This is a genomic window from Candidatus Pelagibacter sp., from assembly GCF_052049995.1.
GTDB lineage: Bacteria > Pseudomonadota > Alphaproteobacteria > Pelagibacterales > Pelagibacteraceae > Pelagibacter.
On the sequence record NZ_JBNGYX010000002.1, the window covers coordinates 57,672 to 115,342 of the forward strand.

The 57,671-nt window shown below is 30.4% G+C and carries 58 protein-coding genes (2 of these 58 cut by a window edge); 20 read left to right on the top strand and 38 right to left on the bottom strand.

The window, feature by feature from the left end; translation table 11 throughout:
• The 3 genes in view from ACTT9Y_RS02590 to speB are tightly spaced (at most 2 nt apart) and all read left to right on the top strand, a layout consistent with a single transcriptional unit that may run on beyond the window.
• Nucleotides 1–1,176 carry the 3' portion of a type III PLP-dependent enzyme gene (locus ACTT9Y_RS02590; protein WP_440932875.1) on the top strand. It extends 9 nt beyond the left edge of the window, so only the last 1,176 of its 1,185 coding nucleotides appear in the window; its start codon lies beyond the left edge, outside the window; its stop codon occupies nt 1,174–1,176.
• Nucleotides 1,176–2,219, top strand: coding sequence for a 1,9-bis(guanidino)-5-aza-nonane synthase (locus tag ACTT9Y_RS02595; protein WP_440932876.1), 1,044 nt, complete (start codon nt 1,176–1,178; stop codon nt 2,217–2,219). Before ACTT9Y_RS02590 ends, ACTT9Y_RS02595 begins: the two co-directional genes overlap by 1 nt.
• Nucleotides 2,220–2,221: 2 nt before the next feature.
• Complete coding sequence (gene speB / locus ACTT9Y_RS02600) at nt 2,222–3,097, top strand: agmatinase (protein WP_440932877.1); 876 nt, start codon at nt 2,222–2,224, stop codon at nt 3,095–3,097.
• Here speB and ACTT9Y_RS02605 read toward each other — a convergent pair.
• From ACTT9Y_RS02605 to ACTT9Y_RS02620, 4 genes are read right to left on the bottom strand one after another with little or no spacing between them, the layout of a single operon-like run.
• Nucleotides 3,094–3,648: a queuosine precursor transporter gene (locus ACTT9Y_RS02605; protein ID WP_440932878.1), complete on the bottom strand. Its 555-nt coding sequence runs from the start codon at nt 3,646–3,648 to the stop codon at nt 3,094–3,096. The two genes, speB and ACTT9Y_RS02605, sit on opposite strands and share 4 nt — an antisense overlap.
• Nucleotides 3,648–3,959 carry a 50S ribosomal protein L28 gene (gene rpmB / locus ACTT9Y_RS02610; RefSeq protein ID WP_023854682.1) on the bottom strand — a complete coding sequence of 104 codons (312 nt, stop codon included), beginning with the start codon at nt 3,957–3,959 and terminating at the stop codon, nt 3,648–3,650. Before rpmB ends, ACTT9Y_RS02605 begins: the two co-directional genes overlap by 1 nt.
• Nucleotides 3,960–4,011: 52 nt before the next feature.
• Nucleotides 4,012–5,064 carry a quinone-dependent dihydroorotate dehydrogenase gene (locus ACTT9Y_RS02615; RefSeq protein WP_440932879.1) on the bottom strand — a complete coding sequence of 351 codons (1,053 nt, stop codon included), beginning with the start codon at nt 5,062–5,064 and terminating at the stop codon, nt 4,012–4,014.
• Nucleotides 5,064–6,626 (bottom strand): lysine--tRNA ligase, encoded by a 1,563-nt coding sequence (locus tag ACTT9Y_RS02620; protein ID WP_440932880.1) that lies wholly within the window; start codon nt 6,624–6,626, stop codon nt 5,064–5,066. Before ACTT9Y_RS02620 ends, ACTT9Y_RS02615 begins: the two co-directional genes overlap by 1 nt.
• Before the next feature lie 91 nt (nt 6,627–6,717).
• Between ACTT9Y_RS02620 and ACTT9Y_RS02625 the strand changes: the two genes are divergently transcribed.
• Genes ACTT9Y_RS02625 through ACTT9Y_RS02635 form a run of 3 tightly spaced genes read left to right on the top strand, consistent with a single transcriptional unit; the run spans nt 6,718 to nt 10,272 of the window.
• Nucleotides 6,718–8,157: a TrkH family potassium uptake protein gene (locus ACTT9Y_RS02625; RefSeq protein WP_440932881.1), complete on the top strand. Its 1,440-nt coding sequence runs from the start codon at nt 6,718–6,720 to the stop codon at nt 8,155–8,157.
• A gap of 2 nt (nt 8,158–8,159) precedes the next feature.
• The gene (locus tag ACTT9Y_RS02630) at nt 8,160–9,536 is read left to right on the top strand and encodes an AmpG family muropeptide MFS transporter (protein WP_440932882.1); all 1,377 of its coding nucleotides are present in this window, start codon (nt 8,160–8,162) and stop codon (nt 9,534–9,536) included.
• Nucleotides 9,526–10,272: a C40 family peptidase gene (locus tag ACTT9Y_RS02635; protein ID WP_440932883.1), complete on the top strand. Its 747-nt coding sequence runs from the start codon at nt 9,526–9,528 to the stop codon at nt 10,270–10,272. Before ACTT9Y_RS02630 ends, ACTT9Y_RS02635 begins: the two co-directional genes overlap by 11 nt.
• Here the strand turns inward: ACTT9Y_RS02635 and ACTT9Y_RS02640 are convergent.
• Nucleotides 10,269–11,165, bottom strand: a complete 897-nt coding sequence (locus ACTT9Y_RS02640; RefSeq protein WP_440932884.1) for a prephenate dehydrogenase — start codon at nt 11,163–11,165, stop codon at nt 10,269–10,271. The genes ACTT9Y_RS02635 and ACTT9Y_RS02640 overlap by 4 nt on opposite strands.
• On the bottom strand, nt 11,162–12,247 hold the full coding sequence (gene hisC, locus ACTT9Y_RS02645; RefSeq protein ID WP_440932885.1) for a histidinol-phosphate transaminase: 1,086 nt from the start codon (nt 12,245–12,247) through the stop codon (nt 11,162–11,164). The genes ACTT9Y_RS02640 and hisC overlap by 4 nt, the downstream gene beginning before the upstream one ends.
• Before the next feature lie 191 nt (nt 12,248–12,438).
• Between hisC and metX the strand changes: the two genes are divergently transcribed.
• From metX to ACTT9Y_RS02705, 12 genes are all read left to right on the top strand, one after another.
• Nucleotides 12,439–13,554, top strand: a complete 1,116-nt coding sequence (metX, locus tag ACTT9Y_RS02650) for a homoserine O-acetyltransferase MetX (RefSeq protein ID WP_440932886.1) — start codon at nt 12,439–12,441, stop codon at nt 13,552–13,554.
• A 2-nt stretch (nt 13,555–13,556) separates the two neighbouring features.
• Nucleotides 13,557–14,153 carry a methionine biosynthesis protein MetW gene (metW, locus tag ACTT9Y_RS02655; protein ID WP_440932887.1) on the top strand — a complete coding sequence of 199 codons (597 nt, stop codon included), beginning with the start codon at nt 13,557–13,559 and terminating at the stop codon, nt 14,151–14,153.
• Between the two features lies 1 nt (nt 14,154).
• Nucleotides 14,155–14,874, top strand: a complete 720-nt coding sequence (gene gloB, locus ACTT9Y_RS02660) for a hydroxyacylglutathione hydrolase (RefSeq protein ID WP_440932888.1) — start codon at nt 14,155–14,157, stop codon at nt 14,872–14,874.
• A 64-nt stretch (nt 14,875–14,938) separates the two neighbouring features.
• The gene (gene rplU / locus ACTT9Y_RS02665; RefSeq protein ID WP_440932889.1) at nt 14,939–15,337 is read left to right on the top strand and encodes a 50S ribosomal protein L21; all 399 of its coding nucleotides are present in this window, start codon (nt 14,939–14,941) and stop codon (nt 15,335–15,337) included.
• Between the two features lie 14 nt (nt 15,338–15,351).
• On the top strand, nt 15,352–15,606 hold the full coding sequence (gene rpmA / locus ACTT9Y_RS02670; protein WP_023854670.1) for a 50S ribosomal protein L27: 255 nt from the start codon (nt 15,352–15,354) through the stop codon (nt 15,604–15,606).
• A 31-nt stretch (nt 15,607–15,637) separates the two neighbouring features.
• Nucleotides 15,638–16,621 (top strand): Obg family GTPase CgtA, encoded by a 984-nt coding sequence (gene cgtA / locus ACTT9Y_RS02675; RefSeq protein ID WP_440932890.1) that lies wholly within the window; start codon nt 15,638–15,640, stop codon nt 16,619–16,621.
• Complete coding sequence (gene proB / locus ACTT9Y_RS02680) at nt 16,611–17,717, top strand: glutamate 5-kinase (RefSeq protein ID WP_440932891.1); 1,107 nt, start codon at nt 16,611–16,613, stop codon at nt 17,715–17,717. Before cgtA ends, proB begins: the two co-directional genes overlap by 11 nt.
• Entirely contained in the window at nt 17,718–18,968 is a 1,251-nt protein-coding gene (locus ACTT9Y_RS02685; protein ID WP_440932892.1) for a glutamate-5-semialdehyde dehydrogenase, read from the top strand. It abuts the gene before it with no gap.
• On the top strand, nt 18,964–19,491 hold the full coding sequence (gene nadD, locus ACTT9Y_RS02690) for a nicotinate (nicotinamide) nucleotide adenylyltransferase (protein WP_440932985.1): 528 nt from the start codon (nt 18,964–18,966) through the stop codon (nt 19,489–19,491). Before ACTT9Y_RS02685 ends, nadD begins: the two co-directional genes overlap by 5 nt.
• 17 nt (nt 19,492–19,508) lie before the next feature.
• Nucleotides 19,509–19,859 carry a ribosome silencing factor gene (gene rsfS / locus ACTT9Y_RS02695; protein ID WP_440932893.1) on the top strand — a complete coding sequence of 117 codons (351 nt, stop codon included), beginning with the start codon at nt 19,509–19,511 and terminating at the stop codon, nt 19,857–19,859.
• Nucleotides 19,856–20,995: a S41 family peptidase gene (locus ACTT9Y_RS02700; protein ID WP_440932894.1), complete on the top strand. Its 1,140-nt coding sequence runs from the start codon at nt 19,856–19,858 to the stop codon at nt 20,993–20,995. Before rsfS ends, ACTT9Y_RS02700 begins: the two co-directional genes overlap by 4 nt.
• A gap of 1 nt (nt 20,996) precedes the next feature.
• A complete protein-coding gene (locus ACTT9Y_RS02705; RefSeq protein ID WP_075502547.1) occupies nt 20,997–21,470 on the top strand; it encodes an RNA pyrophosphohydrolase in 474 nt (157 codons plus the stop codon).
• Here ACTT9Y_RS02705 and atpC read toward each other — a convergent pair.
• The 29 genes from atpC to ffh all read right to left on the bottom strand — a co-directional run bounded on the left by atpC (nt 21,462) and on the right by ffh (nt 54,339).
• Nucleotides 21,462–21,854 (bottom strand): ATP synthase F1 subunit epsilon, encoded by a 393-nt coding sequence (gene atpC / locus ACTT9Y_RS02710; protein ID WP_440932895.1) that lies wholly within the window; start codon nt 21,852–21,854, stop codon nt 21,462–21,464. The two genes, ACTT9Y_RS02705 and atpC, sit on opposite strands and share 9 nt — an antisense overlap.
• Nucleotides 21,854–23,272 (bottom strand): F0F1 ATP synthase subunit beta, encoded by a 1,419-nt coding sequence (atpD, locus tag ACTT9Y_RS02715; protein WP_023854661.1) that lies wholly within the window; start codon nt 23,270–23,272, stop codon nt 21,854–21,856. Before atpD ends, atpC begins: the two co-directional genes overlap by 1 nt.
• A 2-nt stretch (nt 23,273–23,274) precedes the next feature.
• Nucleotides 23,275–24,147, bottom strand: a complete 873-nt coding sequence (locus ACTT9Y_RS02720) for a F0F1 ATP synthase subunit gamma (RefSeq protein ID WP_440932896.1) — start codon at nt 24,145–24,147, stop codon at nt 23,275–23,277.
• Nucleotides 24,148–24,153: 6 nt separating this feature from the next.
• Complete coding sequence (gene atpA / locus ACTT9Y_RS02725; protein WP_440932897.1) at nt 24,154–25,689, bottom strand: F0F1 ATP synthase subunit alpha; 1,536 nt, start codon at nt 25,687–25,689, stop codon at nt 24,154–24,156.
• Nucleotides 25,690–26,247 carry an ATP synthase F1 subunit delta gene (gene atpH / locus ACTT9Y_RS02730; protein WP_440932898.1) on the bottom strand — a complete coding sequence of 186 codons (558 nt, stop codon included), beginning with the start codon at nt 26,245–26,247 and terminating at the stop codon, nt 25,690–25,692.
• 108 nt (nt 26,248–26,355) lie between these two features.
• Nucleotides 26,356–28,311 (bottom strand): replication restart helicase PriA, encoded by a 1,956-nt coding sequence (gene priA, locus ACTT9Y_RS02735; protein ID WP_440932899.1) that lies wholly within the window; start codon nt 28,309–28,311, stop codon nt 26,356–26,358.
• 22 nt (nt 28,312–28,333) lie between these two features.
• Entirely contained in the window at nt 28,334–29,734 is a 1,401-nt protein-coding gene (lpdA, locus tag ACTT9Y_RS02740; protein ID WP_440932900.1) for a dihydrolipoyl dehydrogenase, read from the bottom strand.
• The gene (odhB, locus tag ACTT9Y_RS02745) at nt 29,735–31,033 is read right to left on the bottom strand and encodes a 2-oxoglutarate dehydrogenase complex dihydrolipoyllysine-residue succinyltransferase (RefSeq protein WP_440932901.1); all 1,299 of its coding nucleotides are present in this window, start codon (nt 31,031–31,033) and stop codon (nt 29,735–29,737) included.
• Between the two features lie 5 nt (nt 31,034–31,038).
• On the bottom strand, nt 31,039–33,957 hold the full coding sequence (locus ACTT9Y_RS02750) for a 2-oxoglutarate dehydrogenase E1 component (protein WP_440932902.1): 2,919 nt from the start codon (nt 33,955–33,957) through the stop codon (nt 31,039–31,041).
• 35 nt (nt 33,958–33,992) lie between these two features.
• The gene (gene sucD, locus ACTT9Y_RS02755) at nt 33,993–34,868 is read right to left on the bottom strand and encodes a succinate--CoA ligase subunit alpha (protein WP_440932903.1); all 876 of its coding nucleotides are present in this window, start codon (nt 34,866–34,868) and stop codon (nt 33,993–33,995) included.
• 1 nt (nt 34,869) lies between these two features.
• Nucleotides 34,870–36,030, bottom strand: a complete 1,161-nt coding sequence (gene sucC, locus ACTT9Y_RS02760; protein WP_440932904.1) for an ADP-forming succinate--CoA ligase subunit beta — start codon at nt 36,028–36,030, stop codon at nt 34,870–34,872.
• A 2-nt stretch (nt 36,031–36,032) separates the two neighbouring features.
• A complete protein-coding gene (gene mdh / locus ACTT9Y_RS02765; protein ID WP_440932905.1) occupies nt 36,033–36,995 on the bottom strand; it encodes a malate dehydrogenase in 963 nt (320 codons plus the stop codon).
• A 9-nt stretch (nt 36,996–37,004) separates the two neighbouring features.
• The gene (locus tag ACTT9Y_RS02770) at nt 37,005–38,498 is read right to left on the bottom strand and encodes a CoA-acylating methylmalonate-semialdehyde dehydrogenase (RefSeq protein WP_440932906.1); all 1,494 of its coding nucleotides are present in this window, start codon (nt 38,496–38,498) and stop codon (nt 37,005–37,007) included.
• Between the two features lie 39 nt (nt 38,499–38,537).
• A complete protein-coding gene (locus tag ACTT9Y_RS02775) occupies nt 38,538–39,317 on the bottom strand; it encodes a succinate dehydrogenase iron-sulfur subunit (RefSeq protein ID WP_440932907.1) in 780 nt (259 codons plus the stop codon).
• Nucleotides 39,317–41,092, bottom strand: a complete 1,776-nt coding sequence (gene sdhA / locus ACTT9Y_RS02780) for a succinate dehydrogenase flavoprotein subunit (protein WP_440932908.1) — start codon at nt 41,090–41,092, stop codon at nt 39,317–39,319. Before sdhA ends, ACTT9Y_RS02775 begins: the two co-directional genes overlap by 1 nt.
• A complete protein-coding gene (gene sdhD / locus ACTT9Y_RS02785; RefSeq protein WP_075484699.1) occupies nt 41,089–41,418 on the bottom strand; it encodes a succinate dehydrogenase, hydrophobic membrane anchor protein in 330 nt (109 codons plus the stop codon). The genes sdhA and sdhD overlap by 4 nt, the downstream gene beginning before the upstream one ends.
• Nucleotides 41,418–41,798 (bottom strand): succinate dehydrogenase, cytochrome b556 subunit, encoded by a 381-nt coding sequence (sdhC, locus tag ACTT9Y_RS02790; RefSeq protein ID WP_440932909.1) that lies wholly within the window; start codon nt 41,796–41,798, stop codon nt 41,418–41,420. Before sdhC ends, sdhD begins: the two co-directional genes overlap by 1 nt.
• Before the next feature lie 3 nt (nt 41,799–41,801).
• Nucleotides 41,802–42,797 carry an aspartate-semialdehyde dehydrogenase gene (locus ACTT9Y_RS02795; protein ID WP_440932910.1) on the bottom strand — a complete coding sequence of 332 codons (996 nt, stop codon included), beginning with the start codon at nt 42,795–42,797 and terminating at the stop codon, nt 41,802–41,804.
• 15 nt (nt 42,798–42,812) lie between these two features.
• Nucleotides 42,813–43,922: a dimethylsulfoniopropionate demethylase gene (locus tag ACTT9Y_RS02800; RefSeq protein WP_440932911.1), complete on the bottom strand. Its 1,110-nt coding sequence runs from the start codon at nt 43,920–43,922 to the stop codon at nt 42,813–42,815.
• Nucleotides 43,919–44,695: an alpha/beta fold hydrolase gene (locus ACTT9Y_RS02805; RefSeq protein WP_440932912.1), complete on the bottom strand. Its 777-nt coding sequence runs from the start codon at nt 44,693–44,695 to the stop codon at nt 43,919–43,921. Before ACTT9Y_RS02805 ends, ACTT9Y_RS02800 begins: the two co-directional genes overlap by 4 nt.
• 7 nt (nt 44,696–44,702) lie before the next feature.
• Complete coding sequence (locus ACTT9Y_RS02810; RefSeq protein WP_440932913.1) at nt 44,703–46,319, bottom strand: long-chain-fatty-acid--CoA ligase; 1,617 nt, start codon at nt 46,317–46,319, stop codon at nt 44,703–44,705.
• Nucleotides 46,319–48,082 carry an acyl-CoA dehydrogenase family protein gene (locus ACTT9Y_RS02815; protein WP_440932914.1) on the bottom strand — a complete coding sequence of 588 codons (1,764 nt, stop codon included), beginning with the start codon at nt 48,080–48,082 and terminating at the stop codon, nt 46,319–46,321. Before ACTT9Y_RS02815 ends, ACTT9Y_RS02810 begins: the two co-directional genes overlap by 1 nt.
• Before the next feature lie 26 nt (nt 48,083–48,108).
• Nucleotides 48,109–49,215 (bottom strand): 3-isopropylmalate dehydrogenase, encoded by a 1,107-nt coding sequence (gene leuB / locus ACTT9Y_RS02820; RefSeq protein ID WP_440932915.1) that lies wholly within the window; start codon nt 49,213–49,215, stop codon nt 48,109–48,111.
• Complete coding sequence (gene leuD, locus ACTT9Y_RS02825) at nt 49,208–49,813, bottom strand: 3-isopropylmalate dehydratase small subunit (protein WP_440932916.1); 606 nt, start codon at nt 49,811–49,813, stop codon at nt 49,208–49,210. The genes leuB and leuD overlap by 8 nt, the downstream gene beginning before the upstream one ends.
• The gene (leuC, locus tag ACTT9Y_RS02830; RefSeq protein ID WP_440932917.1) at nt 49,814–51,217 is read right to left on the bottom strand and encodes a 3-isopropylmalate dehydratase large subunit; all 1,404 of its coding nucleotides are present in this window, start codon (nt 51,215–51,217) and stop codon (nt 49,814–49,816) included.
• An 11-nt stretch (nt 51,218–51,228) separates the two neighbouring features.
• Nucleotides 51,229–51,804, bottom strand: a complete 576-nt coding sequence (rplS, locus tag ACTT9Y_RS02835; RefSeq protein WP_440932918.1) for a 50S ribosomal protein L19 — start codon at nt 51,802–51,804, stop codon at nt 51,229–51,231.
• Between the two features lie 16 nt (nt 51,805–51,820).
• Nucleotides 51,821–52,507 carry a tRNA (guanosine(37)-N1)-methyltransferase TrmD gene (trmD, locus tag ACTT9Y_RS02840; RefSeq protein ID WP_440932919.1) on the bottom strand — a complete coding sequence of 229 codons (687 nt, stop codon included), beginning with the start codon at nt 52,505–52,507 and terminating at the stop codon, nt 51,821–51,823.
• Nucleotides 52,508–52,521: 14 nt separating this feature from the next.
• Nucleotides 52,522–52,968 (bottom strand): 30S ribosomal protein S16, encoded by a 447-nt coding sequence (gene rpsP / locus ACTT9Y_RS02845; protein ID WP_440932920.1) that lies wholly within the window; start codon nt 52,966–52,968, stop codon nt 52,522–52,524.
• A 12-nt stretch (nt 52,969–52,980) separates the two neighbouring features.
• Nucleotides 52,981–54,339: a signal recognition particle protein gene (gene ffh, locus ACTT9Y_RS02850; RefSeq protein WP_440932921.1), complete on the bottom strand. Its 1,359-nt coding sequence runs from the start codon at nt 54,337–54,339 to the stop codon at nt 52,981–52,983.
• A gap of 160 nt (nt 54,340–54,499) precedes the next feature.
• On the opposite strand from ffh, the gene dapF reads away from it, so the two are divergent.
• Complete coding sequence (gene dapF, locus ACTT9Y_RS02855) at nt 54,500–55,324, top strand: diaminopimelate epimerase (RefSeq protein WP_440932922.1); 825 nt, start codon at nt 54,500–54,502, stop codon at nt 55,322–55,324.
• Complete coding sequence (ftsY, locus tag ACTT9Y_RS02860; protein ID WP_440932923.1) at nt 55,324–56,241, top strand: signal recognition particle-docking protein FtsY; 918 nt, start codon at nt 55,324–55,326, stop codon at nt 56,239–56,241. Before dapF ends, ftsY begins: the two co-directional genes overlap by 1 nt.
• Here ftsY and ACTT9Y_RS02865 read toward each other — a convergent pair.
• The 3 genes in view from ACTT9Y_RS02865 to ACTT9Y_RS02875 are tightly spaced (at most 48 nt apart) and all read right to left on the bottom strand, a layout consistent with a single transcriptional unit that may run on beyond the window.
• Nucleotides 56,234–56,797, bottom strand: coding sequence for a hypothetical protein (locus ACTT9Y_RS02865; RefSeq protein ID WP_440932924.1), 564 nt, complete (start codon nt 56,795–56,797; stop codon nt 56,234–56,236). The genes ftsY and ACTT9Y_RS02865 overlap by 8 nt on opposite strands.
• Before the next feature lie 48 nt (nt 56,798–56,845).
• Nucleotides 56,846–57,664, bottom strand: a complete 819-nt coding sequence (locus ACTT9Y_RS02870; RefSeq protein WP_440932925.1) for an alpha/beta hydrolase — start codon at nt 57,662–57,664, stop codon at nt 56,846–56,848.
• On the bottom strand, nt 57,654–57,671 hold the 3' end of the coding sequence (locus ACTT9Y_RS02875) for an MFS transporter (RefSeq protein ID WP_440932926.1). 1,194 nt of this gene lie beyond the right edge of the window; 18 of the gene's 1,212 nt are visible here — the last part of the coding sequence; its start codon lies beyond the right edge, outside the window; its stop codon occupies nt 57,654–57,656. Before ACTT9Y_RS02875 ends, ACTT9Y_RS02870 begins: the two co-directional genes overlap by 11 nt.

Below are 57,671 nucleotides of genomic sequence, written 5' to 3' on the forward strand. Positions count from 1 at the left end.
TTTAAATCAGTTGAAGAATTAGTTAATCAGCTGAAACCTGAAAAACCAGTTTACTGTATAAGAAAGAATTCCATAAAATCTGCTGTTAAATTTTTCCTAAACAAATTTCCAGGAAAAATTTTATATGCGGTTAAGACCAATCCACACCCTGAAGTAATTAAAACAATTATAGAAAGTGGAGTTGATCAATTTGATGTAGCGTCAATCGAGGAAATTAAAAATATTAGAACTTTTAGCAAAACTGCTACATGCTCTTATATGCATACTGTAAAAAGTAGAGAAAGTATAAAAGAAGCATATTTTAATTATGGTGTAAAAACTTTTTCATTAGATACTAAAGATGAACTGATTAAAATAATTGAAAGTACAAATAATGCTAAAGATTTAGAATTATTTGTAAGAGTTGCTGTTTCCAATGAACATGCAGAAATTGATTTATCTAAAAAATTTGGTGCTTTAACATCAGAAGCAATAGGTTTGTTAAGACTTGTAAAACAACATGCTAAAAAGATTGGCTTAAGTTTTCATGTTGGTTCACAATGTATGCATCCAATTTCTTATGCGAAAGGAATTAGTGAAATTGGAAATATAATTAAAAAAACCAAGATAATTCCGGATTATATAAATGTAGGTGGAGGTTTCCCTACAATCTATCCTGACTTAATTCCACAATCTTTAATTAGTTATTTTAATGAAATAAATAAGAGTTTAGAAAATTTAAAACTTGAAAAACTTCCTGAAATTATTTGTGAGCCTGGTAGAGCTATAGTTGCAGAAAGTGGCTCAACAGTTGTAAGAGTTAATTTAAGAAAAAAACAAAAGCTTTACATTAATGATGGTACATATGGTACTCTTTTTGATGCAGGTACACCTAACATTGTATTCCCATCTAGAATGATTAAAGAAAATTCTAATAAAATAATTTCAAAAAAATTAACTGCTTTTGACTTCTTCGGACCAACATGTGATAGCATGGATTATATGAAAGGTCCTTTTTTGCTTCCAAATAATATTAAAGAAAATGATTATATTGAACTTGGTCAACTTGGGGCATACGGATTGACATTTAGAACTCAGTTTAATGGTTATTACTCAAATGAAATTTATGAAGTTGAAGATAACCCAATAATGACAATGTATGATAAAGGCATTAACAAAGCTAACATGGTAGCTTAATGTCGAGTCAAAAAAATCCAGGTCATAACAGTAAAAAAGATTTCTTAAAAAATCCTGTTGAGCACATAGATATAACTTCTTTCGACTCTAGAAAAATTATATCCTCAATGGAAAAAATGTCATTTGTTTCTAGAGAAACAGCAAATGCTGCTAATATTTATAACGAGATGCTTAAAGATAAAGATTGTACAATTTTCCTTACCTTAGCAGGCTCTACTTCAGCAGCTGGATGTATGAATATTTATAAAGATTTAGTAAAATATAATATGATCGATGCAATTGTTGCAACAGGAGCCTCTATAGTAGATATGGATTTTTTTGAAGCTCTTGGTTTTAAACATTATCAAGGTTCACAATTTCAAGATGATACTGAGCTGAGAGACAACTATATAGATAGAATTTACGATACCTACATAGATGAAGAAGAGCTTCAAATGTGTGATAAAATTATATGTGAAATCGCTAATAACTTAGAGGCGAGAAGCTATACTTCAAGAGAGTTCATTTATGAAATGGGAAAATATTTAAAAAATAACTCAAAGAAAAAAGACTCTTTAATTGAAACCGCTTTTGACAATAATGTTCCTATTTTCTGCCCTGCTTTTACTGACTCGAGTGCAGGATTCGGATTAGTTATGCATCAAGAACAAAATCCAAAAAAACATATAACAATAGACTCAGTTAGAGAATTTAGAGAACTAACAGAAATTAAAATCAAATCTAAAGGTTCTGGATTATTTATGATTGGTGGTGGTGTGCCTAAAAACTTCATTCAAGATACTGTTATTTGTGCTGAACTATTAGGAAAAGATGTAGACATGCATAAATATGCTGTTCAAATTACTGTTGCTGATAGTAGAGACGGAGCATGTAGCAGCTCCACATTAAAAGAAGCAAGCTCATGGGGCAAAGTAGATATTACAAAAGAACAGATGGTATTTGCAGAAGCAACTAGTGTTTTGCCATTAATTGCTAGTGATGCTTATCATAAAGGTGAGTGGAAAAATAGAACAAGAAAAAACTTTACAAAAATTTTTAAATAAAATTGAAATATCTATTAAATAAAAAAGGATTTTTAGGAATTAATAATAAATTTAGCTTTAAAGAAAAAGCTGTAATTGTTCCATTTGGATTAGAAAAAACTGTCAGTTATGGAGGAGGAACAAGAAATGGACCTAAAGAAATAATAAAAGCATCTCATCAAGTTGAGCTATATGATGAAGAGCTTAACTGCGAACCTTATAAGAAAATTGGTATTAAAACTTTAAAACCATTTAAAATACACAATAATATTAAAAAAGCCCTGAATAAAATCTCAAAAATTAATGAAGAGATTTTAGATAAAAAACTTTTCCCAATGACTTTAGGTGGAGAACATTCAATAACACCTGGATGTATTGTTCCTTTTACTAAAAAATATAAAAATATTTGTCTCTTGCATTTTGATGCCCATGCAGATTTACGTCAAAGCTATAATGGAGAAAAATTTTCACATGCCTCAGCAATTAGAAGATGTCTGGATTATAAAAATGTTTCTTTAATTTCATTTGGGATAAGAAATATCTCAGAAAGTGAAATTCCATTTTTAAAAAAGAATTCTTCAAGAATAAATATATTTTGGGCAAAAGATAAAAAAAAATGGAATTTGTCTAAATTTAAAAAACTAATTAAAAACAAAACTGTTTATCTAACATTCGATGTAGATGGATTAGATTCAAGTATTATGCCTGCAACTGGTACACCTGAACCAGGAGGGCTTTTATGGGATGAAACATTGGATATAATTAGAATTGCAGCCAAAAACTCAAAAATTGTTGGTGCAGATATTAATGAGCTGTCTCCAATTAAAGGATTTAATTCTTATAATTTTCTTGTTGCAAAATTAGCTTATAAAATTTTGTCTTATAAATTTTTATATTAAACTTTAATTGGTTTAATAATTTTCAATAACATTCTGAATGGTATCAACATTATTAAAGCAACTAAAATTTTAACCGCTAAATCTCCAAGAGATAAAGTAACCCAAGGTACCCCTGTTGCATAAAATGATATAGAGAAAAATAAAAATGTGTCAACTGTTGATCCAATCAAAGATGAGGTAAGCGGTGCAACAAACCACTCTTTTTTTCTTAATCGATCAAAAATTTGAATATCCAACAATTGAGCAGTAATAAAAGCAACCCCTGATCCAATTGCAATTCTAACCGAGATTAAATCTGCAAAATCAGTTGAGAATAACAACGTAAATATAATTCCTATTAGAAAGCCCAAATATACAATTTGCCTTGCTAATAATTTTCCATACGACCTATTTGCTAAATCTGTTATTAAAAAAGCTATTGGGTAACTAAAAGCTCCATAAGTTAAAATCTCATTTAATCCAAAATAGTTGATTGGGAACTGAACTAAATAATTAGAAGATAGTACAACAACCCCCATCATTATTGACAGAGTGATAAATAATTTGTTCATTAAGCTGATTTAGCTACAGGTTTCTTTTTAAAAGGGGATTTAATTAAAACTACTTTTTTTAACTTTTTTAATCTTGGAGATAAATTTTTATTTTTTACAGTTTTTAAAAATTCATCAAAACTACCTTTTTTGTCAACTGACCTTACACCTGAGTTACTTACAGTAAGTTTTAAACTTCTTCCGGTAAGCTCACTTGTAAATTTTACTTTCTTTAGGTTAGGTAAAAATCTTCTTTTAGTCTTGTTGTTAGCATGACTAACATTATGACCTTTCATTGGAATTTTACCGGTAAGTTCACATTTTTTTGACATAATAACAGTGCCTATATAAGGGGAGATATTGAAGGCGTCAAGTTTAATACATTTAAGAAACAGTTTTATTTCCCACAATTTCTGTGAAATTTTTGACACCATCTCTTATCAGTAATTCTTTTAGGTCTTTTTTTATCATCCCAGCAATATTGGGTCCTTGGAATACCATGCCAGTATAAAGTTGAACATAATCTGCTCCCAATAAAAACTTATCATAAGCTGATTTACCAGAATCAACACCACCTACTCCAATTATTTTAATTTTACCTTGAATTAAATTGTAAAATTTACTTATTAAAAAATTCGATTTTTTTTCAATAGGTTTTCCAGATAAACCGCCTTTTTGATGTCTCTGTATATTTTGAAGTGTTTCTCTAGAAGCTTCGGATGTATTTGAAATTATTATTGCACTTATATCATTTTCTAAAAGTATTTCTGAAATTAAGTCAATTTGATTTTCGTTAATGTCTGGTGAAATTTTTACAGCCACAGGAATTTCAGTTTTTAATTGTTTTTTTTTCTCTGAGATAGATGTTAATAAATCTTTTAATTTATTCTCATCATGAAAGTTTCTTAGATTTTCAGTATTTGGCGAGGAAATATTGATTGTAATATAATCTGCAACTTCAGAAAATTTTTCTAATCCAATTAAATAATCATTCAATCTATCATTAGAATCTTTGTTTGGACCTACGTTTACACCTAGTACACCTAGCTTTTTATTAACTTTTATTCTGTTTAATATTGTATCTGATCCATGGTTGTTAAAACCTAACCTATTAATTAATGCTTGATCTTCTACCAATCTAAACACTCTTGGTTTTTCATTCCCATATTGTTTTAATGGTGTGACCGTACCTACTTCAACAAATCCAAAACCCAACTTAAATAAAGGGTTGTATACCTCAGCATTCTTATCGAAACCTGCTGCAATCCCTATGGGATTATCAAGATTTTGATTAAATAGTTTTGTTTTTAAAATAGGATCATTTTTATTTTCATCAAATATATTTGAAACTAAATTAAGTTTGAGAGATTGAATTGCTAAAAAATGTGCTCTTTCAGGATCTATTTTAAATATTAATGATCTTAAATTTGAATACATTATTTCAATTTACTAATTATCAACTCTTTTGTTTCGTTAACACCGAAAAAACTTATAAAAAAACCCATTCTAGGTCCATTTTCATCTCCAAATACCACTTCATAAATTAATTTAAACCAATCTCTTAGGTTTTGTGCATATCCATTCTCTTTACCTGTTGAATATATTAATGTTTGTATATCCTCAGGAGACATCTGATCATTACATTGTTCTAAAGTTTTAACTAAAGCTTGTAGAGCTAATTTTTCATTTTCAGATGGATTTTTATATTTTTTTTGAGCCTTAATAACATCATTAAAATACTTAATTGCATAGCCCACTAGTCCATCAAAAATTGGAAAGTTTTTTTCATGAATGTTAGATTTATATTTTTTCACAAACTTCCATAATAAATCTTTGTTATCAGCATTGCTTGTCTCAACTAAATTCAACAACATAGAAAAAGACATAATCATTTCTTCTTTTGGAATATTGCCATTATGAACATGCCAAACAGGATTCATTACCAATTGTTGTTCTGTTTGTTTTTTTGATTTTTCAATATTATCAAGGTACTCATCTACAGCTTTTGGCACTATTTCATTATAAAGTTTTTTAGCTCTTTTTGGATTTTGATACATGTATAAAGATAAGCTTTCAGGTGAGGCATATTTTAACCACTGGTCGATGGTAATACCATTTCCTTTAGATTTTGAAATTTTTTCACCCTTTTCATCAAGAAATAATTCGTAAGCAAATCCAGATGGATGTTTTTTACCAATTAAATTTATAATCTTAGTTGATAAAATTGCACTCTCAATAAGGTCTTTTCCATACATTTCAAAATCTATATCTAGAGCATACCATCTCATTGCCCAATCAACTTTCCATTGTAATTTACAATTTCCATCCAAAATACTAGATTCTAATTTTTTACCGTTATTATCAAAAATTATTTTAGAATTTTTTTTATCAATTTCTATAACTGGAATTTCGAGAACATGACCTGTATCTGGACAAATTGGTAAAAAAGGACAGTAAGTTTGTTGACGTTCTTTGCCTAAAGTTGGAAGTATAATATTCATTATACCATCATAATTTTCTAAAATAATTTTTAAAGTTGGGTTGAAAAAACCACTTTTGTATAAAGATGTTGAGCTTTTAAAACTGTATTTAAAATTAAAACTATTTAAAAAATCTTTTAACATTTCATTATTATGTTCTCCAAAACTTGCAAATTTTTCAAATGGATCTGGAACTTGTGTTAATGGTTTATGTAGATTTTTATTTAGCAATTCCTGATTAGGAACATTATCAGGAACTTTTCTTAGACCATCCATATCATCAGAGAAAGTAATTATTTCTGCTGGTAAATCTGTAAGTTGCTTTAAAGCATTAACCATCATTGAGGTCCTTGCAACTTCTCCAAATGTTCCAATATGAGGAAGGCCACTTGGGCCATATCCTGTTTGAAGAGTAATTTTACCTTTTTTATCAATAAATGATTTTCTCTCACGAAGCATTTTTTTTGCTTCAACGAAAGGCCAAGCACTTGTTTTGTCTAAAATTTCTTTTTTAATCACGAATATATCTTTTATAAAAATCTTAAATTGGCGATTTTATTAATTCTTATAGAGTTGAAATTTATTTACCATAAAATAATGTTCTTTCAAAATGTCTAATTATAAAACTGTTTTTTTTACACTAGGAATTTTGCAAATAATTTTAGGGATCTCAATGTTCATCCCTATAATTGCTCAATTTATTTATTCAGAAATAGATTCATCATTTTTTGGTGCATCTATTGTTACTATAATTTTTGGATCATTATTTTTTCTTTCAAATCTAGACCACGAAAAAAAATTAAATTTGCAACAAGCATTTTTATTAACTGCCTTGTCATGGTTAAGTATTGCTATTTTTGGATCTTTACCATTTATATTTTCGACTATTGAACTTTCAATTACTGATGCTTTTTTTGAAAGTATGTCTGGTATTACAACAACTGGATCAACAATTATTTCTGACTTAGAGAATACACCGAAAGGTATTCTATTATGGAGAGCAATACTTCAATGGTTGGGGGGTATTGGTATAATTGTTATGGCAATTACCCTGATGCCTATAATGAATGTTGGTGGTATGCAATTATTTAAAATTTCTAGCAACGACTCATCTGAAAAAATTCTTCCTAAATCAAAAGAAATAGCTTTAAGACTTATCTATATTTATTCAGGCCTAACTGCTCTTTGTGCATTATCATATTGGGTATTTGGAATGGGAAAATTTGATAGTTTAACTCATTCTATGACTACCATAGCTACAGGTGGATTTTCTAATTATAATCAATCAATCGGATATTTTGACAGTGTTCTTATAGAAATATCATCTATGATTTTTATAATTTTAGGAAGTATTCCATTTATTGCATACATTAAATTTATTAGTGGTAATAAAAAAATATTTTTAAACGATATTCAAATCAGAACATTTATTAAAATAATAATAATAAGCATTATTATATTATCAATTTATTTATTATTTAATAATAACGGAAACTTTAGTTTAAGATCTATTTTTTTTAATACTATTTCAATATTGACTGGAACAGGTTATGTTAATGCTGAATTTGATGGTTGGGGAAGTTTTCCTATAACAATATTTCTTGCATTAATGTTTATTGGGGGCTGTGCTGGATCAACTACTTGTGGTATTAAAATTTTTAGAATTCAAATTCTATATTTATTTATATTAAATCAATTAAAAAAAATTATATATCCCAAGGGAATATTTGTAATTAAATATGATCAAGGATCTGTTGAAGATAAATTTATTGCATCAATAATTTCATTTATTTATTTTTACTTTGTTATTTTTTTTATTTTAGCTGCATTATTATCATTAACTGGTCTTGATTTTATAACTGCTATCTCTGGAGCAGCAACATCAATATCAAATGTTGGTCCTGGTTTAGGTCCTATAATAGGACCTAATGGAGATTTTTCATCTTTGCCTGATATTTCTAAATGGATCTTAACTGTAGGTATGATTTTAGGTAGACTTGAGTTGTTTGCAATATTAGTATTGTTCTTACCATCTTTTTGGAGAAATTAATTATGTCTGAAACAAAGAAACAAACATGGCTTGATTCACTTGCAGTATATAAAGATATTCGAATGATGAGAATTCTTTTATTAGGTGCAATAAGTGGATTTCCATGGGTGTTAATTGCAAGTAGCTTAAGTCTTTGGCTTAAAGAAGAAGGTCTTAGTAGATCAACAATTGGATGGGCAGGTTTAATTTTTGGAGTATACGCTTTCAATTATTTGTGGGCTCCCATTATAGATAGAATTCAAATTCCAATTCTAACAAAAAAATTAGGTCATAGAAGAGGATGGATAGTTTTGATGCAATTAATTATTTTGTTAAGTCTTGTTGTTTGGAGTGTAATTAATCCAACTGAAAATTTGGCTTTATTAATTACTATAGGTTTAATTATTGCTATCGCGTCAGCAACCCAAGATATAACTGTGGATGCATTAAGAATTGAACAGATAAATGAAAATGAAGGAAAATCAATGGCTGCAGGCGCAGCCATGGCCGTTGTTGGTTGGTGGACAGGTTATAAATTAGGTGGAGTTGTTGCTTTATTTACGGCAGAATTTTTAGAAAACCTAGGGATAGCTGACTACTGGCAAGCTACTTTTTTAATTTTAGGTATTTTAATAATCTTAATGAATATTGGATTAATGTATGTTCATGAACCGATAGAGACAAACAGAGAGGCAAAACAGAGAGAAACAGACAAATTAATTGAAGGAAAACTTGGATCTAGCAATATTATTACAAACTTTATCGCTTATATTACAGGAACTATAGGCGGACCTATTATTAGTTTTTTTAGAAAAAATGGTTTTGCCATTGCAGCTGGAATTTTAGGATTTGTTTTCTTATTTAAGATAGGTGAGGCATTTATGGGAAGAATGTCTATTGTTTTTTATAAAGAAATTGGTTTCTCCAAAGGTCAAATTGCAATTTATTCAAAAGGTCTTGGTTGGATAACTACAGTTGTATTTACTTTGTTGGGTGGAGTAATGGCCATGAGAGCTGGAACAATTAAAACTATGTTCTTTGCTGGTGGATTAATGGCTGTAACCAATCTTTTATTTGCAGTTTTAGCATGGACTGGAAAATCAGAAATTTTATTTGCAATTGCGGTTATAGCTGATGACATCACAGCAGCTTTTGCAACTGTAGCATTTGTTGCATTTATATCATTACTAGTTGATAGAACTTATACAGCCACACAATATGCATTACTTGCTTCAATTGGTACTGCTGGTCGTACTACTTTAGCTTCATCCTCTGGAGCTTTAGTTGACTGGTTAAATGGAGATTGGGGAACATTTTTTGTTTTAACAACTATTATGGTGATACCTTCGTTGATTTGTTTGTGGTTAATTAAAAACAAAATTAAAATTGGTGCAAAATAATTTTTACTTCATAGGTAATTTTTCGAATATTTACAAAAATCCTTCGAGAAGATCTGAAGTAACTTCACAAATTATATATGGTGAAAAATTCAAAATATTAGCAAAAAATAAAAATTGGATAAAAATTAAAACTTTATTTGATAATTATAAAGGGTTTATAAAAAATTCAAAATATATAGAAAAATTTAGCCCCAAATATAAAGTCAGTTCACTAAAAGCAAAGATTTATAAAAAACCTGGAATTGGAACTAGCAGTTGGCTTCCACTTGCATCCAAATTATCTGTATTTGAACAAAATAAAAATTACGTAAAAATTGAAAAAAATAAATGGATTAAAAAAGTAGATATTAAAAAAATAAACCATAAAGAAAATAATTTTACAAAAATATTTAAAAAATTTCTCGATGTAAAATATGTTTGGGGTGGAAAAACATTTAAAGGTATTGATTGTTCGGCCTTATTGCAAATATTTTATTGTTATAATAATTTGTTTTATCCAAGAGATACAAAAGATCAGATCAAATATACAAAAAAGAATTTAAAGAAAAAACTATTTAAAAAAGGAAATATTATTTTTTGGAAAGGTCATGTTGCCATGTGTTTAAATTCTAAACAACTAATTCATGCTTATGGTCCAGAAAAAAAAGTAGTTATTATGCCAATTATAGAAACAATTAATAGAATTGAAAAAACTGCCAAGCTAAAGGTAAAAAAAGTATCTAGAATAAAATATTAATTTCTTCCAAAGTCAGGTTTATCAATATCTTGTTTCAATTTGATAATTTTTGACCTTACTTTTTTAGTCTGAATAAGTTTCTTTATGATAGACTTATTATTTTTTGAATTAATATCTTTTTTAAATTGATTTAAATTTTTTATAAATAAATCAATCGCTTTTGAAATATTATTTTTATTGTTAAAAAAAATATCTCTCCACATGATTTCATTTGATGCTGCAATCCTAGAAAAATCTCGTAATCCACCAGCACTATATTTGATTAACTCATAATTTTGTTTTTTCTCAAAATCTTGTGCAGATTTCACCAGATTATATGCAATTAAGTGTGGTAAATGACTAGTAATAGAAAAAATTTTGTCATGTTTTTCAGCGCTCATAACAACTACTTTTGCTCCAATTTTTTTCCAAAACTTAGTTAGAATATTTATATTATTTTTTTTAATATTTTTTTCAGTAATTATTATGCACCATCTATCAGTAAACATATTTTCTTTACCATGCTCAGGTCCACTGACCTCTGACCCAGCTATTGGGTGACTTTGAATCCAATGAATACCTTTCTTTAAAGATTTATTTATAATCTTAGAAGTTTCAATTTTTGAAGAACCAATATCTGTAATCAATGTTTTCGATGGTATAAATTTATTAATTTTTAAAATAATATTTTTGTATTCACTCATTGGTGTGCAAAAGATGATTAAATCAGAATTACTTGCACCTTCTTTTAATGATTTAACAATTGTTCCAGGTAATTTTAATTTTTTTATCTTAGCAATATTTGATTTTGATTTTTCGTAAATAAATATTTTTTTTGCTATTTTTTTTTTGCTAATACACCTTAATAAAGATGAACCTAATAATCCACAGCCAATAATAAAAATATTTTTCATTTTTTCAATACTTGCTTAATAACACTCATAAATTTTAAGTTTTCTTCTTTAGATCCAATAGTTAACCTTAATTTATTCTTTATATGATAACCGTCTTCTGTTGATCTTAAAATAATTCCCTTATTTTTAAGTTTTTCATATAGAAATTTTGCTGAATATCTGCATTTTTCAAAATTAAGTAACAAAAAATTTGCTGAAACTGAATTTGTAAAAATATTATATGTCTCAAGAAATTTCTTAATTTTTGTAGAATATAATAAATTATGTCTAATCGATTTGGTTATGAAAGCTTTATCCTTCAGTGACTCGATGGCAGCTAATTGAGCAATACCATTTACATTAAATGGTGGTTTTATAACATTTAGCGCATCAACTATTTTTTTTGATCCATATCCCCAACCTACTCTGAGAGAAGCTAATCCAAACATTTTTGAAAAAGTTCTGAGAATGAAAACATTGTCTTTATTTTTAAACAAATCTAACCCAGATGAATAATTTTTGTTTTTCATATATTCTGCATAGGCATCATCAATGACTAGTAAAATTTTTTTATTTAATCTTTTTCTTAATTCTAAAACTTCTTTTTTCGTTAAGTAAGTTCCTGTAGGATTGTTTGGGTTAGCTATAAAAACAATTTTAGTTTTTTTTGTTATTTTTTTTAAAATTTCATTTACTGAAACTTTAAAGTTAATTTCTTTTGCAAATACAACTTTTGCACCTATAATTTTTGAGTAAATTCTGTACATTAAAAAACTGTACTCTGGTACCACAACCTCATCTTTCGGATTTAAAAACAACTGGCAGAGCATTTGAATAACTTCATCTGAACCAGCTCCACAAATAATTTTATCAGAATTACATTTATGAGCTTTAGATATTGCTTTTCTTAAATTTTGAGATTTTCCATCTGGATATTTATCTAAATTCAGATTTTTATTTGATATTATTTTCTTTGCTTTAGGGCTCATACCTAAAGCAGACTCATTTGCAGAAAGCTTAATTACGTTCTTAAGTTTCTTAACTTTTGATTTACCAGGTTTATAAGCCTCAATATTAAATTTCTTGAAATTTAGAGTTGTCATTTTTTTTAATTTATGTGCTCTTTATAGATAAAATTACAAAATTTTATAGAGAATAAGAGGATTTTTTAAAAAATTGACATAATAAATAAGTTCTAGTAAAAAAATTATGCGCTGATTTAACTGAATTGCGAGCGCTTAAAAAAAACCGCTAAAATAGTTTTTTTTCTCACAATTCGAAACAGTCAAAAACAATGAATACTGAGAAAAACATAAAAACTTTAATTGTAAAAAAACCACTAAAATTAGACTGTGGAAAGACTATAAAAGATTTTCCGATAGCCTATGAAACTTACGGTTCACTTAATTCAAAAAAAGATAATGCAATATTAGTTTTTCATGCTCTAACGGGAGATCAATTTGTAAGCGGAATAAACCCTGTAACTAACAAAGAGGGATGGTGGAGTTATGCAGTAGGTCCTGATAAAGCTATCGATACGAATAAATATTTTGTTATTTGCTCTAACGTAATTGGTGGATGTATGGGATCATACGGACCAAGTCATAAAGATCCTGATCAAAAAATTTTTGGAACAAATTTTCCAGTTATTACTATTAATGATATGGTGAATGCTCAATATAATTTACTTGAGCATTTTGGTATTGATAAACTATTTTCTATAACTGGTGGTTCAATGGGAGGTATGCAAGTCCTTCAGTTTATTAGTAACTTTCCTGATAAATCTAAAACAGTGATACCGATAGCAACCACATCTAGTCATTCAGCTCAAAATATTGCTTTTAACGAACTTGGTAGACAAGCTATTACAGCTGATAGTAACTGGAAAGATGGGAATTATACATTAAACGATACTAATCCTGGAAAAGGATTAGCAGTAGCTAGAATGGCAGCTCATATTACCTATTTATCAAAAAAAGGTTTGCAGGAAAAATTTGGAAGAAAGTTACAAGAAAGAGAAGATCTTAAATTTGGATTTGACGCTGATTTTCAAATAGAAAGTTATTTAAGATATCAGGGCTCAGTTTTCGTAGATAGATTTGATGCAAATAGTTATCTTTATATTACTAGAGCTATGGATTATTTTGATTTAGCTAAGCAATTCAATGGTAATCTTTCAGAAGCATTTATAAATACAAACGCGAAATTTTTTATAATTTCTTTTACTTCAGATTGGCTTTATCCAACACAAGAAAACAAAGATATTGTGATTGCTTTAAACTCAATAGGAGCTGATGTTGGATTTGTAGAAATTGAGTCAGATAAAGGTCACGACTCCTTTTTACTTGATGTTCCTGATTTCTTGAGCGCACTTAAAAACTTTTTAGATAAATCTTACGAAGAAAATTAATTATGAAAAATGAATTTCAGGTAATAGCTGATTTAATTGAAAAAGATAAGAAAGTCTTAGATGTAGGTTGTGCCGATGGAACTTTAATGAAATTTTTAAAAGACAATAAAAACATAAATATAAGAGGATTAGAGATTTCAAAAGAAAAAGTGCAAGAATGTATTGCTAAAGGTTTAACTGTAATTGAAGGAAATGCTGAAAAAGATTTAAAGCAATTTCCAGACAAATCATTTGATTATGTTGTTTTAAGTCAAACCCTTCAAGCTTTTCTTAATCCAGAATTAGTTTTAGATGAACTTTTAAGAGTTGGAAAAAAAGCAATAGTTACGATTCCTAATTTTGGATACTGGAAAGTAAGATTCCATTTATTATTTAAAGGTACAATGCCAGTTACAAAAACATTGCCAGATGAATGGTATAACACACCAAATTTACATATGTGTACAATCAAAGATTTTTTTCGCTTTGTAAAATCGAAAGATATTAAAATTTTTAAATCACTCGCTTTAAATAATCTTAATTCATCAATAATAAATGAGAGTAATTTAGGAGTTAAAAATTTGTTTGCAGATCTAGGTATATTTTTGATAGAAAAATAAAATGCGTATTGAAATTATACCTTGTCTTCAAGACAACTATAGCTATTTAATTATAGACGAAAGTAACAATTTTGCGTGTGTTGTGGATCCCAGTGAGTCTGAACCGATAATAAATTTCCTAAAAAACAAAAATATAAAATTAAAATATATTCTTAATACTCATCATCATTATGATCATATTGGAGGAAATGAAGAATTAAAAAAAAAATATGGTTCAATTGTTGTGGGTTTTAAAGGAGACTCAAAAAGAATACCTGGAATAGACATATTGTTAGAAGACAATCAAATATGGAAAGCTGAAAACTTTGAAGCTAAAATTATGCATATACCTGGACACACATCAGGCCATATTTGTTTTAATTTTTTTAAAGAAAAATTAGTTTTTACTGGAGATACACTTTTCTCACTTGGCTGTGGAAGAATATTTGAAGGCTCTTATGAAGAAATGTTTGAGTCTTTGAACAAAATTAAATTATTACCAAAAGAGACAAAAATTTATTGTGGTCATGAATACACTCTTAACAATGCAAAATTTTGTAAAAAATATGATTCTGAGAACAAAGATTTACAAAAAAAAATAGAAAAAATAGAAAAATTAAGAGAAAATGGAATCCCCACCATACCCTCAACTTTAAAAGAGGAATTGGATTGTAATATATTTTTAAGAGCAAAAGATGTAAAAACCTTTTCAAAATTAAGAGATTTTAAGGATAATTTCTAATTAATTCGGCTTGACTAAAGGCTGACTACAACTATATTGCGATAACTTTAAATTAAATCATACTATGTCATACGCAGTAATAAAAACAGGTGGAAAACAGTACAAAGTAAAATCTGGTGAAATTCTAAAGATTGAAAAACTACCAGATTCTAAACCTGAGACTATGATAGAGTTTAATGAAATTTTGGCATACGGTGATGACAAATCAATTGAAATTGGAAATCCAAATGTTAAGGGTGCAAAAGTAGAAGCTAATTTAATTAAAAATAGTAAAAATAGAACTATTTTAATTTTTAAAAAAAGAAGAAGACAAAATTCAAGAAGAAAAAATGGGCATAGACAACAATATTCTATGATAAGAATTAACAAAATTTTTTCAAAAGATGGTAAAGTGTTATCAGAAGCTGAAAAAATTTCTAAAACTTCAAAAAAAGAAGAAGTTAAGGAAGCAGTAAGCAAATAGTTATTAGGTAAATTATGGCAACAAAAAAAGCAGGTGGATCATCACGAAACGGACGAGATAGTGCCGGTAGAAGACTTGGTGTAAAAAAGTATGGTGGTGAAACAGTAATTCCTGGAAACATAATTGTAAGACAAAGAGGAACTAAGATTTTTCCAGGTGAAAATGTTGGTATGGGTAAAGATCATTCAATATTTTCAGTTGTTAAAGGGAAAGTTGTTTTCAAAAAATCTAAATCAGATAGAACTTTTGTTTCTGTAAAGCCCAATTAATAGTACAACCAATTAAAATAGATGTTGTATTATGAAATTTCTCGATCAAGTTAAAATTTATATTAAAGCTGGAAACGGTGGAGACGGATCTCCAAGTTTTAGAAGAGAGAAATATGTTGAGTTTGGCGGACCAGATGGTGGGGACGGTGGAAAAGGTGGATCAATTATTTTGAAGTCAGAGGAAAATTTAAATACCCTTATTGATTATCGATATCAACAACACCACAAAGCCCAACGTGGAGAAAATGGTTCTGGTCAAAACCGAACGGGAAAAAGTGGTGAAGATTTAATTTTAAAAGTTCCTCTAGGTACACAGGTATTTGAAGAAGATAACAAAACTCTTCTTTTTGATTTTAATAAAAAAGGTGAAGAATATGTTGCAGCTGCTGGTGGAAAAGGAGGTTTGGGAAACACAAGATTTAAAAGTTCTACAAATAGAGCTCCAAGAAAATTTACTAAAGGCACTATCGGAGAAGAATTTACAATATGGCTTCAATTAAAAACAATTGCTGATATCGGTATTATTGGATTGCCGAATGCGGGAAAATCAAGTTTGTTAGCAGCATTAACAAACGCAAGTCCAAAAATTGCAAATTACAAATTTACAACTATTAATCCAAACCTTGGCGTGGCTTCTTACGATGATAAAGAAATTACCATTGCAGATATTCCAGGATTAGTTGAAGGTGCTCACGAAGGTATAGGTCTAGGGATACAATTTTTAAAACATATAGAGAGATGTAAGTCTTTACTGCACTTAATTGATGTCACCAACTTAGATCTAAATGAGTCTTATAATCAGGTGAAAAATGAATTAAAAAGCTACAGTGCAAAGTTATTAGAAAAAAAAGAACTAATTGTGCTTAATAAAGTTGATTTGATTGATGAAGAAACAGTAAATGAAGTTATAGATCATTTTTCAAAGGGTAAAAATTGTGAGATTATGACAATGACAACTCTTGAAAAAAAATCTGTATCAAAAATTAAAGCAAAGCTTTTGTCTTATGTATCTTAAAAATTCTAAAATAATTGTTGTCAAAATTGGATCATCTCTCCTAGTTGATCAAAATAAAAAAATTAGGAAACAATGGTTATCTAGTTTTGCAAAAGATATTAAAAAATTAAGAGATAAAAATCAAAAAGTAGTTATTGTTAGCTCTGGTGCTATAGCTTTGGGTTGCAAGAAAATGAATTATAACAAAAAAAATATCAAATTAGATAAGAGTCAAGCTATTGCGTCTATTGGTCAAATAGAGTTGATGAATTTATTTTCACAAACTTTCTCAAAGTATAAATTAAATATTTCTCAGATTTTGCTTACATTGGAAGATACTGAGGAAAGAAGAAGATCTCTCAATGCAAAACGAACTTTTGATAATCTTTTTGAACTTGGTTTTATTCCAATAGTAAATGAAAATGACACTATTGCAACGAGTGAAATAAAATATGGAGATAATGATAGACTGGCATCTAGGGTTGCACAAATTACAAACGCTGATACCTTAATTTTATTATCTGACGTTCATGGTTTGTATACAAAAAATCCTAAAATTTTTAAGGATGCTAAACTTATAAAAAAAATTGATGACCTAAAAAAAGATCTAAAAAAAATTTATATTAAAGGCATAAATGAATATGGAAGTGGTGGTATGCATACAAAAATTGAAGCAGCAAAAATATGTCAGCTTGCTGGTACTAGTATGGTTATTGCAAATGGACTTTATTCAAATCCTATCTCAAAAATAATTGAAAAAAATAACTGCACCTGGTTTAGTCCAAAAATTTCAAAGTTAGATGCTAGAAAAAAATGGATAATAAGTTCTGTGGCACCTAAAGGAGCTTTAATAATTGATGATGGTGCTAAAAAAGCATTAAAATCTGGAAAAAGTTTGTTAGCAGCAGGAATTAAAAAAGTTTCGGGAAGATTTAACAAAGGTGATCATATTAAAATATTGGATAAAAAAAATAACGAATGTGCTAGAGGATTAAGTTCTTTTACTTCTGATGAGGTGAATAAAATTATGGGTCATCACTCTAATGAAATTGAAAAATTATTAGGCTATGTTGCGAAATCAGAAGTTATTCATAAAGATGATATGGTAGAAATTTAAATGGTGAAATATATGAATTTAATTGGAATAAAGGCTCGAAAAGCTAGTGAGTATAAAGTTACAACTGAAGTAAAAAATAAAGTCTTAAATGATTACGCGAAATTAATTAAGAATGAAAAAAAATTTATTATTAATCAAAATTCAAAAGATATTTATTACGCAAGAAAAAAAGGTTTAAAAGAAAACTTAATCAAAAGACTTCATTTAAATGAAAATAAATTAGATGGAATTATAAATTCTATTTTAAAAATAGCTAAATTAAGGGATCCTATAGACAAAACTTTAGACAAATGGAAAAGACCAAATGGTTTGAATATTAAAAGAGTTTCAATACCAATTGGAGTTATTGGAGTTATTTATGAAAGTAGACCAAATGTAACTTCAGATGTTGCTAGTCTTTGTTTTAAATCTGGAAATGTAGTGATTTTGAAAGGAGGCTCTGAGGCCATAAATTCAAATAAAGCTTTAGCTAAGTTGTTTAGAAAAGCACTTAAAAAAAATAAAGTTGATGAAAACTTTATACAGTTTATCGATTCAAAACAAAGGAGGCTTGTAGATATTATGCTTTCTAAGATGAAAAAATATATCGATGTCATCATACCTCGTGGTGGAAAAAATTTGGTTAAAAAAGTTTTAGAATTATCCAAAGTACCTATAATTGGGCACTTAGAGGGGCTTTGTCATACTTATATAGATAAAGATGCAGAATTAAAAATGGCGAAAGAAGTTGTCCATAACGCTAAATTAAGAAATACAAGTATATGTGGTGCAACTGAAACTATTCTTATTCATAAAAATATAGTCAAAAAATTTAGTGATCCTATTTTGCAGGAACTTGAAAATAGTGGTTGTAAAATAATTGGAGATAAGATTTTGAAGAATTATTACAAAGGTCAAGTGTATCCTGCAAAAGAAAAAGATTGGTCAACTGAATATTTAGCATCAATTGTGTCTGTTAAAATTGTTAAAAATTCTGAAGAGGCAATTAAGCATATTAACAAATATGGAACTATGCACACGGACTCAATCATTACAAAAAATAAAAAGACAGCAAAATATTTCTTAAAAAATGTTAAAAGCTCAATTGCAATGCATAATACCTCGACTCAATTTGCTGATGGTGGTGAATTTGGATTTGGCGGAGAAGTTGGAATTTCTACTAATACTCTACCACCAAGAGGTCCTGTAGGTTTAAATCAATTGATTTCATATAAATATGAAATCACTAGTAATGGTAGAATAAGAAATTAAATTGAATAACATAAAAATAAAAATTGGTGTATTAGGTGGATCATTTGATCCTGCTCATAAAGGACACTTAGCAATTTCAAAAGAAGCAAAGAAAAGATTCAAACTCAAAAAAGTTATTTGGGCAATTACAAAAAAAAATCCATTTAAAAAGGAGAGCAAAACCTCAATTGCTCAAAGAATTAAATATTGTAAAAAAATAATTGGGGCAAATTCATTTATTAAGGTTAAATTTTATGAAAAAATTATTAAATCAAATAAAACTATAAATTTAATCAATCATTTAAAAAAAAATAAAAGCATTGAAATTTTTTTTTTAATGGGTGCCGATAACCTAATTAATTTTCATAAATGGCATAAATCTAAATTAATTTCAAAAAAATGTAATATTCTAGTTTTTGACAGACATGGGTATAAAAAAAATTCTTTAAAATCAAAGACATTTAAACAACTCAGTAAGGCCAATCTAGAGTTTATTGAGTTTAATAAAGTCAACATTTCATCTTCTCAATTAAGAAAAATTTGATAATCTAAAAACAATTAATGGACAAAATTTCAGATTTAAAAGAAATTGTAATCAGCACATTAGATCTCAATAAAGCTCAAGACATTGTAACTATTGATCTCAAAGACAAAAGTTCTATGGCTGATTACATGATCATTGCAAGTGGAACTTCATCTAGACATATCCAATCTTTATCAGAACAAGTTTTAGAAAAACTAAAAAATAATGGTGTAAAAGACTCTAAAATTGAAGGTAAAGAAAGTACTGAATGGAAACTTGTTGATGGTATTGATTTGATTGTTCATATTTTTCATCCAGAAAAAAGAAAATTTTATGAATTAGAAAAAATTTGGTCAGAGTTAATTCCAAAAGAAAAAGTGATGATATGAAAAAAATTAAAATTTTATTGTTAATTTTTTTCTCTATTTTTTTCTTAACTAAAACAGTTACTTCAGCTGAAATTGATATTTATAAAAAAATTGATCTTTTTGGTGAGGTTCTAGAAAAAATTAATAAAGAATATGTTGATGAATTCAATCAATCTGAAAGTATGGACTCTGCAATTAATGGTCTTTTACAATCTTTAGATCCTTATTCATCCTACATGTCTCCTAAAATTTTCGATGAAATGCAAACAGAAACCAGCGGTGAGTTTGGTGGATTAGGAATTGAGGTCAGTATGGAAGCTGGTGTGGTGAAAGTAATTTCACCAATAGATGATACACCTGCATCCAGAGCTGGATTAAAAGCTGGTGATTACATTGTCAAAATAAATAATGTTCAGGTTCAAGGAAAATCATTAAGTGAAGCTGTTGATTTAATGAGAGGACCTGTTGGCTCTGGAATTGAATTAACAGTAAGAAGGAGAGGCGAAAAAAAAGCTTTAACATTTAATATCATAAGAGAAGTTATCCAGGTTCAATCTGTAAAATCAGAAATTATGGATGAAAATATTGGATACATTAGGCTTACTTCATTTAACGATAACAGTAGTGATCAAATAGAAAAACAAATTAAAAAGCTTAAAAAAAATAAAAATATAAAATCGTTTATTTTAGATTTAAGAAATAATCCTGGGGGTCTTTTAACTCAAGCAATAAAAATCTCAGATTTTTTTCTAGAAAATGGGGAGATAGTTTCAACAAAAAGCAGAAAAAAATTTGAAAATAGAAAATGGTTTGCCAAAAAAGGAGATATTATTGATGGAAAAACATTATTAGTTCTAATTAATTATGGTTCAGCTTCTGCATCTGAAATTGTTGCTGGGGCTTTAAAGGATCACAAAAGAGCAGTCATAATAGGCGAAAATAGTTATGGAAAGGGTTCAGTCCAATCAATTATTCCTTTAAAAAATCGTGGAGCTATCAGATTAACTGTCGCAAAATATTATCTTCCTTCTGGAAAATCTATTTCTGAAGTAGGTGTTAGACCAGATATAGAAGTAAATGAAGAAGGTGATGATTTTAGAATAAAAACTGATACTGATAATCAATTAAACTACGCTATTAAGTTACTTAACGGATAATATGAATAAAAATTTTAAAGATTTACCACTGAGAAGTGGGGTCGGAATTGTGTTACTGAATAAACAAAATAAAGTATTCGTTGCAAAAAGAATAGATAATCCTAAAAATTTTTGGCAAATGCCTCAGGGTGGTGTTGATGAGGGAGAGGATAATTTAAAAGCTGCATTTAGAGAACTAGAGGAAGAAACAAGTATCAAAAGTGTAGAACTTATAAAAGAATTAGATGGTACATTAACCTATGATTTACCTGATAGATTACTAGGTATTATTTGGAAAGGTAAATACAAAGGTCAGAAGCAAAAATGGTTTTTAATGCGATTTATTGGAAATGATAATGAAATAAATATAAATACATCTAATCCAGAATTTTTAGATTGGAAGTGGATTGACTTAGATTTAATTACTGATGTTGTGGTTGATTTTAAACATCATGTTTACAAAGAACTTAAAGAAAAAGTAAAAAAACTAATTTAGAGTTTTTAAAACTTCAACTTTTTGATCTGCTAAATATTTAGATTGATCGTTAATATCAGTTTTATTAGCCTCTTCTTCTGCCTGTTTAAGTAAATCTTGTTGCTTTGATTTATTCATATCAGCAAGATTAAAAATTGTACTTGTTAAAATTGATAAATTGTTATTTTTGAACTCAACAATTCCATCTTCAACATAGTAATTTTCATCACCTGATTTTGATAAAATCTTAATTATCCCAGGTTTCAAAAAGGAAATAATAGAAATATGATCCTTCAATATTCCCATCTCTCCTTCAAAAGCAGGAACAACAACTTCTGAAACATCATCTTTCACTAAAAAAGATTTTTCAGGATTTACAATTTCTACTTTAAACTCTTCGCTCATTAAGCAGCAGCTTCTTGTTCCATTTTCTTAGCTTTTTCTATAGCTTCTTCAATTGTCCCAACCATATAAAAAGCAGCTTCAGGTAAGTGATCGTACTCACCTTTACAGATTGCATCAAAACCTTTGATAGTTGAGTCAAGATCAACAAGTTTTCCTGGAGAACCAGTAAATACTTCTGCAACAAAGAATGGTTGAGATAAAAATCTCTGGATTTTTCTAGCTCTTGCTACAACTAATTTATCTTCTTCGGATAACTCATCCATACCAAGAATAGCTATAATATCTTGTAGTGATTTATATGATTGTAGAATTCTTTGAACATCTCTTGCTACTCTATAATGCTCATCTCCAACAATTCTTGGATCTAAAATTCTTGATGTAGAATCAAGTGGATCTACTGCTGGATAAATACCAATTTCAGCAATTTGTCTTGAAAGTACAGTCGTTGCATCTAAGTGAGCAAATGATGTCGCTGGAGCAGGGTCAGTTAAATCATCAGCAGGTACATAAATTGCTTGTACAGATGTAATTGAACCTTTGTTTGTAGTAGTAATTCTTTCTTGTAGGTTACCCATGTCAGTAGCTAATGTCGGTTGATATCCAACAGCAGATGGAATTCTTCCTAACAAAGCTGAAACCTCTGATCCTGCTTGAGTAAATCTAAAAATATTATCTACGAAGAAAAGTACGTCCTGACCTTCCTGGTCCCTGAAGTATTCAGCTACAGTCAAACCTGTAAGTGCAACTCTTGCTCTTGCTCCAGGGGGTTCATTCATCTGTCCATAAACTAGAGCCGCTTTTGAACCGGCTCCTTCTTTTTTTATTACTCCAGACTCAATCATTTCATGATAAAGGTCATTTCCTTCTCTAGTTCTCTCTCCAACTCCCGCGAAAACTGAAAAACCACCATGAGCTTTTGCAACGTTATTAATTAATTCCATAATTAAAACTGTTTTTCCTACTCCTGCTCCACCAAATAATCCAATCTTTCCACCTTTTGCATAAGGTGCAAGCAAATCAATAACTTTAATACCTGTTACAAGTATTTCAGTTTCTGTTGATTGGTCATTAAATTCAGGTGCAGCTCTATGAATTGGCCAACTTTCTTTAGTCTTAACTTCGCCTCTTTCATCAATTGGTTCCCCAATTACATTTATAATTCTTCCAAGAGTTTCAGGCCCAACAGGAACTTGAATAGGAGCATTTGTGTTGGTAACTTCATCACCTCTTTTTAGTCCTTCAGTGGCATCCATAGCAATTGTTCTAACAGTAGTTTCACCTAAGTGTTGTGCTACCTCTAAAACTAGTCTGTTATCACCATTTTTACATTCCAATGCTGTTAAAATTTCTGGTAGTTCACCATCAAATTTCACGTCTACTACCGCTCCAATAACTTGTGTGATTATTCCTTTGCTCATAATTATAAACTTTCTGCTCCTGATATGATTTCTATTAGTTCTTTTGTAATTGCTGCCTGACGACTTCTATTATATTCAATAGTAAGTTTGTCAACCATTTCACCTGCGTTTCGGGTTGCATTATCCATTGCACTCATTCTAGACCCTTGTTCGCTAGCTGAATTCTCTAACATAGCCTTAAATATTTGCGTAGAAATATTCTTTGGCAATAAATTGCTTAAAATTTCATCTTCATCTGGTTCAAATTCGTAACTTTCTTCTGAGCTACTTTCTTCTCCCTCATTATTTAATGGGATAATTTGCTGTGCTTGAGGAATTTGAGTAATTACATTTTTAAATTGGTTATAAAAAATTGTACAAACATCAAATTCACCTGCTTCGAATTTTTCAATTACCATTTTCCCGACTTTGTCAGCATCAAAATAATTTGCATTTTTAGACTCTTTGAAAGAAATATTTTCAATTATTTTATCACCATAAACTCTTTTTAGTTGATCATTTCCCTTTGAGCCTACTATAATAATTTTAAGTTCTTTACCTTCATCTAAAATTTTTGCAAAATAACTTTTAGCTTTTTTAATAATATTAGAATTAAATCCACCACATAAACCTCTATCAGAAGTCATCACCACACAAAGATGAGTTTTTTCTTGACCAGTACCTGACAATAACTTTGGTGCATTTTCTTTATCAGATATACCATTTGATAAATTTAAAATAACATTATTCATTTTTTCAGAATAAGGCCTTCCCTTCTCAGCACTTTCTTGAGCTCTTCTTAATTTAGCTGCTGCAACCATTTTCATAGCTTTAGTAATTTTCTGTGTAGACTTTACACTAGCTATTCTTTTTTTTAGGTCGTCTAAACTTGCCATAAATTATTAAGATTTAAAATTTCCTTTTAATTGAGTGATTACCTCAACAAGTAATTTTTCTTTATCTTCCTCAAGTTTTCCTGAACTTAGAATTGACTCGATAATTTCAGGCTTATCTGATTTACATTTTTCAATAATCTTGGTCTCAAATTCAGCAACATCTTTTAAATCAATGTCATCAAGATAACCTTTTACTCCACAAAATACTGAAATAACTTGTTCTGCAACAGTCATGGGTGAATATTGTTTTTGTTTTAAAAGTTCAGTTAACTTAGAGCCTCTATTCAAAAGTTGCTGGGTAGATGCATCTAAATCAGATCCAAATTGAGCAAAAGCTGCCATTTCTCTGTATTGTGCTAGCTCTAATTTCATTGAACCAGAAACTTTTTTCATCGCTTTTGTTTGAGCTGATGAACCAACCCTAGATACTGATAAACCTACGTTAATTGCAGGTCTTATACCTTGGTTAAATAGTTCTGTTTCAAGGAAAATTTGTCCGTCTGTAATTGAAATAACGTTAGTTGGAATGAACGCGGATACGTCTCCACCTTGTGTTTCAATAATTGGCAGTGCTGTAAGCGACCCACCACCATGTTCATCACTTAATTTAGCTGCTCTTTCAAGTAATCTGCTATGAAGATAAAATACATCTCCAGGATATGCCTCACGTCCGGGCGGTCTTCTTAATAGCAATGACATTTGTCTATAAGCAACTGCTTGTTTAGACAAATCATCATAAATTATTAACGCATGCATTCCATTATCTCTAAAATACTCACCCATAGCACAACCTGTGTATGGTGCTAAGAATTGTAAAGGAGCAGAGTCAGATGCAGTAGCAGCAACGATTGTTGTGTACTCCATAGCTCCAGCTTCTTCTAATGTTTTTTGAATTTGTCTTACTGTTGATCTTTTTTGTCCAACTGCAACGTATATACAATACAGTTTTTGTTTTTCATCACCAGACTCATTGATTTTTTTTTGATTAATAATTGCATCTACTGCAACTGCTGTTTTACCAGTTTGTCTATCACCGATAATTAATTCCCTTTGCCCTCTTCCAATCGGAACAAGACTATCAATTGATTTAAGACCAGTTTGCATTGGTTCACTTACTGATTGTCGTGGAATAATACCTGGAGCTTTTACTTCAACCCTACTTTTTTTAATTCCTTTATCCAATGGTCCTTTTCCATCGATAGGATTTCCTAAACCATCCACTACTCTTCCTAATAATTCTTTTCCAACTGGAGTATCAACAATATTACCAGTTCTTTTTACTACATCCCCTTCTTTAACATTTCTGTCATCACCAAAAATTACGACACCAACATTTTCACTTTCTAAGTTTAGAGCCATACCTTTTGAACCATCTGCAAACTCTACCATTTCACCAGCTTGAACATTATCCAAACCATAAATCCTAGCAATACCGTCTCCAACTGATAAAACTTGACCAACTTCTGTGACTTCTGCTTTATCTCCAAAATTTTTAATTTGTTCTTTTAATATTTTTGTAACTTCTGAAGGATTTATTTCCATTTATGCCTCTATCATTCTATTTTCGATTTGTTGTAATTTATTTTTAATTGAGGTATCAACCATAGTACTTCCTACTTGTACTACCAAACCTCCTATTAAACTTTCGTCATGTTTGTAGTTTAATTTTATTTTTGAGCTAAAATTTTTTGTTAACTCTTCTGTAATTTTTGCAATTTCTTCATTAGATAATTCTTTTGCTGATTTTAATTCTGCCTTAAGTTCACCTCTTTTTCTTGAACAAATTTCAATAAAGCTTTTAAGTATACGCTCAATAAAAAAGAAACGTCTTTTTTGAATTAAGAAACTTAAAAAATTTTTAAATAAAGATTCAAATTTATTATTTTCAGAGATTGTATTGATTACTTTTTGTAAATCTTCTTGGCTTGTAGTTGGATCTTTAATCAAATTAGAAAAATCTTCACTTTGATCAATTAAATTAAGAATAGATGAAGACTGATCTTCGATCTGACTTAAAAGATTGTTTTCCTCTGAAAGTTCAAAAAGAGCAAGAGAATACCTTTCAGCTGAAGTTATTGAAAATCCGGTGTCTTTACTCAACTTGGTTCCTCTATAATGTTGAAGATTATTTAAAAATCACGCCCTAAATAGCATATGACCCTTATGTCTTCAAGTAGCGGATTCGTAAAAAAGGCGTCTTTTTCTAGGTTAATTGAAGTTAATTGGATCAACATCAACTGAAAGTTTTATTCCAGAAGAAAATTTATATTTTGGAATAATTTTTGCAAGAGAGCTTTGTAGTTTCATAGATTTTAAGCCTCTTATCAAAAATCTTATTCTAAATTTTCTTTTTAATCTAAATAATGGGGCATTCACTGGACCTAGTATTTTTCCTTCTATTTTGTTTTCAATAAAATTTTTAAAATTAATAGCTTCTTTTTCTAATTTAATTTCATTGTCTCCTGTTAAGATTAAAGAAATAAACCTTTGAAATGGAGGTAGTTTATTTTTTTTTCTTATCTGCAGTTCTCTTTCTAAAAAAATATCTGGATTTTTACTTGTAATTTCTGAAATCATCTTAGTATTATTTTCATAAGTTTGAAAATAAACGGTTGCTGGTTTTCCAGTTCTTCCTGCGCGTCCTGAAAGTTGATGATAAAGCTGCAAATTTTTTTCTGCACCTCTTAAATCATGTCCTTGAGATGAAAGATCAATATCAACGACTACAATGCAATTTAAACTTGGAAAATGAAAACCTTTCGAAATTAATTGAGTTCCAACTATAATATGCGTTTCATTATTAATAATTTTATCTATTTTTTCTTTAGAATCTTTTTTATTCATTGTGTCACTTGAAAAAATCTCTATTTTTTTTCCAGGAAATTTTCTTTTTACCTCTTCTGAAATTCTCTCAACACCAGGACCACTAAAAATAAATTCACAATTACCTTCTTTTGTACAATTCCTATTAAGATCAGATTTATATCCACAATAATGACATAATAAATTATTTTTATTTTTATGATAAACTAAATTGATACTACAATTTGGACATGAAAAACTTGTAAAACATTTATTACATAAAGCATTCGGAGAAAAACCTCTTCTATTTAAAAAAAACAAAACTTGATCTTTTTTTTCCAAATGTGAATTTACTTTTTCAATAATTTTATTTGATAGCCATGATTGTTTTTCAATTTTGGTATTGTTTAAATTAATAATTTCATAATTAGGTAATGCTGCGTTTTGGTACCTTTCATTTAATCTAGAAACTTCGTATTTACCTTTTTTAATATTTTCAAAAGTTTCAATGGAGGGAACAGCAGTAATCAAATTGATTGGAATATTTTCAAAAGATGCTCTAGAAATTGCCATATCGCGAGCATTGTAGGTTATACCTTCATCTTGTTTAAATGATTGATCATGTTCCTCATCAACAATTATCATTCCTAATTTTTTAAAAGGTAAAAATAGTGAAGATCTTGCACCAATAATTATTTTTATTTTGCCATTAGAAACTCCACTCCAAATTAATTCTTTCTTTTTTTTTGAAATACCTGAATGCCAAACTGCAGGTTTAAAACCAAAATATTCTAAAAATTTTTGTTCAAACTGACTAGTTAGACCTATTTCTGGCAATAAAATTAATCCTTGAAAACCCCTCTCTATCAGTGGTTTTAACGCTTCAAAATAAACTAAAGTTTTTCCTGATCCAGTTGTACCTTGTAAAACATGAACTCTAAATTTTTTATTTGAAACATTCATTTTTTTTAGAGATTTATTTTGATCACTAGATAGCTTGATTAAGTTTTGTTTAATTTTGCTATCAAATATTTGATAAAGTTGAGTTTTTTTGTTCTCTACCGCATCACTACTTAAGAGTACTAACTTTAATGCCATACCCTTTGGGATAAGGTTATATTCTGCAAACCAATTTAAAAAATTAATTGTATTTTTTTTTAATGGAGTAACATCTAATTTCTTGATTACCTTTTTAGTCTTAAAATTTTTATTATTATTTTTTTCAAATTCGTCCCAAACAACTCCAGTAATTTTTGATTTTCCAAAAGGTACCATTACATAATCGCCAACTTTTAGAGCAAAATTACTTTCATAAGTAAATGGATGATTAAAAATATTTGGTACAAGAATCGGATATTTCATATTTTTATAATATGAAAAAAAATTAAGAGTGTATTGCTCTTTTATCTACTGATAAAGCAGCTTCTTTAACTGCTTCAGAAAAAGTTGGATGAGCATGACACGTTCGGGCGATATCTTCTGCACTTGCACCAAATTCCATAGCAACACCGATCTCTGCAATTAATTCTCCTGCATGAGGTCCAATTATATGTGCACCTAATACTTTATCTGTTTGCTCATCAGCTAAAATTTTAACAAAACCTTCTGCATCATCTATAGCCTTAGCTCTTGAATTAGCCATAAACGAAAATTTACCTACTTTATATTTTTTATTTAATTCTTTTAATTGTTCCTCGGTTTTACCGATTGATGCTACTTCTGGTGTTGTATAAATTACTCCTGGGATTGTATCGTAATTTACATGTCCAGATTGACCGACTATGTTTTCTGCAACTGCTATACCTTCGTCCTCCGCTTTATGTGCAAGCATTGGACCAACAATTACATCACCTATTGCATAAATATTTTCAACGTTAGTCTTAAAAATTTTATCAGTTTTAATTCTATTTCTCTCATCAAGATCTACTCCCACAGACTCTAAATTCAAACCATCTGTATTAGGTTTTCTGCCAACAGAAATCAAAACAACATCACACTCAAAATTATTTTTATTTCCATCTTTATCTACTGTTGAAACTACTGCACCAGCAGCATTTTTTTTAATTGATTCAACTTTATTTTGCATATTAAATTTCATTCCCTGTTTTTTTAAAATTTTCATAAATTCTGAAGAGATTTCTTTATCCATTCCAGGTGTAATATGATCTAAAAATTCAACAACTTGCACCTCTGCTCCAAGTCTTGACCATACAGATCCCATCTCCAATCCTATATAGCCTCCTCCTACTACGACCATTTTCTTGGGTACCTTTTCTAACTTTAAAGCACCTGTTGATGAGACAATTGTTTTCTCATCTATCTCTATTCCTGGTAATGAAACTGGAACTGATCCTGTTGCAATAACTGCTTTTTCTGTTTGGATGATGGTTTCTTTATTTTTATCATCCCTTATTAAAATTTCATTTTTAGATTTAAAACTTCCGTGTCCTTTAAAATAAGTAACTTTGTTTTTTTTCAAAAGAAACTCAACACCTTTTGTAAGAACGGTTACAGCTTTATCTTTGCTTTTCATCATTTTGTCTAAATTTAATTTAACTTCACCAACTTCAATACCTTTGTTTGCTAAACTTTTTACTTTATGAAATTCTTCAGACAGATTAAGTAAGCTTTTTGACGGGATGCAACCAACATTTAAACAAGTACCTCCCAAAGACCCTCTAGACTCTATACATGCAGTTTTTAATCCTAATTGAGCAAGTCTGATTGCACACACGTAACCACCCGGTCCACCTCCAATAACTACAGCTTGAAATTTTTCTGACATTTAAATATCTAAAAACAACCTTCTAGGGTCTTCTAAGTTTTCTTTAATCATTTTTAGGAAAGATACAGATTCTTTTCCATCAATAATTCTGTGATCATATGATAATGCTAAATACATAATTGGTCTTATTTTGATTTCACCGTCTACAACAACAGGTCTTTCGACTATATTATGCATGCCCAACACTCCAGATTGAGGTAAATTTAGTATTGGGGTTGAAAGCATAGACCCATAAACACCTCCATTACTTATTGTAAATGTTCCTCCCTGAAGATCTTCAATCGTTAGCTTTCCATCTCGCGCTTTTTCTGAAATTTCTTTAATATTTTTTTCAATATCTGCAAAGGATAATTCATCTGCATTTCTCAAAACTGGAACAACCAAACCCTTATCTGTTCCGACAGCAAAGCTAATATTGTAAAAGTTTTTATATATAATCTCATCTCCTTCTATTTCAGCATTCACCGCAGGGAAATTTTTTAAAGCAACTACACATGCTTTTACAAAGAAAGACATAAATCCTAATTTTATCCCATAACGAGATTGGAAATCCTCTTGATTTTCTTTCCTCATTTCCATCACACTGCTCATATCAACCTCGTTAAATGTTGTTAAAAGAGCAGCATTCTCTTGAGCTTGCTTTAATCTTTTTGCAATAGTTTGTCTCAACCTAGTCATCTTAATTCGCTCTTCCTCACCATATTGAATTTTTCTTTCAGATGGTTTTGGATTTGCACCCATCAAACTTATTAAATCTCCTTTTAAAACTCTCCCATCTTTTCCTGAACCTTGAATTGAATTAATATCGATATTATTTTCAGTTACTATTTTTCTCACTGCTGGAGATAAGGTTGGATTAACATTTCTTTTTGAAGCAACATCTGGTTTAAATTCCTCAGTTAAAACTAATGGTTTCTCTTTGGGTTTTTCTATATCTTTTTCTTCAAATACTTTTGGTTCTTTTTTATTTGCATCTAGTTTTATTACATTACTCTCTGCAGGAGCTATTTCTTTTTGCTTGACTTCTTTTTGGGTTTTTGGCGCAGATTTAACCACTCCACCTTCTGCTGATACAGAACCTAGTAATGCTCCTACTTCAACGACTGATCCATCTTGTGAATTTATCTCAGTTAACACACCAGAAATTGGAGATGGCACTTCTAAGTTTACTTTGTCTGTCTCAAGTTCTACAATTGGCTCATCTGCTTCGACTGTATCACCTGCGTTTTTTAACCATTTTGCAACAGTCGCTTCTGTTATACTTTCACCAAGAACTGGTACTACTATTTTTTCACTCATTAAAATTAATCAAATACCTTGTTAATTATTTCTTGTTGTTGAGAATTATGCCTTTTGGCATATCCTGTTGCAGGAGTTGCGTCTGGGCTTCTTCCTATATAAGAAATTTTATTATTATTAGCCTTTAAAGTGTCTAATGTCCATTGGATATAATCTCTAACTGAAAACCAAGCACCCATATTTTTTGGTTCTTCTTGACACCAAAAGAATTCAGCATTTTGAGAGTACGGTTTTAACTCCTTAACCAAAGCTTTTGCTGGAAATGGATACAATTGTTCAACTCTATACATCACTACATCATCTCTTTTAAGCTTTTCTCTGGCGTCTAACAAATCAAAATATACTTTTCCAGAACAAAGAATTACTTTTCTTATTTTAGAACTTTCTTTTAGTTTAATAAATCCTTTAGACTTAGGATCTATAGCATGATCCCACAATACTCTATGGAAAGTATTTTTTTTGTTAAAATCTTCTAAATTTGAAACACTATACTTATTTCTTAACAGTGATTTTGGTGTCATTATAATTAGTGGCTTTCTGAAACTCCTATGCATTTGTCTTCTTAAAGCATGAAAATAATTTGCTGGGGTTGTACAGTTCATTACTTGCATATTATCGTTTGAGCATAGTTGTAAAAATCTTTCTAATCTTGCTGAAGAATGTTCTGGTCCTTGCCCTTCATATCCGTGTGGTAACAACATTACTATACCAGATGCTCTATTCCATTTTCTCTCACCAGATGCAATAAATTGATCAATTACTACTTGAGCTCCATTAGCAAAGTCACCAAATTGAGCCTCCCAAAGAGTAAGTGTGTTTGGCTCTACTAAACTATAACCATATTCAAAACCTAAAACCGCAAGTTCAGATAAAAAACTATCTACTACTTCAAATTGCTTTTGATTTTTAGAAATATTATTAAGTGGAATGTACCTAGAATTGTCTATTTGATTTCTTAAAACAGAATGTCGTTGACTGAATGTTCCTCTTCCAGAGTCTTGTCCTACAAGTCTAACTGGATATCCCTCTTCTAACAAAGATCCAAAAGCTAAAGATTCAGCTGAAGACCAATCAATTCCAGTACCTTTTTCGATACTTTCTTTTCTGGCATTAAATATTTTAGAGATAGTCTTGTGAATATTTTTTTCCTCAGGAATACTATTTATTTTACCTGAGATTATTTTTAATTTATTTTCATCAAAACCTGTTATTCCCCTCTTATCTTTACCTCTTTCAGGTTTATATCTTGACCATGTTCCCTCAAACCATTCTATTTTAGGTTTATAATCTTTTGCACTTTTATATTGTTCATCAAGTAAATCTTTAAATGATTTAACATTTTTATTTAATAATTCTTCAGTTATAGATTTTTCGTTTACTAATTTATTTCCATAAATTTTGTAAACACTAGGGTGTGATCTAATTTTTTTATACATTAAAGGTTGAGTAAATGAAGGCTCATCTCCCTCATTATGTCCAAATCTTCTATAACAAATTAAATCTACTACAACGTCTCTATTAAATTTTAATCGAAATTCAGTTGCTATTCTAGTTGCATAAACAACTGCTTCAGGATCATCACCATTAACATGAAGAATTGGTGCCTCTACCATTTTTGCAACATCTGATGGATAAGGTGAAGACCTAGCAAATCTTGGACTTGTAGTAAATCCTATCTGGTTATTAACAATAATATGAATTGTTCCTCCAGTGTTGTGTCCTGGAAGTCCAGACATTGCAAAACATTCTGCTACAACTCCTTGACCAGCAAAGGCTGCATCCCCATGAATGAGAATTGGTATAACTTTATTTCTTTCACGGTCTTTGTGAAAAAATTGTTTGGCTCTTGTTTGACCTAAAACAACTGGATTAACAGCTTCTAAATGAGAAGGGTTATCTGTTAAACTGACATGAACTGAGTTTCCATCAAATTCTCTATCTGATGATGCTCCAAGATGGTATTTTACATCTCCAGCACTATCTTCAGTATCGTTACTAAATTCACCTGCAAACTCATTAAAAATTTTTTTATAAGATTTTTGTAAAACATTTGCCAAAACGTTAAGTCTACCTCTATGAGACATACCAATTTTAACTTCCTTTATATTATTTTGACCACCAATTTTGATTATTTGTTCAAGAGCAGGTATTAAACTTTCACCACCATCTAAGCCAAATCTTTTTGTTCCCACATACTTTGTAGCTAAAAATTTTTCAAATCCTTCTGCCTGTACTAATTTATTTAAAATTGCCTCTTTACCATTTTTTGTAAATTGAAGTGCATTTTTATCTTGCTCTATCCTGTCTCTAAACCACTTTCTTTCATCTGGATTTGAAATGTGCATGAACTCATAACCTATTTTTCCACAGTAGGTTTTCTTCATAAACTTAAGTATTTCTCTTATGTTTGCATATTTGCGATTGATTACCCCGTTTAGAAAAATTTTCTTATCATAATTTTCTTTTTTAAAACCGTAAAAATCTGGATGAAGCTCATCTAAATATTCTGACTCTCTCATTTCTAAAGGATCAAGATCCGCTAATAAGTGTCCTCTTAGTCTATATGCTCTAATTAATGCTACAGCACTAATAGAATCTTTATTTGAGTCAGCAAGTAATTGAAAATTAAATTTTTCTGAAGTATCTAATTTGACATTATCAAAATCATTTTGATCTTGCTCTTCAATTTTTTTTTGTAATTCATCAATATCAATCTTTTTTTTAGTGGGTCCCCATGATGGACCATTAATTTCTTTTGCTATAACATTTAATTCTTCACCAATTCCCTCAAAATAATTTGCCCAACTTTCTGGAAGATCAGCATCTTTATTAATAAACTTTAAGTACATTTCTTCTATAAACGCACTATTAGATTTATTTAAAAATGAAGTTTTTTCGAAATCAAGATTTTTTGATGAAGACATCTTTTTATTGAATATATCCCTCTAATATTTTTTTTTCAATTAGACAGTTTATCAAATAAAGTTTTTCCAATAATTGACGGTGATTTGGCAACTGTAATACCACATTCTTCCATTTTTTTTATTTTATCTTCAGCTCCACCCTTGCCGCCTGATATAATGGCACCAGCATGCCCCATTCTCCTTCCTGGAGGAGCAGTAATTCCAGCAATAAATCCAACTATTGGTTTTTTAATCTTATGATTTTTTATAAATTCAGCCGCTTCTTCTTCAGCTGTTCCACCAATTTCACCTATCATTAAAATAGATTCTGTTTCATCATCATTTAAAAATAAATCTAAACAATCTATAAAATTTGTTCCATTAATAGGATCACCACCAATACCAATACAAGTTGATTGACCAAGTCCATTTTCAGTAGTTTGTGCTACTGCTTCATATGTCAATGTTCCTGACCTTGATACAATTCCAACACTTCCTCTTCTGTGAATACTTCCTGGCATAATCCCAATTTTACATTCATCTGGTGTGATTATTCCTGGACAATTAGGTCCAATTAATCTGCTATTAGAGCCAGTTAATTTTTGTCTTACCTTAAGCATATCCTGAATTGGAATTCCCTCTGTTATACAAACAATAAGTTCAATTGATGCATCAATAGCTTCAATTATTGCTGCTGCAGCAAATTTAGCAGGTACATAAATCATTGTTGCATCTGCTCCTACTTCATTTTTTGCCTCTAAAACGCTATTAAAAACTGGTCTGTCTAAATGTTTTTGCCCACCTTTCTTTGGCGTAACTCCACCAACAAGATTGGTTCCATATTTTATAGCTTGCTCTGAATGAAATGTTCCGTGTGAGCCAGTAAATCCCTGACAAATTACTTTAGTGTTTTTATTTACCAAAACTGACATTTTATTTTATTGCCTCAACAATTTTCTTAGCAGCATCATCTAAATTTTCTGCAGAAATTAATTTTAATCCAGAATTATCAAGAATTTCTTTTCCTTCCTTGAAATTTGTACCTGCTAATCTTACAACTAAAGGTACACTTATATTTATTTCCTTAGCTGCATCAACTACTCCTTGGGCAAGGACATCACATCTCATTATTCCTCCAAAAATATTAATTAAAATACCTTTAACATTTTTATCTGAGAGAATTATCTTTAATGCAGCAGATACTTTTTCTTTGGATGCACCACCGCCTACATCTAAAAAATTTGCTGGTTCTTTACCATACAATTTAATTATATCCATTGTTGCCATTGCTAATCCTGCCCCATTCACCATACAGCCAATGCTTCCATCTAGCTTAATATATGCAAGATCATGCTTGCTAGCTTCTATCTCGGTAGGATCTTCCTCATTTAAATCTCTTAATTCAATAATTTCTGGATGCCTGAATAAAGCGTTAGAGTCGAAATTAACTTTTGCATCTAAACAAACAATTTTTTCCTCTTTTGTCAAAATTAATGGATTTACTTCAACCATGTTTGCGTCAGTACCTACAAACATTTTATATATTGATTTAATTAATGTTATTGCTTGTTTTTTTACGTCTTCATTTAAATTAAAAATATTAATTATTTTTTCACAATCTGTATCAGAAATTTCATCACCCATATCAACTTTTGTAGTGATAATTTTTTCAGGTGAACTGCTTGCAACTTCCTCAATATCCATCCCTCCTTGGTCACTTGATATAAATGCAATTTTAGAACTTGCCCTATCAACCAGGCACGATAAGTAAAATTCTTTATCTATATTTGATGATTCTTCTACGTATAATCTTTTTACCTCTCTACCTTCAGGGCCAGTTTGATGAGTAACTAGTGTTTTTCCAAGTAATTCTTTAGCTGCTACCGTTAGTTCCTCAATAGAGTTTAAAATTTTTACACCGCCAGCTTTTCCTCTACCTCCAGCATGAATTTGTGCTTTAAGCACATATTTCTCAGTTTTGAGTGCTTTTGCTTTTTGAATAAGTTCATCAACATTAAGCGCAAATACTCCTTCGGGAACTACAGCTCCATATTTTTTTAATATTTGTTTAGCTTGATGCTCGTGAATATTCATTATTATTTAGATAAATCAGGATCTATTTTAGATGCAGCTTCCCATAAAGCTTTTACAGCATCTATTGAATGCATAAATTCTTTTTTTTCTTTTTCATCTAAATTAATCTCTTCAATTTTTTCTACACCATCTTTTCCAATGACAACAGGAACACCTGCATAAACATTTTTCACACCATATTCTCCATTTAATTGTACAGCGCAGGGTAATAATTTTTTCTGATCATTTAAATATGCTTCTGCCATTTGAACACCTGAAGCTGCTGGCGCATAAAAGGCTGATCCTTTTTCTAAATATTTAACTATTTCCGCACCACCATCTCGTGTTCTTTGATTAATTTCCTCAACTCTTTCTGAAGAAATCTTTCCATCCTTTACAAGATCTAACAATGGTTTACCTGAAATTTTTGTAAATCTTGGCATAGGAACCATGGTGTCACCATGACCACCCATAACCATTGCCTCAATTTCTCTTACTGGCACATTAAGTTCTAATGATAAAAATAATTTAAATCTCGAACTATCTAAAATACCTGCCATACCAACAACTTTATTTGAGGGCAAACCTGAAAATTTTTGAAATGCCATAACCATAACGTCTAAAGGATTGGTGATACAGATCACAAAAGCGTTAGGAGCATTTTTCTTTACCCCCTCAGCAACTTGTTTAATAATTTTTAAATTAATTCCAAGAAGATCGTCTCGGCTCATTCCAGGTTTTCTTGGAACACCTGCTGTAATTATAATTACATCTGAATCTTTTATATCCTCATAGTTATCAGTTCCTGAAAACCTAACATTGAAACCATCTACAGATGAAGATTGTGCAATATCTAATGCTTTTCCTTTTGCAATACCACTAGCTACGTCAAATAAAACTACTTCATTTACTAATTCTTTTGTTCCTATTAAATGTGCAAGAGTTCCGCCTATTTGGCCTGCACCAATTAAAGATATTTTTGTCATTTATTTCCTTTATTTCATTGTTGGCATAACAAATTCCGCATTTGATCGGACACCTGAAGGCCATCTGGATGTTACTGTTTTAAGTTTAGTATAAAATTTTATTCCTTCCATACCATGCATTCCACTATCTCCAAATAATGATCTTTTCCAACCACCGAAACTATGAAATGCCATTGGCACTGGGATCGGCACGTTAATACCAACCATACCTACTTGAATTTTACTTGCAAAAGTTCTACCTGCATCACCGTCTCTTGTATAAATACTAACTCCATTTCCGTACTCATGGTCGTTAATTAATTTTGCAGCTTCTTCAAAAGTTTTTACTCGAACAACTGATAAGACTGGACCGAATATTTCCTCTTTGTAAATTCTCATATCTTTATTTACATGATCAAACAAGCATCCACCTATATAGAAACCATTTTCATAACCCTGAAGTTTTAAACCCCTTCCATCAACCACTAGCTTTGCGCCTTCCTTGACACCTAAATCAACGTAACTTGTAACTTTTTCTAAATGTTCTTTTGTAACTAAAGGTCCCATTTCTGATGCTTTATCCATTCCAGGACCAACTTTTAAAGCTTCAGCTTTTTTTGATAATCTTGATACAAGTTCATCACCAATATCTCCAACCGCAACCGCAACTGATTGAGCCATACATCTTTCTCCAGCTGAACCATAAGCAGCACCCATCAAACCATTTACTGCACCATCTAAATCACAATCTGGCATAACAACTAAATGGTTTTTTGCTCCACCCAAAGCTTGAACTCTTTTTTCATTTTTAGCTGAATTTTCATAAATATATTTTGCAATAGGAGTAGATCCTACGAAACTAACAGCTTTGATATCTTTGTTTTCCAAAATTGCATCAACAGCTTCTTTATCTCCATTTATTACGTTAAATACACCCTCTGGAAGACCCGCCTCAGAAAGTAATTCTGCTAATCTTATTGCGCAAGAAGGGTCCTTTTCTGATGGTTTAAGAATAAAAGTATTTCCACAAGCTATTGCTATTGGAAACATCCACATTGGTACCATGGCAGGAAAATTGAAAGGTGTGATACCTGCAACAACTCCTAATGGTTGTCTAATTGACCAACTATCAACATTGGTACCAACATTTTCTGAAAACTCACCTTTTAATAAATGTGGTATTCCACAAGCAAATTCTACCACCTCAAGTCCTCTAGTTAAAGAGCCTCTTGCATCTTCATAAACTTTTCCATGTTCTGAAACTATTAACTTCGTTAATTCATCAGAATTTTTTTCAATTAATTCTTTAAATTTAAATATTATTCTAGCTCTTTGTAGAGCAGGTTTTAAAGACCAAGTTTCAAATGCTTTTTTTGCTACCTCAACAGCACTATCTAAATCAGATCTTGAAGCAAGTCTTACCTCTGACTCTTGTTCACCAGTTGCTGGATTAAAAACTTTCCCTTTTTTATCTGAAGATCCCGGAATTATTTTACCGTTTACGAAGTGTTCTATTAATTTCATGAATACGGTGTTTTAGATCAAAAATATCGAATAGTCTATTTAAACATTAGCTGTTGCTAACATTTTTTTTATTTCAGCTATAGCTTTTGCTGGATTCAAGCCCTTAGGACATGCATTTGTACAATTTAATATTGTATGGCATCTATATAATTTCAATTCATCTGAAACTTTTTTTAATCTAGCTTTTCTCTCTTCATCTCTACTATCAATAATCCATCTATAGGCCTGTAGCAGAACTGCAGGACCTAAATATTTATCTCCATTCCACCAATAACTTGGGCAAGATGTAGAACAACAGGCACACATAATGCATTCATAAGCGCCATCAAGTTTTGCTCTATCTTCTTTAGACTGATAAATTTCTGTTGACTGTTTTGTTGAGTTATTTTTTAACCAAGGTTCAATAGATTGATATTGTTTATATAAGCCATCTAAATCGCCGATCAAATCTCTTTTAACTTTTAAATGAGGTAGAGGATAAATATCGATGTCACCATCTATCTCTGCATGTGGAGTTGTACAAGCCAATCCATTTTTTCCTCCCATATTCATAGCACAAGAGCCACAAACACCATGAGCACAAGACCTTCTATAGGCCAATGTCGGATCAATTTCGTTTTTAATTTTATTTAAAATATCCAGCACCTTAGATGGACAATTATCCATATCAACTTCGTATGTATCAATTCTGGGATTTTCTTCTGTCGATGGATCCCATCTATAAATATTGATCTTTCTTAAATTTTTAGATCCAGTTTTGTCTTTAAAATATTTGCCTTTTTTAACCTCTGAATTTTTAGGTAAGCTTAACTGAGCCATTAATATACTCGCTCTTGTGGTGGAAAATATTGAACTTCGTTTGTTAAAGTTGATTTGTGTACCTCTCTGTAACTTATCTTTATATTTTTCCCATCACACCAAGCAAGAGTATGTTGCATAAACTTTTCGTCATCTCTTTTTGGATAGTCATCTCTAGCGTGAGCACCTCTGCTCTCTTTTCTATGATATGCAGACTCTACAGTAGTTACTGCTTGTCTTATTAAATTATCAAATTCTAGTGTTTCAACTAAATCAGTATTAAATACTAAAGATCTATCTTTAACTGAAATTGAGTCCATGCCATCATAAGTTTTTTTAATCTCATCAACACCTTCTTTAAGATTTTTTTCTGTTCTGAAAACTGCACATTTCGACTGCATCGTTTTTTGCATTGAAAGTCTTAGTTCTGCAGTACTATTATGTCCTTGTGCATTTCTAAGTTTATCAAATCTATCTAAACATTTTTGTGTTTCTGACTCAGGAATTTCCTCATGAGGTGTTCCTGGCTTGACTAATTCAGCTGCTCTTTTTGCTGCTGCTCTTCCAAATACTACTAAATCAATTAAAGAATTAGAACCAAGTCTATTTGCTCCGTGAACAGAGACACATGCCGCTTCTCCTATAGCCATTAGACCTGGAACAGTTTTTTCTGAGCCGTTTACAGTTAATACTTCTGCTTTATAGTTTGTTGGAATACCACCCATGTTATAATGAACTGTTGGTACAACAGGAATTGGTTCTTTAGTTACATCTACATTTGCAAATAATCTTGCTGCATCAGTAATTCCAGGAAGCCTGCTTTCAATAACTTCTTTGTCCAAGTGACTTAGATTTAAGTGAACATGATCTTGATCTTTTCCAACACCTCTTCCCTCATTAATCTCTATAGACATAGATCTGCTAACAACGTCTCTTGATGCTAAATCTTTTGCATTTGGAGCATACCTTTCCATAAATCTTTCACCTTTAGAATTTGTAAGATACCCCCCTTCTCCTCGGGCACCCTCTGTTATTAATGTACCGTGGCCATAAATTCCTGTTGGGTGAAATTGAACAAACTCCATATCCTGAAGCGGCAATCCAGCTCTTAAAACCATTGCATTACCATCACCAGTGCAAGTATGTGCTGATGTTGCTGAATAATAAACTTTTCCATAACCACCTGTAGCAATAATTACTGTGTGCGCTCTGAATCTGTGAATTGTGCCATCATTCAAATTCCAAGCAATTAAACCTTTGCATTCTCCATTCTTCATCAACAAATCTAATGCAAAATATTCTATAAAAAATTCTGTATTATGCTTTAAAGCTTGTCCATATAATGTGTGTAAAATAGCATGTCCTGTTCTATCAGCTGCTGCACAAGTTCTTTGAACTATTCCGTTCCCATAATTTTTCGTCATTCCACCAAATGGTCTTTGATAAATTTTTCCCTCATCAGTTCTGCTAAATGGAACTCCATATTTCTCTAATTCTAAAACTGCTTTAGGTGCTTCTTTACATAGATATTCAATACTATCTTGATCGCCTAACCAATCTGCACCTTTGACAGTGTCATACATGTGCCATCTCCAATCATCTTCCCCCATGTTTCCTAGTGCTGCTGATATTCCACCTTGTGCAGCTGATGTATGACTTCTGGTAGGAAATACTTTTGAGATACATGCTGTTTTTAAGCCAGCCTCGCTAAGCCCTACTGCTGCTCTTAAACCTGATCCACCTGCACCAAGTACAACAACATCGTACTCATGGTCTATAATATTATATGCTTTCATGTATTTAAGTTTAAAATTACAATTATTGTAATTACTGGGATTGTTATAGCAAAAAAATTTAGGACTTTGTTTGCGGCATTTTTGATTTTTTTATCGTTAATATAGTCTTCAAAAACCTCACTTATAGTTAAAGCTGAAAAAAAATAAGCAATAACTAAAAATAACCCAATTAAGAATTTAGATGGTTGTGTTGTTAAAAAATTCACTATTTCCAAATAACTTTTATCATAAATATTCACTAAGTTTATAATAAACCAAAGCATTAAAGGTAATAAGATTGCAGAACTAATTTTTAAGAATAACCATTTTTTTGTTACTGGCAGCATTATATTAATCCTCTGCCAATTATATAAATTAAGATAGTTAAAATAATCGAGCCAAAAATAACTAGCAAACCTGTAATTCTTGTTGTTTGTAATTCAAATCCATAGCCCAAATCCATAATTAAGTGTCTTATTTCACTTAACATTTGAAAACTAAATGACCAGGTTATTCCAATTAAAATAAATTTACCTAAAAAGGTTTCTAAAAAAATTTTTATAATTTGATAATTACTTTCTCCTAGAAACATTAATGCAAACCAAATACAAATTAGAGTAATTGCAAAAAAATTTATTATTCCTGTAATTCTATGTGAAATAGATACTAACGAAGAAATATGCCATTTATATATCTGTATGTGTGGTGATAAAGGTCTGTTTTCCATATTTTATTTTGAATTAATAACTGTTTCAGCAATTTCAACTGAATTAAGTGCAGCACCTCTCAGAAGGTTGTCTGATACAATCCACAAATTTAATGAATTTTTTTTTGTTTTGTCTTCCCTAATTCTAGATATAAATGTCTCATCACTTCCTGCTGCTTCAAATGGTGTGCTATAACCTCCATTTTCTCTTCTATCGATAACCTCACAACCATCTGCTTTACTTAAAACATCTTTCACTTTTTCTAAAGTATATGGTTTTTCAAATTCTATATTTACAGACTCCGAATGAGATACTAAAACAGGAATTCTCACACATGTAGCTGTAAGTTCAATTGAATCATCTAAGATTTTTTTTGTTTCATTTGTCATTTTTAATTCTTCTTTTGTATATCCATCATCAGCAAAAACATCGATATGTGGAATAACATTAAAAGCAATTTGTTTAGTAAAATTTTTTGACTCTATTTTTTTTCCATCTAAATATTTTTTAGTTTGATCAATTAATTCGTCCATTGGACTTTTGCCACCACCTGAAACAGATTGGTAAGTTGAAACTACAACTCTTTTAATTTTAAATAAATTATGTAGTGGTTTAAGTGCTATAACAAGTTGTGCTGTAGAACAATTTGGATTAGCAATAATATTTTTTTTCATATTTTTAATTTCCGTCGCATTAACTTGTGGAACAATCAATGGAACATCAGGATCCATCCTAAAAAAACTTGAATTATCTATTACAATTGTGTGCTTGGCAGCCTTCTCTGCAAATTTTTCAGCAATCTTTCCTCCTGCCGCAAAAAAAGTTATATCTGCTTTTGAAAAATCATATGTCTCTAAATTTTCAATAACATACTCTTTATCTCTAAAAGAGATTTTTTTTCCTGCACTTTTTTCTGAGGCAACTAAATAAAGATTATCAAACTTGAAGTTTTTTTTATCAAAAACTTCAAGAGTCTTTCTACCCACATTACCTGTTGCACCTACTATAGCTATGTTCATATTTAGAGTTTTATACTAAATAAAAGGTAAATCGCAAACTTTACCCACACAAATTTCACCATTTATCTTAGCTTTTATATCCTGATCAACGTTCCAGTGAGGTTTTTTCATCATAGCAATACCAATAACTTTTTTAAAATGTGGTGAATAGCAAGCTGATCTCAATTCTCCAATTATATTATTCTTTTGATCACTTAATTCTAATGATCCCGTAATACTTATTTTATCTATATCAAGCATTACTCCCATTAATTTTTTTTTAATTCCTTCAGATTTAATTTTTTTTAATTTCTCTTTGCCTAAAAAATTAACTTCGCTGTCTATGTTAATATATTTATCAAATCCACATTCATATGGATTATCTCCATTATCGATATCATTTCCATACGATAATAATCCACTTTCAATACGCTCTATTAAATTTGGACAACCTGGTTTGATATTTAATTCTTTTCCAATTTCAAAAAGATGATCATATAATTTTAATCCAGAAACATTATGCTCAACATAAATTTCATAGCCACCTTGTTTAGACCAACCAGATCTTGCAATTAAATGTTTATCACCACCAAATTCAAAATAATCAAAACCAAAGAATTTTAAATTAACTATCTTATCTCCAAAAACTTTTTCCATTAATTCAAATGATTTTGGACCTTGTATAGCCATTATATCAACATCAGGTTCAAAAATCTTTACGTCAAATTTATTTCCAATAGCTAACCCTTTTGCAAATAATATTACATCTGAGTCAGCAAGAGAAACCCACCATTTATTTTCATTCAATCTAAGTACAACTGGATCATTAATCAGGCCTGCGTTATCATCAATTATTGGACAATAATAACATCTTCCATCTTTCGATTTAGATAAATCTCTACAAGTCATCAACTGAACTAACTTCGCTGAGTCTTTACCAGAAATTTCCACCTGTCTTTCAGCAGCTACATCCCAAATTTGAACATACTGTTTTAAGTGATGGTATGAGTCCTCAATTGAACCAAACGCTGCGGGAAGCAACATATGATTATAAATTGTATAAGCCGTAACCCCTTGTTTTTCTATTCTAGAGGTATAAGGAGTGCCTCTCAGTCTTCTCGATTTTGCAATTGAAAAACTTTTCATTTTTTTAAAAATTCTAAAACCTTGTCTCTCATTTCGAATGCTTTTTCAATCATAATCATATGACCACAACCCTCAATTATATGTGTTGTTGAATTTTTAATGAAACTAGAAAACTTTTTACCTGACTCTAGATTTACCATCTTGTCTAATGATCCAAATATCAACAAAGAGGGACAGTCTATTGATCTAGCAGCATCAGAACCATTAGTATAATTATTACATGCAATTAAATCGACTGCTAATATTTCTCTAATATCTCTTGGTGACTGTATTATTTTTTCCACTGGATTACCTCCTATAAATTTTTTTGAACCTTCATAACCCCACTTCATCATCAATTTAACAGCATCAGTATCTCCATTTTTTGCTAAATCTATTAGATCTGGATGAACTGGCATTCTATTTGAACCACCAATAAAAACTAATTTTTTTAATCTTTTTTTATACTTAGATGCATATTCAAGTATCTCTAAACATCCTTGGGAGTGCCCGACAATAATTAGTTGTTTTAAATTTAATTTTATAAACACTTGTTCTAGCCAATCAGCTATTTTTTCAATACTATCTAAGCAGGGGCCATCTGAATTACCGTGCCCAGGTAAATCTATAGATAATACGTTAAAATTATTATTTAAAAAAAACTGTTCAGTTAGAGACCAAACAATATGCGAAAGACCACTTCCGTGAAGAAATACTATTGTTTCTTTATTTTTATCAATACCCTGTCCTGCATCAGAAGCATAAATATTTTTATTTTCCAATTGAAAATTCAAAAATTACCTAAACTTGTTTTCTTAATTCAAACTTTTGTATTTTTCCTGTCGAAGTTTTTGGCAACTCACAGAAGACAACTTTCTTGGGAACTTTAAATCCCGCTAAAGTTTCTTTACAAAAATCAATTAATTCTTTCTCGCTAACTGGTTTGTCTTTAACTGCTTCGATAAATGCACATGGCACCTCACCCCATTTTTCGTCTGGTTTTGCTACAACTGCTGCAATCGAAACGGATGGGTGTTTGGATAAAGTATTTTCAATTTCAATTGAAGAAATATTTTCTCCTCCAGAAATAATTATATCTTTTGATCTATCTTGTATTTTAATATAGCCATCAGAATGCATTACAGCTAAATCACCACTGTGAAACCAACCATCTTTCATGGCTTTTTCAGTAGCCTCTTTATCTTTGAAATATCCCTTCATTACGACATTTCCTCTAATCATGATTTCACCAATTGTCTTTCCATCTCTAGGAACCTCTTTCATTGTCTCAGGGTCTAAAACAACTACACCTTCCGTATTAGGGTACTTCACACCTTGTCTTGCTTTAATCTCGTTTTGTTTTTCTTCATCAAAATTATTCCATTCATCATTCCAGGCACACTGAGTTACATGACCATAAGTTTCTGTTAAACCATATACATGCATTACTTCAAATCCAAGAGCTCTCATTTTTTTAAAAATTATACTTGGTGGAGGAGCACCAGCAGTTAAAACATAAACTTTTTGTTTTAATTTTTTCTTTTCACTTTCTGGTGCTCCAGTAATCATATTCAATACTATTGGAGCACCACCAAAATGAGTGATTTCATATTTATCAATAAGTTCAAAAATTTTTTTAATATCTATATTTCTTAAACATATTGTTCTTCCGTTTAGCATCGGTACAGTCCATGGATAACACCAGCCATTGCAGTGGAACATTGGAACAACTGTTAAAAAATTTAATCTATTTGGCATATTCCAAGCAACTGAGCTTCCTGTAGACATTAAATATGCTCCCCTATGATGATAGACAACACCTTTGGGATTTCCTGTAGTACCTGATGTATAACTTAGTGATATAGCTTGCCACTCATCTTCGGGCATTTGCCATTGATAATTTTCATCACCTGTATTTAAAAAACTTTCATATTCTAAATCACCAATTTTTTCCAATTTTGATTGGTCAGCATATTTATCGTTTATGTCAATAATAGTTATTTTTTTATTAAGATTTTTTAATGCTTTTTTTACTTCTCCATGAAGTTGTCTATCCACAACTAACACTTTTGCTTCGCTATGATCTAAAATATAGGAAATTGTTTTAGCATCTAATCTTATATTTATAGTATTAAGAACTGCACCAGTCATAGGTACAGAGTAGTGTGCTTCAAAAATCTCTGGTGTATTGAAAGCTAAGAATGAAACTGTGTCACCTTTTTTAATACCTATTTTTGTCAATGCACTAGCAAATTTTACAACTCTTTTATAAACTTCAGCCCAGGTATAATTTCTTTCTTCATAAATTATAGCCTCATAATTTGGGTAAATTTCTTTTGCTCTTTTTAAAAAAGTTAAGGGAGTGAGGGGTACGTGATTTGCTTTATTTTTATCTAAATTTGTATCGTAATGGCTCATTAATTAAACTTAAAATTCATTATATTTGAGCTTCCTGAGATTGCTGATTTGTAATGATACTCAGCCCGAGGTAATACCTTATCAAAATAAAATTTAGCTGTATTTATTTTATCACTATAAAATTCTTTATTTGAATTAAAATCATTAAAACTAACCTCTAAAATTTTAATCCAAGCATAAGCAATTGAAACATAACCTAAGCTTTTTAAATAATCATTTGCTGCAGCACTAACATCATCCTTTTCAATTTTATTTTTATCATTTATCCAATCTGTGAATTTGGATAAAATATCTAAATAATGGTTTAATTCTTTAGAAAATGTTTTTACTTTTTCATTTTTGCTCTCACATTCAGATTTAATCATTTCTAAAAACTTATTTATAACATCGCCTTTTTTGTTAGATAATTTTCTAAATACTAAATCTGCAGCCTGTACGGAATTTGTTCCTTCATAAATTGGAGTAATACGATTATCTCGATATAATTGCTCAATACCTTGGTCTTTAGTATATCCGTATCCTCCATGTATCTGCATTGCATCGCTAGTAATTTCCATAGCTAAATCTGTAAAAAGTGATTTAACCACAGGCGTCATTAATGAAACGTAATCTAAAGCAGCTTGTTTAATTTTTTCGTCTGGATGATAAAGACTTACTTCTGTTTGTTGAGAAAGCCAAAAACATAATGCTCTTTCACCCTCAATTATTGATTTCATATTAAGTAAAGTTCTTCTAATGTCTGCATGATCAATTATAAAATCTGCACCGTTATTAGATTTTGAATTATTTGTTTTTCCTTGCTTTCTTTCTTTTGCGTAAGAAAGTGAATTTTGATAAGCAATTTCAGAAATACCTAAACCTTGAATGCCTACAACTATTCGCTCTAAATTCATCATTGTGAACATTGCACTAAGACCTTTATCTTTGTTACCAATCATGTAACCAGTTGCATCATCAAAATTTAAAACACAAGTTGCTGAACCTTTAATACCCATCTTACTCTCAATTGATCCAGTTGAAATTCCATTTCTTGGACCAATACTACCATCCTGGTTCACAATATATTTTGGAACTAAAAATAAACTAATTCCCTTAGTACCAGATGGAGAGTCTGGTGATCTTGCCAAAACTAAGTGAATAATATTTTCGGTTAAATCATGGTCCCCTGAAGTTATGAATATTTTTTGACCACTGATTTTATAAGTATTGTCTGATTGTTTAATTGCTTTAGTTTTTAACAAGCCAAGGTCGGTACCACAGACTGGTTCTGTTAAACACATTGTACCACTCCACTTACCTTCTACAATCTTTGGTAAATATTTATTTTTAATTTCATCAGAAGCATGATGATTAATACAATTATAAGCACCAATACTTAGTTCACTATATAATTTAAATGATAAGCTTGCTGAAGATAGCATTTCATCAAAAAACGCACTTACTGTTTTTGGCATTCCTTGACCTCCATATTTTGGATCACAAGACAATGAAGTCCAACCATCCTCAATATACTTTTGATACGCTTCTTTGTAGCCTGGGGGTGTTCTGACAACACCATTTTCTAAAACTGCTGGATTTTCATCTCCTGATTTAGCAAGAGGTAAAATTAAATTTTGATTTATCTTGGCTGCTTCCTCTAAAATATCTTTCACTAGATCTGAACTAACTTCATTATATTTTTCAAGTTCATTATAATTTTTATTGTCTCTTAATTTTTCAAAGAGAAACATCATGTCTTTTACTGGAGCTGTATAACTTGGCATATTTAAACCTTAAAATAATTCTAGTTTTATTGCAATTTTGAAATTATCGCATCACCCATTGCTGAAGTAGACGTTTCTTTCATACCATCTGACATTATATCTTTTGTTCTTAAACCATTATTTAGAACATCTTGAACTGCCTTTTCTAAAACATCTGCTTCTTTATCAAGATCTAATGAGTACCTTAAAGCCATAGCAAAACTTAAAATAGAAGCAATTGGATTTGCAATACCTTGCCCAGCTATATCAGGAGCTGATCCATGTATTGGCTCATACATTGCTCTCATCTCACCATTTTTATTTTTTGCACCCAAAGAAGCTGAAGGCAAAAGACCTAAAGATCCAGTTAACATCGAAGCTTGATCAGACAGCATATCCCCAAATAAATTATCAGTTACAATTACATCAAACTGTTTTGGGTTTCTTAATAGCTGCATTGCACAGTTGTCTGCTAACATATGACTTAATTCTACATCTTTATATTCTTTATTATGTAGCTCTTGAACCTCTTCCTTCCACAATTGTCCAGCCTCCATCACGTTTGACTTTTCGCATGATGTAACTTTGTTAGATCTTTTTCTTGCTAAATCAAAAGCAACTCTAGCTACTCTTGTTATTTCACTAGTTGTATATGTATGAGTATTAATTCCTTTTCTTTCGCCATTTTCAATTGGCTTTATTCCTCTAGGTTCACCAAAATATATGCCACCTGTTAACTCTCTTACTATCATTATATCTAAACCTGAAACTACTTCTGGTTTAAGTGTTGACGCACTGACTAACTGTTCAAAACAAATTGCAGGTCTTAAATTTGCAAATAATTTTAATTCCTTTCTAAGTTTTAATAAAGCTCTTTCAGGTTTTTTTGAAAATTCTAAACCGTCCCATGTAGGGCCACCTACCGCTCCTAACATAATTACCTCACTCTCTAAAGCTTTATAAAATACCTCATCAGTAATTGGAGTGCCATGTTTGTCATAAGAACAACCACCTACAAGCTCTTGATCTATTTCAAAATCTAATGATTTTTTATCATTAAACCAATTTATAATTTTTTTTACTTCAGCAATTACTTCTGGACCAATACCATCACCAGGTAATAATAATATTTTTCTTTTTTTTACTTTAATCATTAAACACCCAAGGTTTTTCGTTTTTTAGATTGTTTTCAAATTTTTCTATTTTTTCTGATTTTTTTAATGATAAAGCAATATCATCAAGTCCCTCAAGCAAACATTTTTTTTTAAACGGATCAATCTCAAACTTAAGCTCATTATTTCCATAGACTATTTTTTCTTCATTTAAATCAATATAAATTTCTTCTTTTCTATTTGCATACTCAGAAAGCTCTTTTATTTTTTCTTCTTCAAGGATTATAGGTAAAATTCCATTTTTAAAACAATTGCTATAAAAAATATCTGCATAACTTGAGCTTATCACACAAGTAATACCAAAATCTAGTAGTGCCCAAGGAGCATGTTCTCTTGATGATCCACACCCAAAATTTTTTCCTGCAATTAAAATTTTTGACTGTTTGTAAGGATCATTGTTTAACACAAAATCATTGATCTCTTTTCCTTTATCGTCATATCTCATTTCAAAAAATAAATTTTTTCCAAGTCCCGTTCTTTTTATTGTTTTAAGAAATTGTTTTGGAATTATCATATCCGTATCAATATTAACTATTGGAAGATAAGCCGGAATACTCTTCAATTTATTAAATTTTTGCATTTAATTTTGATACTTTCTTACATCATCAAGATTACCTGATATAGCGGCAGCAGCTGCCATTCCAGGACTAACTAAATGTGTTCTTCCACCTCGTCCTTGTCTACCTTCAAAATTCCTATTTGATGTAGAGGCACATCTTTCTTCAGGTTTTAATTTATCTGCATTCATCGCTAAACACATGGAACAACCAGGTTCTCTCCATTCGAAACCTGAGCTAACAAAAATTTTATCTAATCCTTCTTGCTCTGCTTGCTCTTTAACTAAACCAGAGCCTGGAACTACGATAGCATTTACATGAGAGCAAATTTTTTTATTTTTTAAAATTTTTGCTGCTTCTCTTAAATCTTCAATTCTGCCATTAGTACAACTACCAATAAATACCTTATCTATTTTTATATCTGTAGCTGCCATGTTAGGCTTTAAACCCATATAGTTAAGAGCTCTTTCAATTGAGTTCTTTTTATCTTGATCCGTCTCATTGTCAGGATTAGGAACTTTTCCATCAATTGTAATCACATCTTGAGGTGATGTGCCCCATGTAATCATAGGTAAAATTTCATCTGCATTTAAACTAATTTCTTTATCAAAACTTGCACCAGTATCTGTTTTTAAAGTTTGCCAATAATTTACAGCTTTCTCCCAATTTTCATCTTTTGGAGACATTGGTTTCCCTTTTAAATATTCAAAAATTTTTTCATCAGGTGCAATTAATCCTGCTCTTGCACCACCTTCAATTGTCATATTACAGATTGTCATTCTTTGCTCGACTGTCAAAGATCTAATTAAATCTCCAGCATATTCCACAACACATCCAGTTCCACCAGCAGTACCAATTTTTCCAATTATTTGAAGTATTACATCTTTAGAGGTAACCCCTAGAGGAAGTTCACCATTTACATTAATCCTAAAATTATTAGCCTTCTTTTGAACTAATGTTTGAGTAGCTAACACATGCTCAACCTCAGAAGTTCCTATTCCAAATGCTAAAGCACCAAATGCTCCATGCGTTGCGGTATGACTATCTCCACAAACAATAACTGTACCTGGTTGAGTAAAACCTTGCTCTGGTCCAATAATATGAACGATACCTTGCCTCTTATCATCCATACCAAATAACTGAACACCGAATTCTTTACAATTTGCCTCTAAAGTATCTACTTGAATTTTTGACTCTTCATCTGAAATACCTTTTGATCTGTCGGTTGTTGGAACATTATGATCTGCAACTGCTAAAGTTAAATTTGGATGTCTAACTTTTCTGTTAGAATTTCTTAATCCTTCAAAAGCTTGGGGGCTTGTCACCTCATGAATTAAATGTCTATCTACAAAAAGTAAAGATGTGCCATCATCTTGTTGGTCAACTAGATGATCATTCCAAATTTTATCGTATAATGTTGTAGACATTGAAAAAAAAATTATTTTTTTTCTTTAGAGCTTTCTGATTTTTGTTCTTCTTTAGGAGCCTCTGCTGCTGGAGCCGCCTCTTCTTTAGGTGCTGCTTCTGCTTTAGGAGCCTCTGCTACTGGTGCTGCTTCTGCTTTTGGAGCTTCTTCTTTTGTTGCTTCTATTGCAGGAGCTACATTTTCTTCTGTAACTGTCTCTGGTTTTGCCTCAATATCAATACCAATTTTTTTTCTAATTTTTTCTGCAATCCTTGCTGATTTACCAGTTCTGTCTCTTAAATAATAAAGTTTTGCTCTTCTTACTTTACCTGATCTAATAACCTTAATTGAGTCAATTAAAGTTCCAAATAAAGGAAAAGTTCTCTCAACACCCTCTCCAAATGAAATCTTTCTAACCGTAAAAGATGAGTTTAAGTCTCTGCTTTTTTTAGCAATACACACTCCTTCAAAATATTGAATTCTTTCTTTTTTACCCTCGGTAATTCTCACACCAACTTTAACAACATCTCCTGGATAAAATTCTGGAATTTTTTTCTCTGAAAGAATTTTGTTAACGTTATGCTGATTTATTTCTTCAATTGTTTTCATGTTAATGTTTATCAAGTTAATTCTTCTTATATTTTTCCCATAAATCCGGTCTTCGGTCGCGTGTTATAGCCTCAGATTGAGATAAACGCCAGTGTTTAATTTTATTGTGATCACCTGATAATAGCACGTCTGGCACAGCTTTTTCCTCCCAAATTTTAGGTTTTGTATACTGGGGATACTCTAAAAGACCATTTTCAAAGGTTTCATCTAATTTGGAGTTTTCATTTCCTAATACACCTGGCAGCAATCTTAAAATACTATCTATAACTACATATGCAGCTGACTCCCCGCCTGACAAAACGTAATCTCCAATACTAATTTCCTCAATATTTCTTGTTGAAAGTATTCTTTCGTCCACACCTTCAAAATGACCACAAATTAAAGACAGAGATTTTTCACTAGCTAGCTCTTTTGCTAAATTTTGATCAAATTTTTTTCCTTTTGGCGATAAGTATAAAATTCTCTCACTCTCATTTTTGTTTTCATCTAAAGACTTTGCAAGAACATCTGCTTTTAACAACATTCCTGAACCACCCCCATAAGGTGTGTCATCTACTGTTTTATGTTTGTCATCAGCTGCATCTCTTATATTTACAACTTTAAGTTTCCATAAATTATTTGATAAAGCTTTTCCATAGAGTCCTTTAGATAAAGGACCAGGAAAAACCTCTGGATAAAGTGTAAACACTTGAGCTTGCCACATAAATAATCTTTAAATTATTTTTTTTCCTCTGCTGGAGCTGCTTCTGCTTTTGGAGCTTCTTCCTTGGGAGCTTCTTCCTCAGGAGCTTCTGCTGCTGGAGCTGCTTCTGCTTTTGGAGCTTCTTCCTTAGGAGCTTCTTTATTATCCTCTTCTTTTTTATTTCTCTCTTTTTTTGGCACTGCTTTATTTGGATTATTTCCATTTGCAGGCATGGGCATTAATTCGTTTTCACCTAAAATTCTTGCTACTCTAGTTGTTGGTTGAGCTCCTTGACCAAGCCAATATTTAATTCTCTCAGCTTCTAGACCCACTCTTTCTTTTTTCTCTTTTGGTAATAGAGGATTAAAGAAACCAACCTTTTCTATAAATCTTCCATCTCTTGCAAAACGACTGTCGGCAACAACAACTTTATAAACAGGACGTTTTTTTGTTCCACCTCTTGATAATCTTAATTTTAACATTTTTTCTCCTTTTTACTTTAATTGGTTGAATAGCTCTGGCGGTATACCTTTATCAGACATACCTTTCAGATTTCCTTTTGACATCTTTTTCATCATTTCAGACATCATTTTAAATTGCTTAAGCAATTTATTGATAGTGGCCGGATCTGTGCCAGAGCCATTAGCAATTCTTTTTTTTCTAGAACCATCTATTATTTTTGGGTTCTCTCTTTCTTTTTTTGTCATTGATAAAATAACAGCTTCATTTTTACTAATTATACTTTCATCAATTCCCGCTGAATCCATTTGAGATTTAATTTTAGAAACTCCTGGCATAAAAGACATAATTCCCTCAATGCCACCCATTTTTTTCATTTGTCTTAATTGAGATAAATAATCTTCCATAGAGAATTGACCTTTTTTTAAATTTTCCTCTGCTTTTTTTAGATTTTCTTCTCCTAAATCTTGAGCCGCCTTTTCTACAAGGGATACAATATCCCCCATACCTAGTATTCTGTTTGCAATTCTATCTGGATGGAATACTTCAAGATTATCTATTTTTTCTCCTATACCTAAAAATTTAATTGGAACGTTTGAAACATATTTCATGCTCACTGCGGCTCCACCTCTTGCATCACCATCAGCCCTAGTTAAAATAATTCCAGATAAATTAACTGTATTTTTAAATTCTTTTGCCACTGAGGCTGCAACTTGACCTGTTAAAGAGTCTGCAACTAAGAAAGTTTCTGTTGGATTAATGACAGCTTCAATTTGCTTAATCTCACTCATCATTTGTAAATCAATTTGAGTTCTACCAGCAGTATCAAATAAAATTATTTCAGCTCCATTTAAATTAGCGGCACTTATTGCTCTTCTACAAATATCAGCAGGTTGCTGACCTTCTATAACAGGTAAAGTTAAAATATTATTTTGTTCTCCTAAAGATCTAAGTTGTTCTTGTGCAGCTGGTCTGTAAATATCTAGACTGACCATCATTACTTTTTTCTTTTTATTATTTTCTAAAAATTTTGCTAATTTTGCTGTTGTTGTTGTTTTTCCAGAACCTTGTAAACCAACTAACATCATTGGCACAGGCGGTACTGCATTTAAGTTTATCTCATTATTTGTTGCACCTAATAAGTCTACAAGCTCATCATAAACAATTTTAACAACCATATCCCCAGGAGAGGTAGACCTTATTATCTCTTGGCCTAATGCTTTTGGTTTAACTTTTTCAATAAAATCTTTTGCAACATCCAAAGAGACATCTGCTTCAAGTAAGGCTTGCCTAATACCTCTTAAACCTTCATCTACTTGAGCTTCATCAAGTGAAGGTGCCTTTTTTAGAGAAGAAAAAATTTCTTCAAATTTATTTGTTAAATTTTCAAACATATTTATTACGCATAGCAGTAACGCACTAGTGGGCGAACCCTCGCTGACTAGTGTCGATCTCTTTGTTTCCAAAGACACCGCAAAGTTAATGTTTTTGCGGAAACGGCAACAAACTATAATAGAGGTTCAAAAAGTCAATAAATAAGTTAAATATCTATATATGGATATTAAAGCTTTTAAAATGGACGGTTTAGGTAATGATTTTGTCATCATAGATAATAGGCAAACAACTACAAATTTGACGAAAGAGCAAATAATAAAGATTTGTGACAGAAAATTTATTGGTTGTGACCAACTAATATTGATTAAAAAAAATGATATTTCAGATGCTTCACTAGAATTTTATAATTCAGATGGAGGAATGTCTGGTGCGTGTGGAAATGGTACGCGATGTATTGCTGATTTATTAGGCAAAGAAAATAACAAAAAAGAAATTGTCCTAACAACTTTATCTGGCAAATTAAAATCAAATATTGTTGGAGAAAAAATGGTTTCTACAGAAATAGGTGTTGCAAAAACAAAATGGGATGAGATTCCGTTGTCTAAAGAATTAAATACGAATAATTTAGGAATTAAAATTAATGACAAAAATAATAACGAATTTTCTGGCGGAACTGCTGTAAATGTTGGAAATCCACATGTAGTTTTTTTTGTTGATAATAACGAAAATTTTGAAATTCGAAAAATTGGACCAAAAATTGAAACCCACTCACTATTTCCAGAAAAATGTAATGTTACTTTAGCAACTGTTGTTAATAAAGAATTGATAAAAGTTAGAGTGTGGGAAAGAGGAGCTGGACTTACCAAAGCTTGTGGAACTGCAGCTTGCGCAACAGCTTTTGCCGCAAAACAAAACGGACTGGTAAATGATAAAGTGGATATTGAATTTTCTACAGGTAGATTGACAATTTCAATTGATGAAAACAATAGTATTCTTATGAAAGGACCGGTTTCAGATATTGAGGAGATAAATTTTAAAATTTAATGGGAATTTTTGAAAAATTTAAATCAGGTTTTAAAAAAAGTGCCTCAGCTTTTACAACAGGTTTAAGAGATATAGTTGTAAAAAAAGAGATTGATGACAAAACACTAGACAAAATTGAAGATTACTTAATTCAATCAGATGTTGGTATTGTTTCGGCTTCAGAAATAAGAGAAATTATTTCTCAAACAAAAATTGATCCCAATAAAGATTTAACCGACGAAATAAATAATATTTTAAAAAATTATATTATTTCAATTATGAAACCTTTAGAAAATATTGAATTCTTCAAAAAAAAAGAAAAATTAAATGCAACATTAATTTCAGGTGTCAATGGTGTTGGAAAGACAACTACTATTGGAAAAATAAGCAAAATATTAAAGGGTAATGGAAACAAGGTAATGCTAGCTGCATCAGATACTTTTAGAGCAGCAGCTATAGAACAACTAGAAAATTGGGCAAACAAAGTTGATGTTCAAATTACAAAATCATCTCAAGGTTCTGATCCTGCATCAGTCGCTTATAAGGCTGTTGAAGAAGCATTAAACAATAATTTTAACCAAGTTTTAATTGATACAGCTGGAAGACTACAAAATAAAAAAAATTTGATGGAAGAATATAAAAAAATTGCAAACGTTACTAAAAAAATTGATCCTGATGCTCCACATGATGTTATTTTAGTTTTGGATGCAACTTCTGGCCAAAATGTAATTAATCAAGTTGAAGAATTTAACAAAATTATTCCGATAACTGGTCTTATTATGACAAAATTAGATGGCACAGCAAAAGGAGGTATTCTTTTAGCTGTTGCTAAAAAATATAAACTACCAATTATTGCACTTGGATTAGGTGAAAAAGAAGATGATTTACAAATTTTTGAGGCCGAAAAATTTGCAGAGGCATTTACTCAAATTAATTAATTAAGGTACTTGAAATTAAAGGTTTGTAAAAACTACATTTGTAGTGTTCTTTAAATTCATAATGTCCACAATTTTTGGCTATCGAAGAAATAATAAAATCAAATTTTCCATTTACAGGATAAAGCTCTAGTTTCTTCTCAATTATATCAAATTTAAAATTAGCTTTTAAACTTTTTACAGCACTAATCATCACTAAAGTTTTATTATCTTTTAAAAGATAATATGCAAAGTCATCTGGAAAAACTGGAAAATCATATTCCTGTAAATAATATTTTGCAGTTTTGGGAAACCATTCATAAGAAATCAATGGCAAGGACTCTTTCGTTTTATAGTTATAAATATAAAGATCTTTTGGAAAATCATTAATATAATTTGAATCTTCTCCTCGAGCTAATACAGCTTTTTCACGGGTTTTAAAATATAATGCAAAATTTTCATCGTGTGAATTCATTTGATCAATATGAAAAAGGCTGTCTACAGATGCTAAATTTTCTTTGGCATTTGATAAATTATTTATAGAAAAAAGAACAATAAAAAATAAGAAAAAATTTTTCATAAATTAACTTAAAAAAAAAATTTGAATTATCTTTGTTTAGATTATGGCTTAATTTAAACTATCAACAAACGATTTGAGAGCTAATACAAGTTTATCATCATATTCCATCATATGATCGTCATATTTTGTAAAATATGAATATTTAGGTTCACTTGCTAAATTAAAAATTTTTTTACCCATCCAAAATGGAACTATTTGGTCAGCCTCACCATGCATTACTAATACTGGAATATTAATATTTTTAATTTTTTCATTATTTTCATACTTATCTTTTAAAATTAAACCTACTGGAATATATGGATAAAAATTTTTCGCAGCCTCAATCATTGATGTGAAGGGCGTTTCTAAGATTAATCCTGCAAAATTTTTATTCTGAGTAATTTCAGTTGCAATGGCAGTTCCTAATGACTCTCCGTAAATAATTATATCTTCTTCTTTTAGACCTTTTTCTTTAAGCCAGTTTATTGCACTAGCACCATCTGTATAAAGACCCTCCTCACTTGGTTTTCCTTTATTGCCGCTAAACCCTCTCCATGCAATAATTAAAAAATTAACATCCATGTCTTTAAAATGATTTAACTTATGGATTCTGTTTTCAAGTGTCCCTGCATTTCCATGAAAATAAACTATTGTTTTATAACTTTTTAAATTTTTATTATGAAACCAGCCTAAAAGATTAATATTATCTGTTGTTTTAATATTTACTTTTTCAATGTTAACTTCTAAATTATCTCCAGAATAGTTATTCTCATCAGGATGATACATTAAATTTCTTTGATAAAAGAAAAGAAAAACACAAATTAAAGTATATATTACAAATATAAATAAAAATATATTGGTTAATGTCATTTTTGTATTAATTTTCATTTTTATT

What these genes read in the sequence shown, in the direction of transcription:
- rsfS (WP_440932893.1), top strand. Translation starts at nt 19,509, where the DNA reads ATGGACAAAATTTCAGATTTAAAAGAAATTGTAATCAGCACATTAGAT.
- ACTT9Y_RS02625 (WP_440932881.1), top strand. Translation starts at nt 6,718, where the DNA reads ATGTCTAATTATAAAACTGTTTTTTTTACACTAGGAATTTTGCAAATA.
- dapF (WP_440932922.1), top strand. Translation starts at nt 54,500, where the DNA reads ATGGATATTAAAGCTTTTAAAATGGACGGTTTAGGTAATGATTTTGTC.
- trmD (WP_440932919.1), bottom strand. Translation starts at nt 52,507, where the DNA reads ATGTGGCAAGCTCAAGTGTTTACACTTTATCCAGAGGTTTTTCCTGGT.
- ACTT9Y_RS02700 (WP_440932894.1), top strand. Translation starts at nt 19,856, where the DNA reads ATGAAAAAAATTAAAATTTTATTGTTAATTTTTTTCTCTATTTTTTTC.
- ACTT9Y_RS02605 (WP_440932878.1), bottom strand. Translation starts at nt 3,648, where the DNA reads ATGAACAAATTATTTATCACTCTGTCAATAATGATGGGGGTTGTTGTA.
- hisC (WP_440932885.1), bottom strand. Translation starts at nt 12,247, where the DNA reads ATGACAACTCTAAATTTCAAGAAATTTAATATTGAGGCTTATAAACCT.
- ACTT9Y_RS02640 (WP_440932884.1), bottom strand. Translation starts at nt 11,165, where the DNA reads ATGAAAAATATTTTTATTATTGGCTGTGGATTATTAGGTTCATCTTTA.
- ACTT9Y_RS02795 (WP_440932910.1), bottom strand. Translation starts at nt 42,797, where the DNA reads ATGAACATAGCTATAGTAGGTGCAACAGGTAATGTGGGTAGAAAGACT.
- ACTT9Y_RS02750 (WP_440932902.1), bottom strand. Translation starts at nt 33,957, where the DNA reads ATGTCTTCATCAAAAAATCTTGATTTCGAAAAAACTTCATTTTTAAAT.
- lpdA (WP_440932900.1), bottom strand. Translation starts at nt 29,734, where the DNA reads ATGTCAGAAAAATTTCAAGCTGTAGTTATTGGAGGTGGACCGGGTGGT.
- ACTT9Y_RS02870 (WP_440932925.1), bottom strand. Translation starts at nt 57,664, where the DNA reads ATGAAAATTAATACAAAAATGACATTAACCAATATATTTTTATTTATA.
- mdh (WP_440932905.1), bottom strand. Translation starts at nt 36,995, where the DNA reads ATGACAAAAATATCTTTAATTGGTGCAGGCCAAATAGGCGGAACTCTT.
- ACTT9Y_RS02595 (WP_440932876.1), top strand. Translation starts at nt 1,176, where the DNA reads ATGTCGAGTCAAAAAAATCCAGGTCATAACAGTAAAAAAGATTTCTTA.
- ACTT9Y_RS02810 (WP_440932913.1), bottom strand. Translation starts at nt 46,319, where the DNA reads ATGAGCCATTACGATACAAATTTAGATAAAAATAAAGCAAATCACGTA.
- cgtA (WP_440932890.1), top strand. Translation starts at nt 15,638, where the DNA reads ATGAAATTTCTCGATCAAGTTAAAATTTATATTAAAGCTGGAAACGGT.
- sucC (WP_440932904.1), bottom strand. Translation starts at nt 36,030, where the DNA reads ATGAATATTCACGAGCATCAAGCTAAACAAATATTAAAAAAATATGGA.
- sdhC (WP_440932909.1), bottom strand. Translation starts at nt 41,798, where the DNA reads ATGGAAAACAGACCTTTATCACCACACATACAGATATATAAATGGCAT.
- rplS (WP_440932918.1), bottom strand. Translation starts at nt 51,804, where the DNA reads ATGAAAACAATTGAAGAAATAAATCAGCATAACGTTAACAAAATTCTT.
- gloB (WP_440932888.1), top strand. Translation starts at nt 14,155, where the DNA reads ATGCGTATTGAAATTATACCTTGTCTTCAAGACAACTATAGCTATTTA.
- ACTT9Y_RS02615 (WP_440932879.1), bottom strand. Translation starts at nt 5,064, where the DNA reads ATGTATTCAAATTTAAGATCATTAATATTTAAAATAGATCCTGAAAGA.
- ACTT9Y_RS02630 (WP_440932882.1), top strand. Translation starts at nt 8,160, where the DNA reads ATGTCTGAAACAAAGAAACAAACATGGCTTGATTCACTTGCAGTATAT.
- ACTT9Y_RS02685 (WP_440932892.1), top strand. Translation starts at nt 17,718, where the DNA reads ATGGTGAAATATATGAATTTAATTGGAATAAAGGCTCGAAAAGCTAGT.
- ACTT9Y_RS02770 (WP_440932906.1), bottom strand. Translation starts at nt 38,498, where the DNA reads ATGAAATTAATAGAACACTTCGTAAACGGTAAAATAATTCCGGGATCT.
- rpmA (WP_023854670.1), top strand. Translation starts at nt 15,352, where the DNA reads ATGGCAACAAAAAAAGCAGGTGGATCATCACGAAACGGACGAGATAGT.
- atpC (WP_440932895.1), bottom strand. Translation starts at nt 21,854, where the DNA reads ATGAGCGAAGAGTTTAAAGTAGAAATTGTAAATCCTGAAAAATCTTTT.
- sdhA (WP_440932908.1), bottom strand. Translation starts at nt 41,092, where the DNA reads ATGAAAGCATATAATATTATAGACCATGAGTACGATGTTGTTGTACTT.
- ACTT9Y_RS02815 (WP_440932914.1), bottom strand. Translation starts at nt 48,082, where the DNA reads ATGCCAAGTTATACAGCTCCAGTAAAAGACATGATGTTTCTCTTTGAA.
- leuD (WP_440932916.1), bottom strand. Translation starts at nt 49,813, where the DNA reads ATGCAAAAATTTAATAAATTGAAGAGTATTCCGGCTTATCTTCCAATA.
- priA (WP_440932899.1), bottom strand. Translation starts at nt 28,311, where the DNA reads ATGAAATATCCGATTCTTGTACCAAATATTTTTAATCATCCATTTACT.
- leuC (WP_440932917.1), bottom strand. Translation starts at nt 51,217, where the DNA reads ATGTCTACAACATTATACGATAAAATTTGGAATGATCATCTAGTTGAC.
- atpA (WP_440932897.1), bottom strand. Translation starts at nt 25,689, where the DNA reads ATGGAAATAAATCCTTCAGAAGTTACAAAAATATTAAAAGAACAAATT.
- ACTT9Y_RS02705 (WP_075502547.1), top strand. Translation starts at nt 20,997, where the DNA reads ATGAATAAAAATTTTAAAGATTTACCACTGAGAAGTGGGGTCGGAATT.
- ACTT9Y_RS02865 (WP_440932924.1), bottom strand. Translation starts at nt 56,797, where the DNA reads ATGAAAAATTTTTTCTTATTTTTTATTGTTCTTTTTTCTATAAATAAT.
- rplU (WP_440932889.1), top strand. Translation starts at nt 14,939, where the DNA reads ATGTCATACGCAGTAATAAAAACAGGTGGAAAACAGTACAAAGTAAAA.
- metW (WP_440932887.1), top strand. Translation starts at nt 13,557, where the DNA reads ATGAAAAATGAATTTCAGGTAATAGCTGATTTAATTGAAAAAGATAAG.
- proB (WP_440932891.1), top strand. Translation starts at nt 16,611, where the DNA reads ATGTATCTTAAAAATTCTAAAATAATTGTTGTCAAAATTGGATCATCT.
- ACTT9Y_RS02775 (WP_440932907.1), bottom strand. Translation starts at nt 39,317, where the DNA reads ATGGCTCAGTTAAGCTTACCTAAAAATTCAGAGGTTAAAAAAGGCAAA.
- odhB (WP_440932901.1), bottom strand. Translation starts at nt 31,033, where the DNA reads ATGAGTGAAAAAATAGTAGTACCAGTTCTTGGTGAAAGTATAACAGAA.
- sucD (WP_440932903.1), bottom strand. Translation starts at nt 34,868, where the DNA reads ATGTCAGTTTTGGTAAATAAAAACACTAAAGTAATTTGTCAGGGATTT.
- ffh (WP_440932921.1), bottom strand. Translation starts at nt 54,339, where the DNA reads ATGTTTGAAAATTTAACAAATAAATTTGAAGAAATTTTTTCTTCTCTA.
- rpsP (WP_440932920.1), bottom strand. Translation starts at nt 52,968, where the DNA reads ATGTTAAAATTAAGATTATCAAGAGGTGGAACAAAAAAACGTCCTGTT.
- leuB (WP_440932915.1), bottom strand. Translation starts at nt 49,215, where the DNA reads ATGATTAAAGTAAAAAAAAGAAAAATATTATTATTACCTGGTGATGGT.
- ACTT9Y_RS02800 (WP_440932911.1), bottom strand. Translation starts at nt 43,922, where the DNA reads ATGAAAAGTTTTTCAATTGCAAAATCGAGAAGACTGAGAGGCACTCCT.
- ftsY (WP_440932923.1), top strand. Translation starts at nt 55,324, where the DNA reads ATGGGAATTTTTGAAAAATTTAAATCAGGTTTTAAAAAAAGTGCCTCA.
- ACTT9Y_RS02720 (WP_440932896.1), bottom strand. Translation starts at nt 24,147, where the DNA reads ATGGCAAGTTTAGACGACCTAAAAAAAAGAATAGCTAGTGTAAAGTCT.
- atpD (WP_023854661.1), bottom strand. Translation starts at nt 23,272, where the DNA reads ATGAGCAAAGGAATAATCACACAAGTTATTGGAGCGGTAGTAGACGTG.
- rpmB (WP_023854682.1), bottom strand. Translation starts at nt 3,959, where the DNA reads ATGTCAAAAAAATGTGAACTTACCGGTAAAATTCCAATGAAAGGTCAT.
- sdhD (WP_075484699.1), bottom strand. Translation starts at nt 41,418, where the DNA reads ATGCTGCCAGTAACAAAAAAATGGTTATTCTTAAAAATTAGTTCTGCA.
- metX (WP_440932886.1), top strand. Translation starts at nt 12,439, where the DNA reads ATGAATACTGAGAAAAACATAAAAACTTTAATTGTAAAAAAACCACTA.